Genomic DNA, 54,713 nt, shown 5'->3' on the forward strand with positions numbered 1-54,713 from the left:
TCGCCGAAGGCGAGCCAGTCCCGGTCGATCTCCAGGCGCTGTTTCGAGCGCCGGCTCGTCGGCCGGCATTCGGCGCTCTCGTCGATCCAGGCGCCGCCATGGTCGCCATAGACGCCGATGGTCGAGAGATAGCCGATCCATTTTAGGCCAGGGGCCGCGGCGAGCCCGTCGGCCAGCGTCCGCAGCGCTGGATCGCCCTCCTCGTCGGGCTGGACCGAGACCAGCACGGCATCGGCCTCCGCTACCGCAGCCGCCAGCGGCCGCGACACGGCAAAGCCCCCGAAGACCAGCGTGCGGATGCCTTCGCGGCTGAGGCCGGCGGCCTTCTCGGCCGAGCGCACCGTGCCGGTGACCTCCCAGCCTTTCGCCAGCGCGGCGCGCGCGAAGAAGCCGGCCGAATAGCCGAGGCCGAGGATGAGGAGCTTCATGCCGGTTCCAGTGTCTTGGTCGCAGGGCCGGCCCATTCGGCCCGGACGTCGGGATCGGCTTCCAGGACGAGCCTGGCCGGTGCGAGTTCGTCGGCCCGCTCGGGCGCAAGCCGGGCGAGCGCCCAGACCGCCATCGCCCGCACCAGCGGCGAGGCATCGTCGAGCAGCGCTTCCGCGCTCGCCGCCAGGGCCGGCTCGCCGCTGTTGCCGATGGCGATCAGCACATTGCGGACGAAGCGGTCGCGGCCGGTGCGCTTCACCGGCGTGCCCGCGAAGAGTTTTCGGAAGGCGGCGTCGTCGAGGGCGGCGAGCTCGCGCAGCGACACGGCGTCGAGCTCGTCCTTCAGAGCGAGACGCGTCTCCTGCGCGGCCTGCGCGAACTTGTTCCAGGGGCAGACCGCCAGGCAGTCGTCGCAGCCGAAGATGCGGTTGCCGATGCCTTTGCGGAATTCGGCATCGATATGGCCCTGATGCTCGATGGTCAGATAGGCGATGCAGCGGCGCGAATCGAGCTGGTAGGGCGCCGGGAAGGCGTTTGTCGGGCAGATGTCGAGGCAGCGTGTGCACGAGCCGCAATGGTCGCGCTCGGGCTCGTCGGGCGGCAGTTCGGCGCTGGTGTAGATCGCGCCGAGGAAGAGCCAGGCGCCGTGCGTGCGCGAAACCAGTACGGTGTGCTTGCCCTGCCAGCCGAGCCCGGCGGCCTCCGCCAGCGGCTTTTCCATCACCGGGGCGGTATCGACGAAGACCTTGACCTCGACCTCGCCGCGCGCCGCCAGCACCCCGGCGACGCTCTTCAGCTTGCCCTTGATCACCTCATGGTAGTCGCGCCGGCGGGCATAGAGCGAGATCGCGCCGCGGTCGCGCTGGCCGAGCACCGCCAGCGGATCCTCCTCCGGCGCATAGCTCATGCCGAGCATCACGACGGTGCGCGCCGCCGGCCACAGGGCCGCGGGCGCCGCACGCTCGGCGGTGCGCTCGGTGAGCCAGGTCATGTCGCCGTGATGGCCGGCCTGAAGCCAGCCGGCCAGCCGTTCGGGTGCCTGCGGGATCGAGTCGACCGAGGCGACGCGCGTGACCGAGAAGCCCTCGCTTTCGGCGCGGGCCAGCACGGCCGCCTTGAGCTTCTCGCCGCTCAGAAGTCCAGGTCGTCGTAATGCGCCGCCGGCGCCATGCCCGGAATCCGGTCGCCGAGCAGCGGCCTGAAGCTCGGTCTGGACTTGATCCTGGCGTACCATGCGCGGGCGGCCTCGTCCTCTTCCCAGGGCACGTCGCCGAGATAGTCGACGCAGGAGAGATGCGCCGCGGCGGCGAGATCGGCATAGCTCAGATTGTCGCCCGCGAGCCAGTTCCGCTTCGCCGTCAACCAGGCGATGTAGCGCAGATGATAGCGGACATTGCCGCGCGCCGCACGGATCGCGCTCATCTCCGGCGGGCCGCCGCCCTCGTCGCGGCCCATGAAGCGCTTCATCACCTTCTCGAGCACGAGCGGGGCGGTGATCTCCTCGTTGAATTTGAGGTTGAACCAGTCGAGCAGCCGGCGCACCTCGATGCGCTCGCCCGGTCCCTCCGGCAGCAGGCGGCGCTCGCCGAGCGCCAGCCCGCGCGTCTCGTCGAGATATTCGGCGATCGGCCCCGGTCCCGGCACCGCGAGCCCGCTATCCTCGCGCAGCACCGGCGTCGTGCCGGCCGGGTTGAGTTCGAGGAACTCGCGGCGACGCTCCCAGACCCGCTCCTCGACGAGGGCGGCGTCGAGGCCGAATTCGCCCAGCACCAGCCGGACGAAACGCGAATGCGGGCAGAGCGGATAATGATGAAGGGTGGCCATCGAATGCTTGAAAAGGAAAAATGGGCTCGAAATGCGGCCTGAAGCACGGTCGCGGGCTTTTGCGAAGGCCAGCCCGTATAGGCTCGCCCGCAGGACCTCACAACCCGGAAGCCCGGGAAGCGGCGAAATCGGCGCCTTTCCTTCGTGAACTGGTAACCAATTCGCAAAGAGCCTGCGCCATAGCATTAACGCCCGTCGCGCCGCATGTTTGCGCCGCGTTCGCCGGCCGAGAAGGACTTTCCGATGAGTGACCTGTTGGTGGCCGCCGTGCTCGGCGTGGTCGAAGGGCTGACCGAGTTCCTGCCGGTCTCCTCGACCGGCCATCTCCTGCTGCTCGGGCATTTCCTCGGCTTCGAATCCAAGGGCAAGTCCTTCGAGATCCTGGTCCAGCTCGGCGCCATCCTGGCGATCCTGCTGGTCTATTTCCGCCGCCTGCTCGACATCGTCCTGCGCCTGCGCAGCGATCCTTCTGCCCGGCGCTTCGTCATCGGCGTGCTCGTCGCCTTCCTGCCGGCGGCGCTGATCGGCGCGCTGGCCCATGGCTTCATCAAGGGCGTGCTGTTCAACCCCGTGCTGGTCTGCTGCTCGCTGATCGCCGGCGGGCTAGTGCTCCTCGTCATCGACGAGATGGAGCTCGAGGTGAAGCATCACGACGCCACCGCCTTCCCGCTGCCGATGTATTTCAAGATCGGCCTGATCCAGTGCCTGGCGATGATCCCCGGCGTCTCGCGTTCGGGCTCGACCATCGTCGGCGCCATGCTGCTCGGTGCCGACAAGCGCGCCGCGGCGGAGTTCTCCTTCTTCCTCGCCATGCCGACCATGGCCGGCGCCTTCACCTATGATTTGATGAAGAACTACAAGGTGCTGACCTCCGGCGACACGCTTCTGATCGGGGTCGGCTTCGTCACCGCCTTCATCTCGGCGCTGATCGTGGTCCGGTCCTTCCTCGATTTCGTCTCGAAGCGCGGCTTCACGCCCTTCGCCTGGTGGCGGATCGTCGTTGGCTCGGCCGGTCTCGCGGGCCTGTGGGTCTTCGGCTAGGGCGCTTTCCGCTCGGCCGGAATCGGCAGAGCGAGCAGAATTCGCGCCAGCTCTCAGGCGATCCGCTTGTCGGGCGAATCGCAGAGATCGGCGACGACGCAAGCTTCGCAGGCCGGCCGCAGCGCCTTGCAGGTGTAGCGCCCGTGCAGGATCAGCCAGTGATGGGCATGCCGGCCGAACTCGGCCGGTACCGCCTTCTCCAGCCCGAGCTCGACCTGCAGCACATTCCTGCCCGGCGCGATGCGCAGGCGGTTGGCGACGCGGAAGACATGGGTGTCGACCGCATGGGTGATCTCGCCGAAGGCGATGTTGAGCACGACATTCGCCGTCTTGCGCCCGACCCCGGGCAGGCTCTCCAGCGCCTCGCGCGACATCGGCACCGCGCTGCCGAACTCGGCGATCAGCTTCTCGCTCAGGGCGATGACGTTCTTCGCCTTGTTGCGATAGAGCCCGATGGTCTTGACGAGCTCGCGCACCTGCTCCTCGCCGAGCGCCAGCATCTTCTCCGGCGTGTCGGCGAGCTCGAACAGGCGCCGCGTCGCCTTGTTGACGCCGACATCGGTCGCCTGCGCCGAGAGCACCACGGCGACCAGCAGGGTGAAGGCGTTGACATAGTCGAGCTCGCCCTTCGGCTCCGGCCGCGCCGTGCGGAAACGCGTGAAGATCTCGCGGATCTCGGCGGCGCTGCGGGGCTTGGGGGAGGCGAGGTGGTTGCGCGCGGGGGCGCGCGCTTTGCCTCTGTTCGGCTGGCTCATCGCGGCGTTATAGTACCGGGATGAGCCTGAGCAAGCCCGATCCCGAGAGCGCAGCCGCGACCTCCGGCGCCGCGGTGGAGCGGCCGGTCTTCGACGCGACCATCACGCCGCATCGTTCGCTCGGTGCCGACGGGTTTCGCCTCGTGATGACGCTGGTCTGTCTTTCCAGCATCGTCGCCTCGGTGCCCTTCGTCCTGCTCGGCGCCTGGCCCGTCGCGGGCTTCTTCGGCCTCGACATCCTGGCGCTGTTCATCGCCTTCAAGGTCAATTTCAACGCCGCGCGCGCTTTCGAGCGCATCGTGGTGACGCCGCTCGAGGTCATGCTGCGCCAGGTCTCGCATCGCGGCAAGGAGGCCATCTGGCGCTCCAACCCGGTGTGGACGAAGCTGGAGCGCGAGCATGACGAGGATTACGGGCTGATGCGCCTGGATCTGGTCTCCCGCGGCAGCAGGGTCGTGGTCGCTTCGGCGCTGTCGCCGCAGGAGCGCGAAGGTTTCGCGCAGGCGCTCGGTGCGGCGCTGGCCGAAGCCCGGCGCGGGCCCGCTTTCGAACCCGCCTGAAGCATGGCCGCGACGATCATCCCACTGATCGCGCTGGCTCTGATCGTGCTCGTGCTCGCTGCAGCCTTGCGCGCGACGCTGCGCAAGCCCGGCGCGGCGCTTGCAGCGCAAGCGAATGACGGTGAGGCGAGGGTGCGCGCCTATGCCCTCGTCCTGCGCGACAGGCTCGACCACGCCCTGTTCGGGCCGGTGCTGGCCGGAGAGGTCTGGGATCCCATCATGGAGCATCCCGTCGGCAAGGGGCTGATCCACGAGTTCCATCGCGACTTCTGCGGCCACGGCCTGATCCGCACCGAAGCCGGCATCAAGCTCTGCGACATCCTGGACGGCCATTTCCCCGGCGAGACGATCGCTGAATGGCGGTCGAAGGAGGCATTTGTCGCCTTCTTCTCCGAGCAGTCGGACTATAGCTGCAGCGGCTGGGACGAGAGTTCGGCGGTCTTCGCCACCAGTGACGAGTGGCATCGCAACAACCAGCGCCTGACGCGCGCAAAGCTGCAGCGCTTCTTGTCGCCCGTCTGACGAACGAGCCTACGAGCGAAAGGCAAAGCATTCACGTGGCAGATTAGGCCGGCCTTCCGCGGAAGCATCTAGAGCCCAGAGCAATTGTGCGTCACCTTGGCCGCCGTCGCCGGGTATCTCGTCTTTTCCATAGCCGACGAGCGATATACGACCTGCATAAGCTTCTCTGAGTCCGACGCGCTTCATGGCGTCGTTGAAATAGGCGCAACCTCCCGGTCGATCAAACGCTCGTGAGTAAACGACAAAGCGGGTCTTTGAGTTTGAGAAAGAGCGCAGGAAGCCAAAGAAAGAGGCGTCCCTATTGGCTCGTTTCCGCGCATTGTTATCTCCTTGATTCTCGAAACAGGAGAAATGAATGACGACATGTGTGGGCTCTGAGGCCTTATAAATTTCTGCGAGCGAATTATTATCAATCCAAACCTGAGAAAGTGGAGTTGAGTATCTGGTGTTATGAATACCACGTGCATGGAGCACCCGGCTTATCTCGGTATGTGCTCTCCCATACGGCCCTCGGTAAGCAAAATTTCCGTTACAGTTCGCAATAACGATACGAGAATTAGCTTCGTCCGCGGCTGCCGCTTCCTTGAATTCAGGAAGCATGCTCTGGAACCATTCCTTCAATAGATTATGGGCCTCAAATGAAATGCCGTTTCCAATTTCTCCGATAGGCTGGACGATCTCGGTGTGGCTTCCTCTCACCGGTCTGACATCATGACTGCAGAGTGGTTCGACACTGTCCCGCGGTACAATTTTATCAGTAAATCGCCACCATACTTTTGTTTTTTCCGTTTCATAGGCACAATAAGATGGTATCGTGATTACCTTCTGGAACCATTCGCGCTTGATCCGATTGAAGATTGCGTCGGGGTCGTCTCTTGATTGCCCGAGCTGCATTGTTTGTATCCTGCCAAGGCCGGTCGCTCTCCCGATCGCTGCTAGCCTGCTGCCGTTCATCGGGGTTGCAAATAGAAATAGCGCTTTGGTCTTGAATCTCAGAATGCGATCATCGATCATGGCTTGACGAGAGATAACGCCACCCATGCTATGAGCAATTATATATATATCCGAGAATTTACTAATATCATTATTGAATTTTATTGATTGAATCATTTCCAACGATAAGGACCCTATATCGAAATTATCATTGTATCGATCTGTTTTGTATTGATGTATGTATACCTTGAAAACTCCGCTGAAAACAGGATCCTTGGCCAAGATCGAGGGCCAGTTGGGTCCGCCGGGCGTCCTCGCCCAAGCATCTGCTGGTTTCGCCCCGCCGCTGTTATGAATGCCATGCACGAATACTATGAGCTTGGTCCCGCGCGCCTGCGAGTCGGTAGGCTGAGCATTCCCGCTACTGTTCGCCAACAGGGCAATGGAGGCAGCGAAAAGCACCATCAGCGAGCGAAATGACATCGGGCCAACCCTCCGGACGAGCTTCAACGCTCGTTCAAACAGAAGGATATGTCAACGCGCACCCTCAACGTGCGGTTGTGGTCGTCGCGACAAGTCGTCCCGCCGGGTCTTGCCAGCTTTCGGGTGGGATAGGCATGCTCCGATCCCTAACTTCGCGAGCATGAGAACAGATCGCGAGGACAGGACGATGAGTGCCCCGATGAGCTTCAAGAGCGCGATGACGCCGACCCGTTTCTCCAATGCCGTGCTCGCCCGCGCTGCCGAGGCGATGCCCGCCGAGGCCGACTTCCCGGCGGCGGCGCCGGGTTCCGACTACGATACGGTGCGGCGCATCCTTTCCTACATCACCCATAACTGGCGCGAGCAGCCGACGATCGAGGCGATCGCGGAAGCCGCCGGCGCCACGCCGACCGACGTCCACCACCTCTTCCGGCGCTGGTGCGGGCTGACGCCGAAAGCCTTCCTGCAGGCGATCACGCTCGACAACGCCAAGGGCCTGCTGGCGTCTTCCGCCAGTATCCTCGACACCAGCTACGAGGTCGGGCTCTCCGGCCCGGGCCGGCTGCACGATCTCTTCGTCAGCCATGAGGCGATGTCGCCGGGCGAATGGAAGACCGGTGGCGAGGGCCTGCGGCTGTCCTATGGCTTCCACGCCTCGCCCTTCGGGGAGGCGCTGATCGTGGTGACCGAACGCGGGCTTGCCGGGCTCGGCTGGGTCTCGACCAGCCTCGACGGCGGCAAGGTCGTCGGCGGCCGGGCCGAGGCGCTGGCCGACATGATGCGGCGCTGGCCGCATGCCGACTACCGCTTCGACCCGCAGGCGACGAGGCCCTATGCCAGCCGCATCTTCGAGCCGGCGAGCTGGTCGCCGCAGACGCCGCTGCGCGTCGTGCTGATCGGCACCGATTTCGAGGTCCGGGTCTGGGAGACGCTGCTGCGCATCCCCGTCGGCTGCGCCACGACCTATGGCGATGTCGCAGGCCAGATCGGCAAGCCCTCGGCAGCGCGTGCCGTCGGCGCCGCGGTCGGCAAGAACCCGATCTCCTTCGTCGTTCCCTGCCATCGCGTCATCGGCAAGTCGGGGGCGCTCACCGGCTATCACTGGGGGCTGACGCGCAAGCGTGCCATCCTCGGCTGGGAGGCCGGACAGGTCGCGGCCGCCGGCGGCCAGGCCGCCTGAGGGTCGGCCCCGGGCGATCCGCTTCGACCATGCGCGGATCCACGCCGTCTTTCCGGGGCAGCCCGCAGGGCTGAGCCAGGAACGGCGCCTCATCTCGGAATGATGACCTATTGTGTCGCCGGAGCGGGCGTCGCCGCGGGGGGCGCCGGCCTTGCCGTCGCCGGCCGGGCCGGGCGCGCCGTCTCGGGCTTCGGGTCGGGCAGGCCGAGCCTGGCGCGGATCGAGGCGGCGCGGGCCTCGGTGATGCGGGCGCCGCAGAAGCCGTGGCTGCCCTCGCTCCGGAAGTCGCGGCAGATCTGGGCGCGCTCTGAAGAAAACGCGGCCTGCTCGCGGGCGATGCTGCGCTGCTCCGGCAGCTCGGCCTTGGCCGACAACGCCCGGTAGCCTTCGCGCACGGCGCTCTCGGCCCGGCCGCGCTCGCTCTCGGTCTCCTTCGCCCGCGCTGCCAGGGTGCGGGCGTCCGGCCCCCAGACACCGCGCGGGTCGATCCGGCAGGCAGCGGCCTCGATGACGCAGGGCTCGCTCGGCTCGACCACGAGGAAGGCGCCTTCCAGCACGTCGAACACGATCGGGCAGGCGGAGGCCTCCAGCCTGTAGCGCGGCAGCCCGGCCGGCTTGCCGAGCGCGGTCAGCGGCACGGGCGTCTCGCCGAAGGAGATCGCGCAGGGCTCGGTCAGGTTCTGGGCCTGGAAGCCTTCCGCCCGGAGCTTCAGCCCAAAGCCGGTCGCCGTCTTCTCCAGCGTGGCCTCGCCGGTGCTGCCATGGCGGCGCAGCGTCCTGCCGAGGATCGAGTCCTCGCTCGGGATCCTGATTGCCGGCATGGTGCGCGGCCGCGGCGCCGCCGGGGCGGCGGAGGGCGGGGCCGCCTGCGGCGCGCCGGGCAGGTTGAAGGGCTGTGCACCGGGCAGTTGCAGCGGTTGTGCCGCGGCTGCGCAGCCGAGCCAGGCCAGCGCGGCGCCGATGGCGGCGAGGCGGCTTGCGGCAGGGCGGCAGAGCGGCGTCACGGCGGCTTCTTCTTTCGGCGGTGAACGGTCTTTCTGAATGGAATGGCCCGGCCGGGCGCGCAAGGGCGCAGGAGCAACACCATGCGTTAATCATGCGGAGCCCCGAATACTGTGCAAGGCCCGGTGGGGACTTGCTTCTTAATCCGGCTTCGCGCCTTGCAAGGGGGGCGGCACCCTCCCTATATACGCCGCGAAGCGGTGGTTTTTGCCACTGCCGGAACCGGAATGCCATGGCTCCCAAGGTCTTGGCGGCTTCCCGGTTCGCTTTGTTGAACCGGCGGATCGTGACTGGGTTGGGGCATGCGCCCCAGCTTGGAAGCGCCCGCCAGACGTGGATATCCCGCATTCGTTCGCCGCAGAAGGTGGGGACGAGCCGGGACCATGGGCCGGAGGGCCGCGTCACGGCGCGGTGTTCCGGCGATCTGCTAAATCGAAAGGGATCCCTTCCATGGGTAAAGTCATCGGTATCGACCTCGGCACGACCAATTCCTGCGTTGCAGTGATGGAAGGCTCGACGCCTAAGGTCATCGAGAATTCGGAGGGTGCGCGCACCACGCCTTCCATCGTCGCCATCACGGATGACGGCGAGCGTCTGGTCGGCCAGCCGGCCAAGCGCCAGGCCGTCACCAATCCGGAGCGCACCTTCTTCGCCATCAAGCGCCTGATCGGGCGCACCTTCGACGATCCGATGACCAAGAAGGACATCGATCTCGTCCCCTACAAGATCAAGAAGGCGCCTTCGGGCGATGCTTGGGTCGAGGCCGACGGCACCGACTACTCGCCCTCGCAGATCTCCGCCTTCACGCTGACCAAGATGAAGGAGACCGCGGAGGCCTATCTCGGCCAGCCGGTCACCCAGGCGGTCATCACCGTGCCGGCCTATTTCAACGACGCCCAGCGCCAGGCCACCAAGGACGCCGGCCGCATCGCCGGCCTCGAGGTGCTGCGCATCATCAACGAGCCGACGGCGGCGGCGCTGGCCTATGGCCTCGACAAGAAGTCGACCGGCACGATCGCGGTCTATGATCTCGGCGGCGGCACCTTCGACGTCTCGATCCTCGAGATCGGCGACGGCGTCTTCGAGGTGAAGTCGACCAATGGCGATACCTTCCTCGGCGGCGAGGACTTCGACATGCGCCTGGTCGAGTACTTGGCGGAGGAGTTCAAGCGCGAGCAGGGCATCGACCTGAAGAAGGACAAGCTCGCTCTCCAGCGCCTGAAGGAGGCGGCCGAGAAGGCCAAGATCGAGCTCTCGACCACGGCCCAGACCGAGATCAACCTGCCCTACATCACGGCCGACGCCTCGGGTCCGAAGCACCTCGCCATCAAGCTCTCGCGCGCCAAGTTCGAGAGCCTGGTCGAGGATCTGATCCAGCGCACCATCGAGCCCTGCCGCAAGGCCCTCAAGGATGCCGGCCTCACCGCCGGTGACATCGACGAGGTCGTCCTGGTCGGCGGCATGACGCGCATGCCCAAGGTCCAGGAAGTGGTGAAGCAGTTCTTCGGCAAGGAGCCGCACAAGGGCGTCAACCCGGACGAGGTCGTCGCCATCGGCGCCGCGGTCCAGGCCGGCGTGCTGCAGGGCGACGTCAAGGACGTGCTGCTGCTCGACGTCACCCCGCTCTCGCTCGGCATCGAGACGCTGGGCGGTGTCTTCACCCGCCTGATCGACCGCAACACCACGATCCCGACCAAGAAGAGCCAGGTCTTCTCCACCGCCGAGGATAACCAGCAGGCGGTGACGATCCGGGTCTTCCAGGGCGAGCGCGAAATGGCGGCCGACAACAAGATGCTCGGCCAGTTCGACCTGATGGGCATCCCGCCGTCCCCCCGCGGCATGCCGCAGATCGAGGTCACCTTCGACATCGACGCCAACGGCATCGTCTCGGTGACGGCCAAGGACAAGGCGACGAGCAAGGAGCAGCAGATCCGCATCCAGGCTTCCGGCGGTCTCTCCGAGTCCGAGATCCAGAAGATGGTCAAGGACGCCGAATCCAACGCCGCCGAGGACAAGAAGCGCCGCGAGCTGGTCGAGGCCAAGAACCAGGGCGAGAGCCTCGTGCACTCGACCGAGAAGTCGCTGAAGGATTATGGCGACAAGGTCTCGGCCGCCGACAAGACCGCGATCGAGACCGCGCTCGACGCGCTGAAGACGGCGCTGGCCGGCGAGGATCCCGAGGCGATCGCTTCGCGCACCACCGATCTGATGCAGGCCTCGATGAAGCTTGGCGAGGCGATGTATGCCGCCAACCAGGCGGAGGACGGAGCCCCCGAGGGCGCCGCCGAAGACGAGGCCGATGCCAAGAAGGACGACGTCATCGACGCCGACTTCAAGGATGTCAGCGACGACAAGGGCGACAAGAAGAAAAGTGCCTGAACGCGTTCGCCGTTCGATGGGACGTGGTGGCCGGGCTTGACCCGGCCATTGCGTTCGGGGAATGGCCCCTGAAGGAAAAGCTCGCCTGGCTGCGCCGTGATGCGCAGGAGGGCGCAAGGGCGGCTGTTTGATGTCCAAGCGCGACTACTACGAAATCCTGGGTGTGCAGAAGACCGCGAGCGACGCGGATCTGAAGAGCGCCTTCCGCAAGCTCGCCATGCAGTGCCATCCCGACCGGCACCCCGGCGACAAGGCGGCCGAGACCAAGTTCAAGGAATTGAACGAGGCCTACCAGGTCCTGTCCGACGGCCAGAAGCGCGGGGCCTATGACCGCTATGGCCACCAGGCCTTCGAGCAGGGTGGCGGCGGTGGCCCGGCCGACATGTCCGACTTCATGTCGGACATCTTCGAATCCTTCTTCGGCGACGGCCGTGGCCGCGGCCCGCGCGGCGCCAATACCCGCGAGCGCGGCGCTGATCTGCGCTATAATCTCGAGATCGGGCTGGAAGAGGCCTATGCCGGCAAGAACGCGACCATCCGCGTGCCGACCTCGGTGGTCTGCGAAATCTGCTCCGGCACCGGCGCCAAGACCGGTTCGAAGTCGCGGCCATGCCCGACCTGCGGCGGCCATGGCCGGGTCCGCGCCAATCAGGGCTTCTTCTCGGTCGAGCGTACCTGCCCGACCTGCGGCGGCCGCGGCGAGATCATCGACGACCCCTGCAATGGCTGCCATGGCGCCGGCCGCGTCACGCGCGAGCGCACGCTCTCGGTCAACATTCCGGCCGGCGTCGAGGACGGTACCCGCATCCGCCTCGCCGGCGAGGGCGAGGCCGGCCTGCGCGGCGGCCCGGCTGGCGATCTCTACATCTTTCTCTCGATCAAGCCGCACGCCATCTTCCAGCGCGACGGCGCCGACCTGTTCTGCCGCGTCCCGATCGGGCTGACCTCGGCCGCCCTTGGCGGCGAGATCGAGGTGCCGACGCTGAACGGCGAGAAGGCGAGGGTGAAGATCCCGGAAGGCACCCAGACCGGCAAGCAGTTCCGCCTCAAGAGCAAGGGCATGAGCGTGCTGCGCTCGCGCGAAGCCGGCGATCTCTACATCCAGGTGCTGGTCGAGACCCCGCAGAAGCTGACCGCGCGCCAGCGCGAGCTCCTGCTCGAATTCGAGCGCGAGAGCTCGGGCGCGACCCATCCCGAGAGCGCCGGCTTCTTCGGCCGGGTCAAGGATTTCCTGGGCGGGCTCGGCGGCGCGGCCTGAACGCTCACCGACATTGCGAGCGAAGCGAAGCAATCCAGGAAGGCTCGCGCGACGGCCCCTGGATTGCTTCGCTTCGCTCGCAATGTCGGCTTGTGCGTCCCGGCCATGAGACATGAAAAAGGCGGGCCGCCCTTTCGGACGACCCGCCTTTTTTTGATCGGGACTTGACCTTGGGTCAGGCCTTGTCGATCACTTTCTTGACCGCGTCCTTGGTCTTGCCGACGGCCTGCTGGGCCTCGCCCTTGCGCTCCTGCGCGAAGCCCTCGGCTTCCAGCTCGGGCTTGTCCATCGCCCGGCCGGCGGCCTGCTTGACGTTGCCGGTGGCCTCGTTGGCCATGCCCTTGATCTTGTCGGCGGTGCTGCCCATGGGTCGTTTCCTCACTCGATCTCGTGCCGCCGCAGCGGCGATGTCGAATGAACCGCCGGGCCGGGAGAAGGTTCCTCCGGGGCATCGTGATTCTCGGGCGGAGTGGAGCGCAGATCCGAGAATCTTTCGCAGGAAGAAAAGCTCGTCCTTCCCGAGAATGCCCAGGGCAGGCCCGAGCATGATGCGTTCTACGCCTCGGCCATAGTCCGCAGCGCCGCTGCCGTCGCCTGATCGGCCGGGAAGAAGGTTTCGAGCGCCAGTTCCGAGAGCGTGACATCGACCGGCGTGCCGAACACCGTCGTCGCCGAGATCAGCGAAAGCACATGTTCGCCGAAGCGCAGCTGCAGCGGCACCACCACGGGCGGCTCGCTCTCCTCGCTCGCCTTGCCCTTGCGCGGCGGCGTGGCCGGCGTCGGATAGCCCAGCAGCTCCGTCAGCAGTTCGGCCAGCAGCGGATCGGCCGTGGCGCGGATCTGTTGGCGCAGGCGGGCGATCAGATGGCCGCGCCATTCGGAAAGGTTGAGGATCGCCGGCGCGAGCCCGCCCGGATGCAGGCTGAGCCTGAGCACGTTGACGGGCGGCCGCAGCAGTTCGGCTTCCGTGACTGACGCCAGTAGGGGCGCCACGGCGGCGTTGGCGGCGAGCAGGGTCCAATGCCGGTCGACCGCCAGCGCCGGATAGGGCTCGTGGCCCTTCAGCAGCAGGTCGATCGCGCTGCGCGCCGCCTGCAGGCCCGGATCCTCCAGCGAGCGTTCGAGATAGACCGGCGCATAGCCGGCGGCGAGCAGGAGCGCATTGCGCTCGCGCAGGGGCACGCCGAGATTCTCGGCGAGATGCAGGACCATGTCCCGGCTCGGCGCCGAGCGGCCGCTTTCGATGAAGCTGAGATGCTTCTGCGAGATCTCCGCCTCGAGCGCGAGATCGAGCTGGCTGAGCCGGCGGAGCTGGCGCCAGTCGCGGATGAGATGCCCGACAGTGGGCTGCTGGTGCTGGTTCATGGCCGGCAAGCTAGCGCCGGCCGGGCCGGCTTCCAATTACCTCGCACTTAATCGACCACCGCCCGGCTTGTCGTCAGCATGGCCTCCATCAGCAACGGCCCCGGAGGAAACGGCGGCCAAACCGGAGAACGAGCCATGACCTTCATCCAGCCCTCGCGCTTCCTGCGCAACGCCCTTGTCCTCGACGCCGCCGCCTGCGCCGCCACCGGCCTGCTGCTCAGCCTCGGCGCCGGCGCGCTCGCCGGCCTGCTCGGCTTCCCGCCTGAGTTCCTGCGCGGTGCCGGCCTCGTGCTGTTGCCCTGCGCGGCACTGCTCGCCTTTCTCGCCAGCAGGGTGCGGCTGCCGCGGCTGGCGGTCTACGCGGTGATCGGCATCAACATCCTCTGGATCGCCGACAGCGTCCTGATCCTCGTCGCGGGCTGGTTCCAGCCGAGCGGGCTCGGCATCGCCTTCGTCCTGGCGCAGGCGGCGGCGGTCGCAGTCGTCACCGAGTTGGAGGTGATCGGCCTGAGGAAGTCCGCCGCGGACGAGGTCGGAGCCGAAGCCGTCCGGCTTTGAGCAATCCGTGCCTTTGACGCTGGCCGTCACTGCGAGTGTAAGCGAAGCAATCCAGGGGCTCGCCCGAGTTTCCCCCGGGTTGCTTTGTCGGCTTCGCCTCCTCGCAATGACGGTGGCGGATGGCCCCTTACAGCCCGAGCTTCTTCTTGCGCTGGCCGAGCGTGCGCAGGCGCAGCGCGTTCAGCTTGATGAAGCCGGCCGCGTCGCGGTGGTCATAGGCGACGGCGCCTTCCTCGAAGGTGACGAGATCCTGGTCGTAGAGCGAATAGGGGCTGGAACGGCCGATGACGTGGACGCCGCCCTTATAGAGCTTGAGGCGGACCTGGCCGGCCACGAATTCCTGGCTCTTGTCGATCAGCGCCTGCAGCATCTCGCGCTCCGGCGAGAACCAGAAGCCGTTATAGATCAGCTCGGCATATTGCGGCATGAGCTGGTCCTTGAGATGTGCCGCGCCGCGGTCGAGCGTGATCGACTCGATGGCACGGTGCGCCGCCAGCAGGATCGTGCCGCCGGGCGTCTCGTACATGCCGCGGCTCTTCATGCCGACGAAGCGGTTCTCGACCAGGTCGAGCCGGCCGATGCCGTTGTCGCGGCCGAGTTCGTTGAGCCTGGCCAGCAGCGTCGCCGGCGAGAGCTTTTCGCCGTCGATCGCGACCGCGTCGCCCTTCTCGAAATCGACCGAGATCACGGTCGGCTTGTCGGGGGCCTCCTCCGGCGAGATCGTGCGCGAATAGACATAGTCCGGCACTTCCTGCGCCGGGTCTTCCAGCACCTTGCCCTCCGAGGAGGCGTGCAGCAGGTTGGCGTCGACCGAGAACGGCGCCTCGCCGCGCTTGTCCTTGGCGATCGGGATCTGATGCTGCTCGGCGAAGGCGATCAGCTGCTCGCGCGAGCGCAAATCCCATTCGCGCCAGGGCGCGATCACATGCACGTCGGGCTTGAGGGCATAAGCGGTCAGCTCGAAGCGGACCTGGTCGTTGCCCTTGCCGGTCGCGCCATGCGAGATCGCGTCCGCACCGACCTTTTCGGCGATCTCGATCAGCTTCTGGCCGATCAGCGGCCGGGCGATCGAGGTGCCGAGCAGATAGACGCCCTCATAGGCGGCGTTCGCCCGGAACATCGGGAAGACGTAGTCGCGGACGAATTCCTCGCGCAGATCCTCGATGAAGATGTTCTCGGGCTTGATGCCGAGCAGCAGCGCCTTGTCGCGGGCCGGGCCGAGCTCCTCGCCCTGGCCGAGATCGGCGGTGAAGGTGACGACCTCGCAATCATAGGTTGTCTGCAGCCATTTCAGGATGATCGAGGTGTCGAGCCCTCCGGAATAGGCGAGCACGACCTTGTTCACGCGCTTGTCGGCCATAGGTTGATCTTCCTGCAGCGGCTGCATGAGGCTGGCTCATGCCTGGGAGAAGGATACGGCTCCGACGGCCGTATTTCGGACGTAAGGGCGCACTATCGCAGGGCTACGGGCGACGCAATCGGAACCTTCTGATCGATGCGGCGTCTTCCGGTGATGGATCGCCACCATGGCGGCCCGGAGCCCGGGAGCCGGCATGCCGCTTGGCGGGCATGCCTCTCAGTTCTTGATGGATGTGGCGGGACACCGACTCCGTGCCGCCGGGGGGGCCGATGACGAAACGTCCTGTTCTGGATTTCTGGTATGAATTCGCCTCGACCTATTCCTGCCTGACTGCGTTGCGGATCGAAGCGGCTGCGGAAGCTGCCGGGGTCGAGCTGCGCTGGCGCCCCTTCCTGCTCGCGCCGATCTTCGCCGCCCAGGGCTGGACCAGCTCGCCCTTCAACCTCTACCCCAGCAAGGGCCGCTATATGTGGCGCGACGTCGCGCGCCGCGCCGGCCGCGCCGGGCTGGCCATCGTCCGGCCCGAGATCTTCCCGCAGAACTCGCTGATCGCCGCCAGGCTGGCGCTCGCCGGCCGCGAGGCGGGCTGGATGCCGGCCTTCTCGAAGGCGCTGTTCCGGTCGCAGTTCTGCGAAGGGCGCAACATCGCCGAGGAGGCGGTGCTGACGGCCGCCCTGCGCGCGGCCGGGGCCGATGCGTCGGCCGCCTTTCCGCTTTCGCGCAGCGAGGAGGTCAAGGGCCGCCTCAAGGCCGAGACCGAGCTCGCCAAATCGCTCGGCATCTTCGGCGCACCGACCTTCGTCACCGGCGATGGCGAGCTGTTCTGGGGTGACGACCGGCTCGAGGAAGCGCTCGACTGGGCGCGGGACGGCCGCTGAAGTCTGCGCTTTCACATGGAAACACACGTCATTCCGGACAAGCCGCGATAGCGGCGCAGCTCCGGAATCCAGCATAGAGCACAACGCCCTTCGATGGATTCCGGCGCTCAGCTTTGCTTCGGCCGGAATGACGGCGCGTTTCCATGTGAAAGCGATGGGCGCTAGCTGCCCGCAGGCGGCGCCGGTCGTGACCACGGCCCATGCGAGGCCGAGGTCTCGACCATCTCCGGCAGGGGCTGGCGCTCGGCCATCTTCGGTGGTCCGAGCGGCGCCTGCGGCACCCGCCCGCCGGCGGTCTGCACCAGCGCCTGGACGCGCTTGGTCACGGAAGGATGGGTCGAGAACAGATCGGCGAAGTCGTCCGGGTCGTTCTCGAAGCACATGTCCATCACGCCGGACGGCACGCCGTCGATATCGGCCCGGCCGGAGATCTTGAGCAGGGCCGAGATCATCGCATCCGGATTCTTGGTCAGTTCGACCGCGCCCGCATCGGCGAGATATTCGCGCGAGCGCGACAGCGAGAGCCGGATCAGCACCGCGAGCAGCCAGGCGATGGCGATGACGGCGACGCCGATGACGATGGCGACGGCGCTGCCCTTCTTGTCGTCGCCGCTCGATGAGATCCGCACCCGGCCCATGCTGCGGAACATCACCTCGCCGACGAAGGAGATGATGCCGGCGATGACGACGGCGATCACCATCAGCCGGACGTCGCCATTGCGGATATGGGTCAGCTCATGGGCGATCACCGCCTCGAGCTCGGCATCGTTGAGCTGTTCGATCAGCCCCGTCGTCAGGGTGACGGTGAACTGCTTGTCGTTGACGCCGCTGGCGAAGGCGTTGAGCGCGTCGTTCTCGATGATGGCGAGCTTCGGCGTCGTCATGCCGCGCGAGATGCAGAGATTCTCCAGCATCCGGTAGAGCTTGGGGTTCTCCTCGCGCGCTATGCCCTTGGCGCCCGAAACCGCTTCGATCAGCCCGACATTGATCTTGAAGCCGATCAGCACCCAGGCGGCGGTGCCGAGCGTGAGGAAGGGCAGCCAGGACCAGAACAACTGCCCGGCCGCGCTGGAAACCGTGCGCCCGCGCGGCACGCCGGAATAGCCGTAGCCGACCAGGATCAGCCCCCAGACCGTCAGATAGACCAGCAGGAAGAGCCCGATGATCAGGGCGATCGACCTGATCCGGTTGTTGCGCTGATGGGTGTAGAGCCCGAAGGCTTCCCCCGGCATCGCCGCAGCTCCGCTCCTGCGCCCTGAGACGCCCTAGAACTTCACGCTCGGCGCGACTTCGATCTGCGCCCGCGTCTCTTCGCCGACATCGAAGAATTCGCGCTGGGTGAAGCCCATCTGCGGCGCGAAGAACACTGCCGGGAAAGCCTGGATCGCGGCGTTGAACTCGCTGACCGCATTGTTGAAGAAGCGCCGCGCCGCCGCCAGCTTGTCCTCGACATTGCCGAGATCCTGCTGGAGCTGCTGGAAGTTCGCGCTCGCCTTAAGGTCGGGATAGGCCTCGCCCAGCGCCAGCAGCCGGCCGACGGCGCCGGTCAGCTGCTGTTCGGCCACCGCCTGGTCGTGCGGTCCGCTTGCCGCCTGCGCCTGGTTGCGGGCCTTGATGACGGCGTCGAAGGTTTCCTTCTCGTGGCTGGCATAGCCCTTCACCGTCTCGACCAGGTTGGGGATCAGGTCATGGCGCTGCTTCAGCTGCACGTCGATGTCGGCGAAGGCCTGGTTGACGCGCTGCCGCATCGCGACCAGCCCGTTATAGGTCATGATCAGGTAGATCACGACGGCAACGATCAATCCCAGGACGGCCCAACCCATGGCGTTCTCCTCTGGCGCAGGCGAAACTGCCGCAGCCTCGCATGAAGGGCGACGTTGGGGAAGCGTTCGCCCGCCTTTGCAGGCGAGCCTTTGCCCGGCTTAGAGGCGGATTCGTCTGCTGGTGCGCGCTGCATTCTCTCGCAACCGCGCCGTCATCCCGGGCTTGTCCCGGGATCCATCGTAGAGCACCAGAGCCTTACGATGGATCCCGGAGCTGCGCCGCTTTGCGGCTTGTCCGGGATGACGAAGCGGTTCCGCGAAAGAATCGGCAGGCTCTAATCTCGGTCTACAGCGCCCCGGCAGTCTCAGTTGGGGCGTGCGTCCGGCCGAGCGCCGGCTGGAGCTCGGCCAAGATCTCATAGGAGCGCAGGCGTGCCGCGTGGTCGTAGATCGCCGAGGCGACGATCAGTTCGTCGGCCTGCGTCTTCTCGATGAAGGCCTGCAACTGCTCCTGCACGGTGGCGCGCGAGCCGACGAAGGAGCAGGCGAGCATGCGCTGGGCCTGCGCCTTTTCGGGGCCGGACCAGTAGCTCTCGATGTCGTCGATCGGCTTCGGCAAGAGGCCGCGCCGGCCGCGCAGCATGTCGGCGAAGCGCTGCTGCACCGAGGTGAACAGGCGCTGCGCCTCGGCGTCGGTCTCGGCGGCGACGACGTTGACGCCGACCATGGCGTGCGGCCTGGCGAGCTGGGCCGAGGGCTGGAAGCGCTCGCGATAGACGGCAAGCGCGTCCATCAGCGCGTCGGGCGAGAAATGCGAGGCGAAGGCGTAAGGCAGGCCGAGCATGGCCGCCAGCTGCGAGCCGAACAGGCTCGAGCCGAGGATCCAGAGCGGCACGTTCGAACCGGTGCCCGGGACCGCCTGGATGACCTGGTCGGGCTGGAGCGGGCCGAGCAGCGCCTGCAATTCGAGCACGTCCTGCGGGAAGCGTTCGGCCGAGTCGGCTTCGCGGCGCAGCGCCCGCCAGGTGCGCTGGTCGGTGCCGGGCGCGCGGCCGAGGCCGAGGTCGATGCGGCCGGGATAGAGCGCTTCCAGCGTGCCGAACTGCTCGGCGATCACCAGCGGCGAATGGTTCGGCAGCATGATGCCGCCGGCGCCGACGCGGATCGTCGCCGTGCCTTCGGCGACATAGCCGATCGCGACCGAGGTCGCGGCGCTGGCGATGCCGGTCATGTTGTGGTGCTCGGCCAGCCAGAAGCGGGTGTAGCCGAGTTTCTCGGCATGGCGGGCGAGCGCGCGGCTGTTGTGCAGCGCGTCGGCAGGCGTCGCGCCTTCGGTGACGAAGGCGAGGTCGAGGACGGAGAGGGGAAGCATGCGGCTGATCCCTTGATCGCGCCGGCGCAGCCGGCATTCCGCTCTGGAGATCGGCGACGCGATGTCCCCTCGCAAGTCCGGCGCGGTGCATGAGGGGCCGGCGCCCCGCGAGGGGCGGGGAGGCCGCTCGCGCGCCGCGTTACGGTCCGACGACGCTGAGATAGGGCGCGCTCGGCTTCTCGTCGGCGCCGGTCAGCGCAGGGACTGCGTGGCTCACCGGTTTCAGGCTCTTGAAATAGCTTGCCAGAGCCAGCGCGTCGGCGTCGGTCAGCTTGCCATAGCTCTCATAGGGCATTGCCGGAGCGAGCATCCGTCCATCGGGCCTGACTCCGGTGCGAACGGCTTTGACGATGTCCTGCTCGCTCCATTTGCCGAGGCCGGTGGCGGGGTCGGGCGTCAGGTTCGGCGGGTAGAAGGTGCCAAGCCCAGGGATCCGGAAGCCGACTTCGGAACCGGCGAATCTGCGCGCCTTGTCGGGCTTGCCGACGAAGGCGCCCGGCGTGTGGCAGCCGGCGCAATCCATGATGGCGGCGAGATATTCGCCGCGCTGGATCCTTTCCCGGGGCGGCGCGCTGTTGGTCTGAGCGACCGCGGTTGCCGCGAGCAGGGTCGTGCAGAGAACGGCAAGGCCGTTGATGGAAGTGTGCATCGGCGATGGCTCCTTGTCTGGCGCCCGGCTGGGCGCGGCCGATCACGACGAGCGATGATCTCAGAGCGGTATTCGCGACAGGCGTCGGCAGTGCGGGAGTCGAGGGCGGCCCGGGCGCCGAGACCTCAGATCGGCTTTCTGCCACGGAAGTGACGTTGCGGCAAGGAACCCCATGGACCCGGATGGGTTGCTTCCTGCCGGGTCGCGGGACGTGGCGAGCCGCCTCCCGACCCTGTGTCGAGCGGGATTTCCCTGCCGCTCTCGCCGCCGCTCTTGCCGCAACCCCGCGGATCGACTACATCCGCCTCGTCCGAAGGGCCGTGATCGATCACAGCCGGGGGCGGCGTCACGGCCGGCTCCCGTTTTCTGCTTGGCGCGGCGTTTCAGGATGCGGATCGGCCCTTGTGGCCTGGCGCCGCCGTCCGGAGGGACGGCAAGCTCCGGAAACGGAGCGCCGCGTGGATCGGTCCGGGATGCAACACCAACCCAATCGGCGCTTGCCGGCTTTCGCGGGATACGCGACCGGCGCTCAGGAGAATGCATGTCAGCTGTTGAGAGCTATCATTCGGGCCGCGAGGATTTCGCCGCCCTGCTCGAGGAATCGTTCGGCAAGAACGAGGCCCTCGAAGGCACCGTCATCAAGGGCAAGGTCGTCGCCATCGAGAAAGATATGGCGATCATCGATGTCGGCCTGAAGACGGAAGGGCGCGTCGCGCTCAAGGAATTCACCGGCCCCGGCCGGGAGCAGGAACTCAATGTCGGCGACGAGGTCGAGGTCTATCTCGAGCGGATCGAGAACGCGCTCGGCGAGGCCGTCATCTCGCGTGACAAGGCTCGCCGCGAGGAGAGCTGGGTCAAGCTCGAAAAGGCGTTCGAGGCCCGCGAGAAGGTCATGGGCAACATCTTCAACACGGTGAAGGGTGGCTACACCGTCGATCTCGACGGCGCCGTCGCCTTCCTGCCGCGTTCGCAGGTGGATATCCGCCCGATCCGCGATGTCGGCCCCCTGATGGGCCAGCCGCAGCCCTTCGAGATCCTCAAGATGGATCGCCGCCGCGGCAACATCGTCGTCTCGCGCCGTACCGTCCTCGAAGAGACCCGCGCCGAAGCTCGTTCCGAGCTCGTCGCCTCGCTCGAAGAGGGCCAGGTCATCGACGGCGTGGTCAAGAACATCACCGAATACGGTGCGTTCGTCGATCTCGGCGGCATTGACGGCCTGCTCCATGTCACCGACATGGCCTGGCGTCGCGTCAACCATCCGTCCGAGGTCGTGACCATCGGCCAGTCGGTCAAGGTCAAGATCATCAAGATCAACCAGGAGACGCACCGCATCTCGCTCGGCATCAAGCAGCTGCTTGCCGATCCGTGGGATGGCATCGCGGCGCGTTACCCGGTCGGTGCGCGCCTCAAGGGCCGCGTCACCAACATCACGGACTACGGCGCGTTCGTCGAAGTGGAGCCGGGCATCGAAGGCCTCATCCACGTCTCCGAGATGTCCTGGACCAAGAAGAACGTCCACCCCGGCAAGATCGTCTCGACCTCGCAGGAAGTCGACGTCGCGATCCTCGAGGTCGACCAGGTCAAGCGCCGCATCTCGCTCGGCCTCAAGCAGACCCTCCGCAATCCCTGGGAGGTCTTCGCCGAGCAGCATCCGTCGGGTGCAGTGGTCGAGGGCGAGGTCAAGAACAAGACCGAGTTCGGCCTGTTCCTCGGCCTGGAAGGCGATATCGACGGCATGATCCATCTGTCGGACCTGGACTGGAACCGTCCGGGCGAGCAGGTGATCGAGGAGTACAAGAAGGGCGACATGCTCCAGGCGGTCGTCCTCGATGTCGACGTCGAGAAGGAGCGCATCTCGCTCGGCCTGAAGCAACTCGGCGGCGATCCCTTCGTGGATGCCGGCGAGTTCAAGAAGGGCCAGGTCGTGACCTGCGAGATCGTCGAGGTCAAGGAAGGCGGTCTCGACGTCAAGATCGCCGGCACGGACATGTCGACCTTCATCAAGCGCGCCGAAATCGCGCGTGAACGTGCCGAGCAGCGCCCCGAGCGCTTCGCGGCCGGCGAGAAGGTCGATGCCCGGGTCATCCTCTTCGACAAGAAGGCCCGCAAGATCCAGGTCTCGATCAAGGCTCTGGAAATGGCCGAGGAGAAGGAGGCGATGGCCCAGTACGGCTCCGCCGATTCCGGCGCCTCGCTCGGCGACATCCTCGGCGCGGCCCTCAAGAAGGCCAACACCGACAAGAAGTGATCTTCGGGCCGCGTCTCGCGGCCCGACCAGACCATCGGCCCGCGCGGAGAAATCCGCGCGGGCTTTTGTTTCGGTTCGAGGTTGTCGCTCGAACCTCCGCGTCATCCCGGACGCAGCGAAGCGGAGCTCCGGGATCCATCGAAGGGCGCAGCGCTCTACGATGGATCCCGGAGCGGCGCGGCTTCGCCGCTTGTCCGGGACGACGGCGCGAGGTTGATGTGCGGCGAGCCTGCATTGTTAGAGGCAAGCATGACCACCGCGGCGATCGGCATCGATTTCGGCACCACCAACAGCGTGGTCGCCCTGGCGCAGGCGGATGGCACGGTTTCGACCCGCAGCTTCGCGACCAGGCAGGGCGCGGTCGATGCCTATCGCTCGGCCCTGATGTTCTGGCGCGAGGGCAGGCCGCCGAAGACCCATGTCGCCCATGTCAGCGGGCCCGACGCCCTCGACATGGCGCTGGGCATGACCACCGAGCATCGTTTCCTGCAGTCGCTGAAGACCCATCTCTCCAGCCGCGCCTTCCAGGAGACGCGGCTCTTCGGCAAGCTTTTCCGGCTCGAGGACCTGATCGCCGTCTTCCTGCGCGATCTTTCCGCCGGCCTCGACGGGCTTGCCGGGCGCCCGCTCGTCTCCGGCCGGCCGGTGGTCTTCGCCGGCGAGCGCCCGGATGAGGAACTGGCGCTCGGCCGGCTTTCCGCTGCCTATGCCGAGGCCGGGATGCCGCGCGTCGACTTCGCCTATGAGCCGTTGGGGGCCGCCTACTGGTATGCCCGCGACCTGACGCAGGCCCAGACCATGCTGGTCGCCGATTTCGGCGGCGGCACCAGCGACTTCTCGGTGATGCGCTTCGAGCCCGGCGGGGCCGGGCGGCTGCAGGCGATCCCGCTTTCGCATTCGGGTGTCGGCGTCGCCGGCGACACTTTCGACTACCGCATCATCGAGCATGCGGTCTCGCCGCGGCTCGGCAAGGGCACGGACTATCTTTCCTTCGGCAAGCGCCTGCCGATCCCGGCGCATTACCACGCCGCCTTCGCGCAATGGCACCGGCTTTCGCTGATGAAGAGCCGCGAGACGATGACCGAGCTCAAGGCGCTGATCCGCGACGCGGTCGAGCCTTCGCGGCTCGAGGACCTGATGACGGTGATCGAATACGATCTCGGCTACGAGCTCTACCGCGCCGTCTCCGCCACCAAGATCGCCCTGTCGAGCGAGGCCGAGACGCGGCTGAGCTTCAACCAGATGGGCGTCGAGATCGACCATGTCGTGTCGCGGAGCGCTTTCGAGGGCTGGATCGCCGGCGATGTCGCGGCGATCGAGGGCGCGCTCGACGACGCCCTCGTCAAGGCCGGGCTCGAGTCCGGCGCGATCGAGGCCGTGTTCATGACCGGCGGCACCTCGCATGTCCCGGCGGTCAGGGCGCTGTTCGATCGCCGCTTCGGGGCGCAGCGCATCCATATCGGCGATGCCTTCCGTTCGGTCGCGAGCGGGCTTGCCCTGCTCGCACGCGACCGGCAGCACGCGGCGCTCGGAGCCTGAAATCGCTTCGGCATGGCCGTTCGGCATTTGCCGCCTTGCCCCTCCGCCATGGCAAGGCTACATCACTGAGCCCCGTCCTCCGGAGCCGCGCACATGTCGTCAGACGCCGATCTGCTCGCCGACCGCCGCAGCCTGAGGCGCAAGCTCTCGCTCTGGCGTCTGCTGGCGCTGGCAGGTGTCGTCGTCCTCGCCGTCGCCGGTGCGCTCGCCTGGAGCGGGCGCCTGCCCGGCAGCACCGCCCAGGCCCATATCGCCCGCGTCACCGTTTCCGGCTTCATTTCCGGCGACAGGCGCACGCTCGATCTGATCAAGTCGCTCGAGACCAGCCGGGCCAGCGCCGTGGTGATCAGGATCGACAGCCCCGGCGGCACCACCACCGGTTCGGAGGCGGTGCACGAGGCGGTGCGCAAGCTCGCGGCCAAGAAGCCGGTCGTCGCCGTGGTCGACGGGCTGGCGGCCTCGGGCGGCTATATCGTCGCCCTCGGCAGCGATCGCATCGTCGCGCGCCAGACCTCGCTCGTCGGCTCGATCGGCGTGCTCTTCCAGTTCCCGAACCTCGCCAAGCTGATGGATACGATCGGCGTCAAGGTCGAGGAGGTGAAGTCGAGCCCGCTCAAGGCGGCGCCGAACCCCTTCGAGCCGGCTTCGCCGGAGGCCATCGCCGCGCTCCGGCGCGTGGTCGAGGACAATTACGACTGGTTCAAGCGGCTGGTGCGCGATCGCCGCCATCTCGACGATCCCGAGCTCGCCGCGGTCTCCGATGGCCGTGTCCATTCCGGCCGCCAGGCGATCGGGCTCAAGCTCGTCGACGAGATCGGCGGCGAGGGCGAGGCCATCGCCTGGCTCGAGCGCGAGAAGGGCGTCGAGAAGTCGCTGCCGGTGCGCGACTGGCGCCGCCGCAGCGAAGGCTCCTCCTATGGATTGTGGAGTGCGGGCGAAGCGCTGGCGCGTGCCGCCGGCCTGGAGCCTCTCGCCACGCTGATCGCCCGCGCTGCCGAGCAGCCCGTCGGACTGCGGCTTGACGCGCCCTTGGCGCTCTGGCAGCCTGCCGGCGAAAAGTGACGATGTTACAAGCGGTTATATTGGCGCCATGATAAAATCAGAACTCGTTCAGCGCATTGCCGAGCGCAACACTCACCTGTACCAGCGCGATATCGAGAATATCGTCGGCTCGATCCTCGACGAGGTCGTCAAGGCGCTGGCGCGCGGCGACCGGGTCGAGCTGCGCGGCTTCGGCGCCTTCTCGACCAAGCAGCGCGATGCCAGGGTCGGCCGCAACCCGCGCACCGGCGATTCCGTCGAGGTCGACGAGAAGCTCGTGCCCGTCTTCAAGACCGGCAAGGAACTCCGCCTCCGGCTGAACGGCAAGGCCTGAGCGGCGTATCCGGGAGGTTACCGAATGAAGGCTTTCTTCAAGGCGCTCGTGCTCGTGCCGGTGGCGCTGGTGATCGTCCTGTTCTCGGTCGCGAACCGCGCGCCGGTGCGCGTCTCCTTCGATCCGGTCAGCCGTGACGTGCCGGTGCTGGCTTTCGACCTGCCGCTCTTCGCCGTCATCCTGGCGGCGATCGCCTGCGGCGTGCTGATCGGCGGCTTCGCCTCCTGGCTGGCGCAGGGCAAGCACCGCAAGGCGGCACGGGTCAACCGGCGCGAGGCCGAGAAGCTGCGCGGCGAGGCCCAGTCGCTGCGCGCTGCCGTTCCCGATTCCGCGCTGCCGGCGCTGACCAGCCGAGTCTGACCCTTCCCATGCGTTTCTTCTCCGCGGCCGAGATCGACCGCCTCCTGACCTTTCCTGTCCTGGTCGATGCCTTGGCCGCAGCCTTCCGCGGCGATATCGTCACGCCGACCCGCCACCACCACGAGATCGCGCGGCCGGACGCGGCCGGGACCCTGCTGCTGATGCCGGCCTGGACCGGCCCGGAGGCGGCTTCCGCCTATCTCGGCACCAAGGTCGCCACCGTCTATCCGGGCAATGCGGCGATCGGCCTGCCGAGCGTGATGGGCACCTATCTGCTGATGGACGGCGTCAGCGGCGCCCCGCTCGCGGCGCTCGACGGCACCCGCCTGACGCTGTGGCGCACGGCGGCCGCCTCGGCGCTCGCGGCGCGGGCGCTCGAGCGGCCTCATGCCAAGCGGATGCTGATGGTCGGGGCCGGCGCGCTCTCGCCCTTCCTGGTCAAGGCGCATCGCAGCGTCGGCGATTTCGAGGACATCGCGATCTGGGCACGGCGGCCCGAGGCCGCGGCCGAGGTCGTGGCCGCGCTGGCGGCGGAAGGGATCGAGGCGCATGTCGCCGAGGATCTTGAGGCTGCGGCCCGCCAGGCCGACCTGATCTCCTGCGCCACCCTCTCGCGCGAGCCGATCGTCCAGGGCCGCTGGCTGAAGCGCACCGCCCATCTCGATCTCGTCGGCGCCTTCAACCTGTCGATGCGCGAGGCCGACGACGAGGCGCTGCAGCGCGCCCATGTCTTCATCGACACCGAGGCCGCCCTGCACGAGGGCGGCGACGTCGCCGTCGCGATCAAGGCGGGGACCTATGAGGCGAGCCGGGTCGCCGGCACCCTGGCGGGACTCTGCCGCGGCGAGCACGGTACCGATGCCGAGCGCGACGACGTCACCCTGTTCAAATCGGTCGGGACCGCGCTCGAGGACCTCGCCGCCGCGATGCTCGTCTGGAAGCTGGCGAACTGAGCCTGCGCGGCGGCCCGCTGGCCGCCGGCATAGGCCACGCTGCGTCAAGCTCAGACGCGAACCGGCGCACCGCCGAGGGCGCCGAGCAGCCAGAGCACGACGACGATCGCCAGGACCAGGCCGACGACGCCGCCGAGGCCGGCGCCGCCATAGCTGCGATGGCCGTAATATCCGCCGCCGCCGAGCAGGACGATCAGCAGTATGATGATCAGGAGGGTGGACATGGATCGCGCCTCTTCTTCGTCAGCGCCGCTGTCGCCGATCGACGGGCGCGCGCTGGAAGAACGTCAGGCGCGGGCTGGAAGTTCCGTGCCTGCTCGCCGCGTGGGTGCTTGACCTTTCGCCGCGGACCTTGCGAGTCTGCACGGATGTCGCTGCTTCGCCGTCTTGCCTGCCTGATTCTGTTCCCGGTCGTTCTGGCGGCGGGGCCGGCGCGGGCCCAGTCGACCTCCGAGGACGAGGCCAGGCGCCGCGCCGCCAACATCGCCGCCTTCCCCGATGCCGCCCGCGCGCATTTCGGTCAGCAGACCACGCCGGCGGCTGCGATGCGGGCGCGCGCCATCGGCTCCTATGCCCGCGGCTGCCTTGCCGGGGCTGCGGCCCTGCCGGTCGAGGGCGAGAGCTGGCAGGTGATGCGCCGCGCCCGCAACCGCAACTGGGGGCATCCCGAGCTGATCTCCTATCTGGAGGAGTTCGCGCGCGAGGTGCCCAGGCTCACCGGCTGGGCCGGCCTGCTAGTCGGCGACATCTCCCAGGTGCGCGGCGGGCCGATGCTGACCGGCCATGCCTCGCACCAGATCGGGCTCGACGCCGATATCTGGCTGACGCCGATGCCGAAGAAGCGCCTCGACGCCGATGATCGCGAGAACATGCCGGCGGTCAACATGGCTCGCTCCGACTGGCGCGACGTCGATCCGAAGAACTGGACGCCGGCACATACCCGTCTGATCAAGGCGGCCGCCAGCGAGCCGCGCGTCGAGCGCATCTTCGTCAACCCGGCGCTCAAGGTCGCGCTCTGTCGTGAGGCCGGCTCGGATCGGAGCTGGCTGAACAAGGTCAGGCCGATCTGGGGCCACAACTATCATTTCCACATCAGGATGAGCTGTCCGCCCGGCGTCGCAGGCTGTGCCGCCCAGGAGCCGCCGAATTTCGGCGATGGTTGCGGCGCGGAGCTCTCCGGCTGGATCGAGCGGCAATATCAGGCGATCTTCCACCCGCCCAAGCCGAAGCCGGGCCCGAAGCCGAAGCCCAAGCCGCCCATGTCGCTCGACGCGCTGCCGCAGGAATGCCGGCAGGTGCTGGTCTCGCGCTGAGGCCTGCCGGCTCTCGGCCGATATCACAACTGAAGATCGGGACCGAAGCCGGTGGCCGCCGTACCCTTGCCCGCATCGGGCCGGCCGGTGTGCAGCGACCGCGGTTTCGAATACCGTGGGCCATCAGCTGCTGACAGGGAGGAAACGATGAGCGTCAAGCCGACGATTGTCCTCGTTCATGGCTTCTGGGGCGGTTCAGCGCATTGGGGCAAGGTGATCCTGGAGCTGTCCCGCAAGGGCTATCCCGATCTTCGGGCCGTCGAAATGCCCCTGACCTCGCTTGCGGAGGATGCCGAGCGGACGCGCAAGATGGTGAAGCAGCAGGCGGGTCCGGTGCTGCTCGTCGGCCACTCCTATGGCGGCGCGGTCATCACCGAGGCCGGCGACCTGCCCAATGTGGTCGGGCTGGTCTACATCGCCGCCTTCGCGCCCGATGCCGGCGAGAGCCCGGGCGGGCTCAGCCAGGCGCTCCCGCCCGCGGCCTTCCCCAATCTGGCGCCGGATAGCGACGGCTATCTCTGGATCAAGTTCGACAAGTTCTGTGAGAGCTTTTGCCAGGACCTCGGCGCTGACGAGGCGTTGGTCATGGCGGTCGGCCAGAAGGCGCCACTGGCCAGCACATTCGGCGACAACGTCACGGCGCCGGCCTGGAAAAAGAAACCGGTCTGGTACCAGCTTTCCAGCCAGGACCGGATGATCGATCCGGAGAACCAGAAGCGCATGGCCGAGCGCATGAAGCCGCGCCGGATCGTCACGCTCGACGCCAGCCATGCCTCGCTCGCATCGCGGCCGGGCGAGGTCGCCGCGCTGATCGATGAGGCGGCTCTGGAGACCGCAAGGAACTGAGACCGGCGCGCTCCTCGACGCGTCACCGGCGACGCTATCGCCGGATCGAGCCCGTCTGCTGGCCGGGCCGGTAGGCGAAGGGATCGTTGCGCGGGTCGATCGGCGTCTCGCTCTCGCCTTGCTGCATCTCGTCGAGGACGCCATTGCCCTCGTCGTCGCCGAGGATCAGCTCCTCGGTCGGCGGCACCGCGCCGGGCAGCATCAGCGGCCCGTGCCGTTCGCTCGGCGTCGGCTCCGGCCGGTAGGGCTGCGGCGGCGTGTTGTAGCGCGGCGCACCAAGGCCGGGGCTCGCCATCGCATAGGTGCCATTGCCGATGCCGCCCGGTGGGCGCAGGCCGCCCGGCGCCGGGCGCGGCTGCGTCGCCAGTTGCGCCGGCAGGCCCTCATGCCGCGGTTGCGGGAGCGGCGGCGCCATGGCGACGCTGCGCGCCGGGTCGGGCGGGGCGAGATCGTAGTTCGGCGTGTACTTGATCACCGGCTTGCAGATGTGCCGGCCCTTGGAATGACGCGCCAGGTCGATGTGGAAATGGTCGTAATGGAAGGCGTCGGCCCCGGGCCCGAGCACCGTCGAGAAATGCTGGCAGGCGCCGACGAAGACCTCGCGCAGGAAGTTCTGCTCCTCGGGCGAGCCGCGCCAGCCATCCTTGACGGTGATGTTGCGGCCGTCGTTCAGCCGGAAGGAGAACACGTCGACGGCATTGCCGAAGGCGTGCTCGGAGGTGCGGCGCGTGCCGGAGCCGTTGTTCATGGCGCGGCAGGAATAGGAGCCGGCCCGCATCTCGATCACCTGGGCGCCGAGCACGTTCTGCGCGGCCGGCTGGACCACCTCCGCCAGCCATTTGTCGGTGGTCGCGACGACGGGGCAGGCGAGGGTGGCGTTGCTGGTCAGCCCGATGCCGCCATTGCTGAAGGCCGAGACCTTGAGCGGCTTCTCCATGCCGCAGGTGCCGGGGCCGTCGATCGGCTTCTCGCGCAGGCTGACATAGGAGGAGAGCGGAACCTGGCGGGAAGCCAGGCACTGGGCTTCCGCCTGGTCGCGCCAGGCGGCGCGCTGCGGCTTCTGGAACTTGCCGCAGCCGGCAAGGCCGACGCCGATGGCGCCAAGTGCGAGGAGGGCGAGGTGAACGCGACGCATGACCATTCAAATGCGAGGCGTTCGGTGAACGGTTTATTGACCGGCTGCGGCCGGGAAGCCACGGAGGGGTTAAGTTTGCCGATGGCCTTAAGCGCTGGTTAACGCGCAGCTCGCGGCTTTCCCTCGCGCCGCGCCCGGCTCTTGAACGGCCGGGCCGGCCCGGTTTCATCGTTGCGCAGATCAATTGGCGTCGCTGCAAATCGCCGGCGGTTGCGGCGCTTCGGCGGCGGCACCAAGTTAGCGCCAGCGTCGCGGCTGCCGCATGCGGCGTCCTGCCCAAGCGGCGAAGCCGGCGTGCCGGCCCGCCCGCCATCCTAGGATTCCCCCCCGATGCCTGATCTGTCCGCTTTCCCGATCACCTTGCGCTGGCCGGCGCAGCATCCCGACCGCTTGCAGCTCTATTCCCTGCCGACGCCGAACGGCGTCAAGGTCTCGATCATGCTGGAGGAGATCGGCCTGCCCTACGAGCCGCACACCATCGACATCGGCAAGAACGAGACCTGGACGCCGGAATTCCTCTCGCTCAATCCCAACGGCAAGATCCCGTCGATCCTCGATCCCGACGGTCCGGGCGGCAAGCCGCTGGCGCTGTTCGAATCCGGCGCCATCCTGGTCTATCTGGCGGAGAAGACCGGCAAGCTCCTGCCCAAGGACCCGGCGCAGCGCTACGAGACGCTGCAATGGGTCTTCTTCCAGATGGCGGCGATCGGGCCGATGTTCGGCCAGCTCGGCTTCTTCCACAAATTCGCGGGGCGCGAATACGAGGACAAGCGCCCGCGCGACCGCTACGCCAATGAGAGCAAGCGCCTGCTCGGCGTGCTCGAGACCAGGCTCGCCGGCCGCGACTGGCTGATGGGAAGCGAATACAGCATCGCCGACGTCGCGACGCTCGGCTGGGTCCGCAACCTCGTCGGCTTCTACGGCGCCGGCGAACTGGTCGAATACGACAGGCTGAAGCTCGTCCCGGCCTGGCTCGAGCGCGGCCTCGCGCGCCCCGCCGTGCAGCGCGGGCTGGTCATTCCCGCGCGTCCCTGAGCATCGGGCATCTGCCGTCCTGGCTTAAGAAACGCACTGTCGTCCCGGGCCTGTCCGGGATGACGGCGGGTTCCGGGCGGAGGCAGTGAGCTCTCTCCCCTTAGCGGGCGAGCTGGCTGATCCGGTCGAGCGCCGGGCCGAAGCCGTTCAGGGCGATGTTGAAGCTGACGACCTCGCCGCTGGAGAGGTTGAGTGCCGCGGCGGTCAACGTCTTGCCGCCCTTCATCGCCGCGGTCGCCATCGTCGGGAAGGAGATCGGCAGCAGGCAGCCGGAGGGCACGCAGGTCGAGAAGCGCAGGCCCTGGCCGAGATCCTTGTCGTCGAGCTTGAGTACCGCGCCATTGTCGAGCTTGACGCCGAACGGCATCAGGATCGTGCCTTCGGCCTTGCCATCCCTGGGCGCGCGCAATTCGATCGCGAAGACGCGCTGATTGGTCCGGTTGTCGCCTTGCGACTGCGTCAGCACGCAGAGCTTCTGCCCATCGGCGATCCGGCAGTCGACGGTCCAGTCGCCATAGACCTCGTTGATCGCCGAGGCGCCGTTCGGCAGGCTCGCTGCCGCCGGCTTCGGCTGGCTCACCGCCGGGGCAGCCTGGGCCGTTGCCGGCCGCGGGGCAGGCCGGGCCAGGGGGCCGGCGGCCGGCTCGCGCTGGGCAAAAGCCGGGGTAACCGGCAGGCCGAGCACGAAGGAACCGGCAAGAGCGATGGCTGCAAGGGTCGATCTGGTTCTGAACATGATCTCGGGCTTTGTCTGGAATGCGGAGGAAAGTCCGGCCGCGTAAAGCGATCGCGTCGTTCTAGCGCAAAGAGCGAAGGTGTTCACTCGCGATAGTCTGGCCGCGAAGATAAAGAGGCGGGCTGTATTAGTTTTATACTGTAGTAATTTTAAACAAGTGGTCATTTCGACTGCCATTTCACCCTCACCTACCCTCGCGCTGACCGTTGACCTCGGCTTGCCGGCCGCAGCGCTATGGCCTCAGCACTCGTTTGAGAATTCGAGCCCTCATCCTGAGGAGTTGCGCAGCAGCGTCTCGAAGGATGCTCCAGATCGTTCCGGAACCTCCTGAAGCATCCTTCGAGACGCTATCCCTGCGGAATGGCTCCTCAGGATGAGAGCTGTGTGAAATCTCTGGCAGGTTCCTAGTGCCCGGGCCTGCGACATTCAGGCTGGGTGCGAGCGGCTCTGGCCGCTTGCCGGCGGGATCGGGAAAGGCAACATGCCGCCTCGTCTTTCCAGCCAGGTCAAGCCTTCGATGTCCGCTCGTCTCGCCCTTCTGCAGCTTGCTGCGATGCTGCTGGCCGGAGGTGCTGCCTTGGCCGGGAATGCCGCCATGCCGGCCGAGGTCGCCGCCGCGCGCGGCGCGATCCGTCAGGAATGCGGCGGCGAGGCCCGGTTCAAGCCGGGCTTCCAGCGCATTGCCGACCTCAATGGCGACGGGCGGCCCGACTATCTGCTCGACTATGGCGAGATGGAATGCGTCGGTGGCGACATCCCGAACCCGTTCTGCGGTTCGGCCGGCTGCACGCTCGATATCTTCGTCTCGACGGAGGACGGCTATCGCCAGGCCTATGGCGACATTGTCCGGGCCTGGTCGCTCGCGAACGCGCGCGGGCGGGCCGTGCTGCTGCTCGGGCTGCATGGCAGCGTTTGTGGGCGCGCCGGCTTCGAGACCTGCCGCAAGCGCCTGAGCTGGGACGGCGACCGGTTCGTCGCCTCGCGCGCCCGCTGAGCCGGCGGGCGGACGGCCTGCCTCAGGACGAGCTGCGCTGCCCGCTGCCCCGTTTGGCGGCGATGCCGAAATGGCAGATCGCCTCGCCGAGCTTCGGCGCCTTGTTGGGGAAGATGACGAAGCCGTCGCGCGGCGCGGTGACCGGCGCGCCGTCGGCGCGGCGTGCGATGATGGCGCCGGCCGGCACCGCGTCTCCGGTCCGCCACGGGCCTTCGGCGGCGTCGCCGGCCTGCTCGCAGAGCAGGATCTCGACCATCTCGATGACGTCGCGCAGCGCGGCGGCGGGCTTCGGCGCCTCGATCAGCTGCAGCTGCGCCAGCGTGTTGCGGATCGCGACATGGCCGATCTCGGCGGCCTGCGGGTCGTCATGCGTGCCGCATTCGAGCGTGACGGCATAGCCGCCGGCAAAGCGCATGAACTCGGTCGTGCCATAGCCCTCGGTGATCGAAAGCCGCGGCAGGTCGAGCCGCGCCCGGATCGCCAGCAGCTTGGTGTAGTTGTCGAGCCAGCCATGAATGCCGATGGCGACGCCGAGGCATGAGGCGAGCGCCGCCTCCTCATCCGCCCGCGCGAAGGGTTCGAGCTCGCCGCGATTGTCGTCCGGGCCGAAGAAGACGAAGGGTTCGCCCTCGCCGCGGAAGGAATGGATGTCGAGCAGCGCGTCGTGCTGGCGCAGCAGCGCGCAGAGATGGTTGCCGATCCGGTCCTCGTAATCGCTCGCCAGCGGCTTCTCGCGCAGGTCGCGGTTGAGGTTGCGGTCGCCCTCGCGCGTCTTCTGGCGCCAGGCCTTGGGGTTGGCGACCGGCACGAAGGTGACCTCGCCGCGCAGGATCTTCAGACTGCCGCTGCGGCAGTCCTCGATGGCGCGGCGGATGGCGGTGGGGCCACAGGGCTCGTTGCCATGCACGGCGCCGAGCACGATCAGCTTCGGGCCGGGCTTCAGCCCGGTGAAGCGGACGCTTTCGAGCGGGCCGTCGTCGAGGTCGGGCTTGGTCAAGGCATCTCTCTCGTCAGCTGGGAGGTGGTGTCTCAGGCCAGTTCCGCCGCGCGCAGGCAGCGCACGGCGTGCTCGGGCTCGAGCCGCTCGAGCTCCGGCGTCGGCGGCTGGCGGCAGATGTCGCGGACTTCCGGGCAGCGCGGATGGAAGCGGCAGCCGATCGGCGGCTCCAGCGGGTTCGGCAGCTCGCCGGAGATCTTGACGCCCGGCCGCTCGCCGAAGGGGTCGGGGATCGCTGCGATCAGGGCGCGAGTATAGGGGTGGCGCGGCTTGGTGAAGATCGTGTGCCAGTCGCCGGTCTCGACGATGCGGCCGAGATACATCACCGCGACCCGGTCGCTCATATGCTCGACCACGCCGAGATCATGGCTGATCATGATGTAGGAGAGCTCCATCGTCTCCTTCAGTTCGAGCAGCAGGTTGATGATCTGCGCCCGGATCGAGACGTCGAGCGCCGAGACCGGCTCGTCGAGCACGACGATCTTCGGCTTCAGGATCAGCGCCCGGGCGATGCCGATGCGCTGGCGCTGACCGCCGGAGAATTCGTGCGGGTAGCGCGCCGCCTGCTCCGGCCGCAGACCGACATGGCGCAGGATCTCGGCGATGCGGTCCTCGACCTCGGAATCGTTGCCGACGCCGTGCAGGCGCAAGGGCGCCTCCAGCGTCTTGCGCACGGTCTGACGCGGGTTGAGCGAGGAATACGGGTCCTGGAAGACCATCTGGACGATGCGGGCGCGCGCCTTGCGGTCGACGCCGGGGGCGGCGATGTCGACCCCGTCGAGCAGGACGCGGCCGCGCGTCGGGGCCTGCAGGCCGAGGATCGAGAGCGCCAGCGTCGACTTTCCGCAGCCGGATTCGCCGACCAGGCCGAGGCACTCGCCCTTGCGCAGATGAAGGTCGACGCCATCGACGGCGTGGACGGTGCGTCGCGCCCCGCCGAACAACCCGCCGCCGAGCGGGAAATGCACCGCGAGGTCCTCGACCTTGAGGATCAATTCCTCGACCTTGAGGGTCATGTCGTCGTTCTCAGGCATGGTGGTGGCACCTCACCCTGCCGCCGCGGGCGAGCGCGGTCTCTTCGGGGTCCTGCGCGATGCAGATCTCGGTTCGCGCCTGGCAGCGCGGGTTGAAACGGCAGCCCTCGGGGAAGGCGGTGACGGCGGGCACCACCCCGGCGATCTCCTTCAGCCGGCTGCGGCCATGGCTGGCGCGGGCGCCGAGCAGCGGCAGCGAGGCGACGAGCCCGCTGGTATAGGGATGGCTCGGGGTGCGGAAGACCTCCTGCGCCGCCCTTTCCTCGACCAGGCGGCCGGCATACATCACGCCGACGCGGGCGCACATATTGGCGATCAGGCCGAGATCATGGCTGATCATCAGCACGGCGGTGCCCTGGGCGGCGGAGAGATCGCGGATCAGCTCGAGGATCTCGGCCTGCACCGTGACGTCGAGCGCGGTCGTCGGCTCGTCGGCGAGCAGCAGGTCGGGCCGGCAGGCCAGCGCGATCGCGATCATCACGCGCTGGCGCATGCCGCCGGAGAGCTGGTGCGGATAATCCCTGACGCGCCGGTCCGGCGCCGGGACGCGGACATTGGCGAGTGCCTCGACGGCCTGGCGCTCGGCCTCGTGCCAGGTCGCGCCCTTGTGCAGCACGAACATCTCGGCGATCTGCCGGCCGACCGGCGAGAGCGGGTTCAGCGCCGTCATCGGTTCCTGGAAGATCATCGAGATCGCGTTGCCGCGCAGCTTGCGCATCTCGCCGTCGGAAAGGTCCTGGATCTCGCGGCCCTTGAACAGGATGCGGCCGCCGCCGAAGGCCAGCGGCCGGCGCAGCAGGCCGATCAGCGCCAGCGCCGTGATGCTCTTGCCGCAACCGGATTCGCCGACCAGGCCGAAGGTCTCGCCGCGGCCGATGGCGAAGGTGACGTCCTTGACCGCGCCGAAGCGGCGCTGGCCGACGATCAGGTCGAGCCGCAGGTTCTCGACTTGGAGAAGCGCGTCGCCGCTCATGCCGTCCGGGCCCGCGATTGCGGATCGAGGATGTCGCGCAGGCCGTCGCCGAGCAGGTTGAGGCCGAGCACGGTCATGAAGATGGCGAGCCCCGGGAAGATCGAGATCCAGGGCGCGGTGGTGATCTGGTCGCGGGCGTCCGACAGCATCGAGCCCCAGCTCGGGAAGGGCGGGCGGATGCCGAGGCCGAGGAAGGAGAGCGAGGCCTCGGCCAGCACGGCGCCGCCCATGCCGAGCGTGCCGATGACGATGATCGGTCCGAGGATGTTGGGCAGGATCTGCGTCAGCATGATGCGGATGTCGCCATAGCCCAGCACCCTGGCCGCCTGGACATAGCCCTGGCCCTTGAGTGAGAGCGCCGAGGCCCGCGCCAGCCGGCAGGTATAGGACCAGTTGGTCAGCCCGAGCGCGATCAGGAGGCTGGTCAGGCCGGGCGAGAGGATCGCCATGATCGCCAGCGCGAAGATCAACGAGGGGATGGCGAGCATCAGATTGGTCAGGCCGCTGACGAAATCGTCCCACCAGCCGCCCCAATAGGCGGCGGAGAGGCCGAGGCAGACGCCGATCACCGTGTTGATCAGCTGCGAGACGATGCCGACGGTCAGCGAGATGCGGGCGCCGTAGAGCACCCGGCTGTAGATGTCGCGGCCCTGCGCGTCGGTGCCGAACCAGAATTCGCCGCCGGGCGCGACTTCGGCGTTCATCAGGTTGGCGTCCATCACCGGGTCGGTATGGGCGAGGAAGGGGGCGAGCGCGCCGGCGACCACCACGGTCGCGAACAGCGCTCCCCCGATCAGGAGATTGGCTCTGAACTTCATCGCGGACCTCAGCTGTAGCGGATGCGGGGGTCGATGACCGCGGCCAACACGTCGACCAGCATGTTGACGACCAGGAAGAACAGCACGATCACCAGGATGCAGCCCTGGACCACGGGGATGTCGCGCAGGGAGACGCTGTCGACCAGCAGCGAGCCGAGGCCCGGCCAGGCGAACAGCTTCTCGATCACCACCGCCTGGCCGATTACCGAGCCGAATTGCAGGCCGACCGTGGTCAGCACGATGACGAGCGCGTTGCGGGCGAGGTGCCATTGCACGACGCGGCGCTCGCTCATGCCCTTGGCTCGGGCGGTGCGGACGAAGTCGGCGTTCATGATCTCGAGCACGGCGGCGCGGGTGGTGCGCGCCAGCAGCGCCAGCGGCGCGACGCCGAGCGCGACCGAGGGCAGGATCAGGTTGCGCAGGGCGCCGTCGCCATAGCCGAAGCTCGGCAGCCAGCCGAGCTGCAGCGCGAACAGGTACATCAGCATCAGGCCGAGCCAGAATTTCGGCAGCGACAGGCCCGAAACGGCGGTCACCATCGAGACGGTGTCGACGATGCCGCCGGGCCGCAAGGCGGCGAGGAAGCCGAGCGGCACGCCGATGGCGATGGCGAACATCATCGCGGCGAAGGCGAGCTGCATCGTCGGCCAGAGCCGCTCGCCGATCAGGTGCCAGACCGGCTGACGGGTCCGGAACGAGGTGCCGAGATCGAGCGTCGCGAGCTTGCCGACATAGGTCGCAAAGCGCGTCGCCAGCGGCTGGTCGAGGCCGAACTGCCGGTTCATCCGCTCGATCGACTCGGCATCGACCACGGAGCGGCCATCGGCCATCTGGGTCGAGGCGAAATTGCCGGGGATGACGCTGAACAGCAGGAAGATCAGGCCTGCGACCGCAAGCAGGATCGGGATCGCCTGCAACAGGCGCCGGAAGACGAATTGCAGCATGAAAGGCTCCTGGCGCCGAAATCCGGCGGCTGGAGCATGGCGCGACACGGCCGCAGGCGGCGCGTCGCTGGTGCCATGCTCCAGGGCGGTGGCGAGGACCGCGGCGACCGCCTTCGGGCGATCTCGTCCGAAGGCGCCGCGGTCTAGTCTCCGCCGGATCGGCGAGGGGGCACAGGCGGGCTATTTGGCCGCCGGCGAGGAGGCGTCGACCCAGAGCTCGTCATATTGCTGCAGGGCGAGCTCGGTCGAGTTCGGCTGCAGGCCCTTGAGCCAGGGCTGATAGGCCATCACCGCCTTGTTGTAGTTGAAGAACCAGACCGGCGCGTCTTCGTAGACGATGGCGTTGGCCTTCTTCAGCAGCTCGATGCGCTTGGCCGGTTCGTCGGTCGCCGCGGCTTCGTCGATCAGCTTGTCGACCGCCGGGTTCTTGTAGGTCGTGTAGTTGCAGGCGCTCTGCGGCGTCGCCGAATGGAAGCACTTCATCGCGGTCAGCGGGTCGGGCCCGGAGGTGTTCGACCAGATATAGGCCTGGTAGTCGCCCTTCGCGACGGTGCCGCCCAGTGCGGAGCCCTCGATCGGCTTGATCTTCACCTTGATGCCGACCTTGGCGAGCATCGGGATGACGGCCTCGACGATCGGCACGCCCCAGCTCTCGTTCGGCGTCGCCGTCCATTCGAACTCGAAGCCGTCCGGGTAGCCGGCCTCGGTCAGCAGCTTCTTGGCCTTCTCCTGGTCGAAGGCATAGGGCTTCATCTCCTTGTCATAGGCCGGCGAGGAGAGCGGCAGCCAGCCCGTCGCCCGATAGGCCTTGTCGCGCACCAGGCGCTTGATGATCAGGTCGGCGTCGATGGCGTGGTTGATCGCCTGGCGCACGCGCTTGTCGGCGAAGGGCTTGAAGTTCGGGTTCATGCCCATATTGCGGGTGAAGACCTCGGCGACCTCGAGGATGCCCTTCGAGAGCTGCGGATCGGCCTTGTAGGCGACATATTGCGTCGGCCCGAGCACCGAGACGTCGATCTCCTTGTTGCGGAAGGCGATGTCGCGCGCCGCCGCCTCGCCCATCGGCGAGATCACCAGCTTGTCGGCATAGGGCTTGCCTTCCTTGAAGTACTTCTCCCAGCGTTCCAGCACCATGCGCGAGCCGGGCACATGCTCGACGAACTTGAACGGGCCGAGGCCGATCGGCTTGTTGAAGAAGCCTTCGGCCTGCGCTTCCTTGGCCGGGTAGATCGCGGTCTGGCCGACATAGAGGAAGAAGCCGGGGTCGGTCTTCTCGACCAGCGTCATCTCGAGCGTGAAGTCGTCGATCTTCTTCAGGCCCGAAATCTCCTTGGCCTGGCCCTTCTCGACCTCGATTGCGCCCTTGATGCGGCGGATATGGCGCGCGCCCGGATAGCTCTTCGAGCCGTCCATCAGGCGCGTATAGGTCCAGATGATGTCGTCCGCCGTCATCTTGCGGCCATTGTGGAAGAGCGCGTCGTCGCGCAGCTTGAAGGTCCAGGTCAGCCCGTCGGCGGACTTGGTCACGCTCTTGGCGAGCTCCGGCACCGGCTTGTTGTTCGCCGCGTCCCAGCGATAGAGCGAGCGATGCAGCGCATAGGTGTAGATCTCGTCCTGGATCTGGTTCGAGACATGGCTGTCATTGCTGACGAAGGAAGCGGCATAGGGCGCCGTGAAGCGGATGGTGCCGCCGCGGCGCGGCTGTTCCTGCGCCTGGACGGTAAAGGCCGCGAGCGTCAATGCGGTCGTCAGAGCAAGTCTTTTCAACACGTGGAAACCTCCCAATATCCCGGTGAAACCCATTCGGCGGCGCCGTTGACCGGCGTCGGTATTCGTCCCGTCTGAAACCATAGCGGGCTTTTTCGCCCTGTCTGCCCCTTCCTTGGCACCCGTCTAGATTGCGGCGCCACTGCGCTCGAAGACGACCTTGCCGCCGCGGATGGCGAGGTCGCAGCGTGTGTCCTCGAGGATCTCCTTCGGCGCAGCGGCGAGCAGGTCGCGCGAGAACACGGCGATATCGGCGAGGAAGCCTGGCTTGAGCTTGCCCTTCACCGCCTCCTGCTTCTGCGAGAAGGCGCCGAACTCGGTATAGGCCTGCAGCGCCTCCTCGATCGAGACGCGCTGGCCCTCGTCCATCACCGTGCCGCGCCAAGTCTGGCGGGTCAGCATGGTGTGGAAGTTCGGGAACGGGTTCGGATCGCAGACCGGCGCGTCGCTGCCGGTCGCCGGCTTCAGGTTAAGGTCGAACCAGGTCCGGAACGGATAGCTCGGCAGGGCCCGCTCCTCGCCCAGCACCTTGATATAGGCGTCGCCGAAATCATGGACGAAGACCTGTTGCGGGCAGGGATAGATGCCGGCCTTGACCATCCGCGCATGCTGCTGCGGCGTCGAGAAGCCGCAATGCTCGACGCGGTGGCGCCGGTCCGGGTCGGGATGGGCTGCGAGCGCCTTCTCATAGGCGGTGATCAACTGCTCGATCGCGGCATCGCCGATGGCATGGCACGCGAGCTGGTAGCCCTTGGCATGGGCGTCCATGACCTGGCGTTCGAGCTCCTCGTCCGGGAGCATCTGCACGCCAGTCGTCCGGTCCTCGCCGAGATAGGGCTCGCTCATCCAGGCGGTGCGCCCGCCGGCCGAGCCGTCGAGGAAGATCTTGACGGCGCCGACCATCAGCATCTCGTCGCCGGTGCCGGAGATCAGGCCGGCCGCATGGCATTGCGGCACGATCGAGCGGCTCTCGTCGCCGAGCAGCGCCAGCCAGGTCCTGACCGGCAGGCGGCCCTCGCGCTTGGCTCTGTGATAGGCCGCGATCTCGCCGAAGCCGCCCTTCTGGCCGACGGCCGCGTCCATGCAGGAGGTGATGCCGAGCGAGAGCAGGTAGTTGCCGCCGCGCTCGATGCCGGCGACGAGGTCGTCCTCGCTCGGCGGCGGGATCACGGCGCTCACCCGGGCGCGGGCGTTCTCGGCGAGCAGGCCGGTGAGCTTGCCGTTCTGCTGCTCGATCAGCCCGCCGGGCGGGGTCGGCGAGGCCTCATTGATGCCGGCGAGTGCGAGCGCCTGCGAATTGCAGATCGAGATATGGCCGCAGGCCCGCACCAGCATCACCGGATTCTCCGGCGCGGCGCGGTCGAGCTCCTCGCGATACGGATGGCGGCCAGTGTCGAGCTTGGTCTGGTCGTAGCCGCGTGCCAGCACCCATTCGCCGGGCTTCAGCGTCGCCGCCCGCGTCGCGATCTGGCCGAGCAGCGCCTTCAGCGTCGGCGCGGCCGCCGGGCGGGCATCGACCCAGTCCATGGTCAGGCCGAGCGAGATCAGATGCAGATGGGAATCGTTGAGGCCCGGCGTCGCCAGCCGGCCGGCGAGGTCGATCACCTTCGTCTCCGGCCCGGTCAGGGCGGCGATCTCGGCTTCGCTGCCGGCGGCGAGGACCTTGTCGCCCCAGACCGCCAGCGCCTCGACGACGCCTTCCTCGCGACCGCACCAGATCGGCCCGCCGCGCAGCACGATATCGGCCTTGACGCTCATGCTCTGGTCCCCGTGGTCATCGTCTTCCTCCGTCGTCTTGTCGCCGCCGGCGCTTCGCGGCCGGTCGTCCGGAACGTTGAGCCTCGCTCAGATATCGTCCAGCGGGAAGATCGGGCGGCGCACCTTGCGGTAGGGCCGCTCCTTGAAATTGCGCGTCGAGAGCGCGCCGGTGTCGACTTCCAGCACCTCGCGTGCGATCGGCTCGAAGGCGGCGCGGAAATGCTGCATCGACTTGACGATCAGCGTCGATTTCCGCGTCGGATCGAGCCCGAGCGAGGTGAACTGGGCAAGATCGGTCGCCTGGCCGTTATGGGTGATGACGATAATCTCGACATCGTCGACGCGCAGCAGCGCCGAGAGCCCGTAATTGCGCCAAACGCCGCCGCCCATCGGACCGTAGCAGATGAAGTGCCCGTCGGTCAGCGCCACGACATGGGCGTCGAGCGCGAGCGGCCCGCCGCCGGTCGAGGGATCGACCTTGCCGCCGAGCTTCAGCTTCACCCGGTTGCCGACGCCGGCTTCCTGCGCGCTGAGCGCCGCATCGGGGTCGCGGATCGCATGGAAGCCGACATTCTTCAGCCCGGCGTCGAGCACGGCGCGCAGCAGGTTGGTGGCGTCGCCATAGGCGCCCGAGCCGGGATTATCGGAGTAATCGGAGATCAGCAGCGGCTTGCCGCCGGCTTCCGGCCCGAGCGTGCCTTCGCCGGTCTTGGCCTTCGCCATCGCCTCCTGCAGCGGGGTGAAATGGATCGAGGAGAAGCGCCTTTGCTCCCAGGCATAGTCCATCAGCTCCTCGGCGATGGCCTGCGCCTTGTCGCGGTCGTCGGCGGTGACCGCCACCGAGGGACCGATATCGTGCACGTCGGCCGAGGAGAAGCCGGCCTGGACGCTGACCACCAGCGCCTCGCCTGCCGCTTCCAGCGCGTCGCCGCGGTGCAGCAATTCCTTGAACGGCGGCGAGGTGGTGCGCCCGCCATCGAGCGCATAAAGGATCGGCCGGCGCGCGACCGCGACCCGCGGGCGGATCTCGCCCTGCATCGCCCGCTCCAGCAGCTCGGCGCCCTGCCAGGTCCGTTCATACTGGTCGATATGCGGATAGGTCCGGTAGGAGATCAGCGCATTGGCGCTGTCGGCCATCAGTTGCGTCAGGGTGGCATGCAGGTCGAGCACCGCGACCACCGGCACGTCCGGCCCGACTTTGGCGCGGATGCGCTTGAGCAACTCGCCCTCGCCATCGTCGGAGCTTTCCGTCGCCATTGCGCCATGCAGGTGCAGCAGCACGCCGTCGACGCCGATGCAGGCGGCAAGGATCATGCCGGCGAAGGCCTCGAAGGCGGCATCGGTGACGCGGCCCGAGGGGTTGGCGCCGGTCACCAGCGGATGCACCAGGCTCCAGCCGAACTTTTCCGCCGCCTCGAAGGCCGCGCCCATCGAGGTCCGCGTGCCCTGAAAGGCGGCCGGCACCTCGTTGTCGCGAAAGACGCCATGATGGCGGAACACGGCTTCGCCGGTGAGCTGAACACTGAACGTGTTCGTCTCATGCATGAATTCCGCGATCAGGACGCGTTTGGCCATTCCGGTTCGTTCCCCCTGGAACCATTTTTTTCGTTGTAGCGTGACTTCGGGCCGATGGCAGCCCGAAGTCGGTCATGTATCCCCAGCGTTGGTCCGCTTGCGGGCTTCAGGCGAATATGCTTGGCGCGCGGTTCAGGCCGCGCGGCTGGCGCGGGTCTCGCCGGGGTGATGGCCGAGATCCTCGGCGCGGGCATAGGCGCTGCCGAAACGGTTGGCGAGGAAGGCCTCGAAGCCGATATCCTCCTGCCGGATGAAGCCCTTCTGCGGCAGCTTGCCTTGCGCCAGCAGGTCGAGCGCCGCGCAGATGCCGGATGCGGTGGTGATCTGGATCGCGCTGCGCATCGTGCCGCCGACCACGCCGCTATAGACCTTGTTGGCATAGGTCTGCTGGGTCAGGCGGCCGTTCATCCGCCCACTCACCGTGACGAAGATCACGACGACGTCCTGCAAGGTGCTCGGCAGGGCCTTCTCGAAGATGTCCTTCAGCACGTCGCGGCGATCGGCGAGGCGCAAATCCTGCAGCAGCGCCTTCATGATCGCGCAATGGCCGGGATAGCGGATGGTGCGGTAGTTCAGCGTGCGCACCTTGCCGGCGAGCGTGTCGCAGAGCGTGCCGAGCCCGCCCGAGGTGTTGAAGGCCTCGTAGGTGACGCCGTCGAGCGAGAACTCCTCGCGCTCCTCCATCGCCGGGACGAGGATGCGCTCGCCGTTGACGATCGCCTCGCAGGGCTCGCAATACTCGTTGATGACCCCGTCCGTGCTCCAGGTCAGGTTGTAGTTCAGCGCATTGGACGGGTATTGCGGCAGGGCGCCGACCCTGAGCTTCAGGCTGTCGAGCGTCTCGAAGCCGCGCGCCAGATCGGCGGCGACGATCGAGATGAAGCCCGGCGCCAGGCCGCATTGCGGGATCAGCGCCGCCTTGGCGCTCGCCGCCAGCTCCTTCACCCGGCGCGTCGAGGCGACGTCCTCGGTCAGGTCGAGATAGTGCACGCCGAGCTCGGTGGCGGCTTCGGCGATGCGCGTCGTCAGATCATAGGGGGCGGCGCTGAGGACGGCGAACTGGCCGCCGAGCAGTTGCCGCAGCGCGGCCGGGTCGGTGATGTCGAGCTTGCGGGTCGAAAGTGCCGCGCCGGTTCGGATCGCGGCGAACTGCTCCTCCGAACGGTCGGCCACCGTGACCCGGTAATCCCCGGTCGCGGCCAGGAGGTCGGCGATGGTCGCGCCGATCTTGCCGGCGCCGATGACGGCCACGTTCTTCATGATGCTTCTCCTCGCCATTCCGGGAGCATGCTCGCCGACCGGCTCGTCAGATAGAAGAGGACATCGCGACGATTCATATGGGTTTTCTCGGCGATCTGCCGTAAGCTTTGCGCGCAATGCCGATTGATCACACTGATCGACAGCTTCTCATCCTGCTGACCGAGAACGCCCGCGCCCCGGTGGCGGAACTCGGTCGCAAGCTCGGCCTGTCGCGCACCACGGTGCAGAGCCGGATCGAGCGGCTCGAGCGCCGCGGCGTCATCGCCGGCTACACGGCGCGGCTGTCGGAGGATTACGAGAAGGGCCAGGTCAAGGCCCATATCCTGATCACGGCGGTGACCAAGCTCGCCGCCAGGGTCGAGGCGGAGCTGCGCCGCATTCCCGAGGTTCGGACGCTGCACTCGGTCAGCGGTCATTTCGACATGATCGCGGTCGTCGTGGCCCCGTCGATCGGCGAACTCGACGAGTTGATCGACCGGATCGGTGCGCTCGACGGCGTCGAGCGCACCATGTCCTCGATCATCCTCTCGACGAGGATCGAGCGGTAGGGCGGATCATCTCGCCGAACCGCGCCGTCATTGCGAGGAGCAAAGCGACGAAGCAATCCAGGAGGGCTTACTCGACGGTCCCGGGATTGCTTCGCTTACGCTCGCAATGACGTTCTCCCGCAGCGCAAGACTGTCGGGAGTCTCCTGGCTCAGCGCTCGATCATCTTGTTCCAGCGGCTGTTCCATTCCGGCCGCTTGGCGTTGATCGCGTCCCAGTCCAGCGTCACCGCCGTCTTCATGAAGCCATGGAAGGTCTCGAGCTTCTTCTCGGCCTCCGGCGTCGAGGCCTTGGCCTTGGTGTTCGAGGGCACGATGTTGCCGGCCGCCAGCGCCTTGGACTGGGCCTCGGCCGAGAGCAGATAGGCGGCGAGCTTCTGGGCCAGCTCCGGCTCGGAGTTGTTGGCGATGACGCATTGCGCCACCATCAGCACGACCGAGCCTTCCTTGGGCTGGGCGTATTCGACGCCGATGCCCTTTTCCTTCAGCGTCGCGATCGCGGTCGGCGTCAGCGGGAAGAGAGCGGCCTCGCCGGTCTGCGCCATCTCGGCGATCTTGGCCGAGCTCGGGATGAATTCGAGCACGTTCTTGCCGATCGTGTCGCGGAACTTGGTGAAGCCGGGTTCGACATTGGCCTCGGTGCCGCCCTGGATGCGGTTGAACATCAGGAAGGCGTGCAGGCCGAAGGACGAGGCCGAGGCCGACTGGAACACGACCTTGCCCTTGTATTTGGGATCGGCGAGATCCATCCACGAGGTCGGCGCGGCCCAGCCCTTCTCGTCGAAGAGCTTCTTGTTGTAGCCGAGCCCGGTCATGCCGAGGTCGATGCCGACCGCCATGTCGTCCTTCATCCGGGTGCCCGGCGCGAGCTCGGCCATTTCCGGCCCGCTCTTCAGCTTCTCGCAGAGCCCGGCGCCGACGGCACGGACCATGACGCCATCATCGAGGAAGATGACATGCATCTGCGGCCTGTCCTTGGCCGCCGTCGCCTTGGCGAGGATGTCCGAGGAGGTGCCGGGCACGACCACGACCTTGACGTCGTTGGCCTTTTCAAATTCCGGGAAGACGGCCTGGGTGAAGGTCTTCTCGAAATTGCCGCCATTCATGCCGACATAGAGCGTCTTGGTTTCGGCGCTGGCGCTGCTGGCGGCCGCCAGCGCGAAGGCGGCGACGCCCGCCGCCAGGATGTTGCGACGTTCGATCATGGTCTGGTCTCCCCGGTTTGTTGCGGCTCTTGGTTTTGCCCCGCAGCCGAGCCTTGGTGAATGCGGGCGGAAGGAAGCTTGCCGAAGCGGCCGATCGAGAAGGATTCGATCGGGGTCGTGGTCGTGCCGTCGCGGACGAGTTCGGCCAGCACCTCGCCGACGCCGGGCGCGATCTGGAAGCCGGCGCCGGTGAAGCCGAAGGCGTGGAACAGGCCGGGCGTGGTCAGGCTCGGGCCGATCACCGGGTTCCTGTCCGGCATCGCGCCCTCGGTGCCGCTCCAGAAGCGGATCGCCTGGCCATGGCGCAGACCGGGGAACAGTTCGGCGGCGCGGTTCATGATCGAGAGCGCGCCCTCGCCGCGCGGCCGCGAGAAGTCCGGGTCGTCGAGCGGCAGGGCCCGTTCGCCGCCGACGACGCAATTGCCGCGCTCGACCTGGCGGGCATAGATGCCGCCGCCCTCCATGCCGATATTGACGCTCATCACCGGTTCGACCGGCTCGGTCACGACCATCGACGGGTAGATCCGCGCGAGCGGAACGGCCTCGCCGAAGCTCTCGGCAAAGGGCCCGGCCCAGGCGCCGGCGCTGTTGATGACGAAACGCGCGCCAAGCGAAAGACCCTCGCCGGCTTCCAGCGCGAAGCCCTCGCCATTGCGGGTGACGCCACGGACCGGCGTGTTCTCCAGGACCTGCACCCCGGCGCGCCGCGCCGCCGCGGCAAAGCCGGTCGACACCAGGCGTGGATTGGCGTGGCCGTCGCCAGGGCAGAAGGAGGCGCCGACGACGCCCTCGCCGATCCAGCCGAAGCGCTCGCGCAGGCCGTTATGGCCGATCAGCTCGAGATCGAGCCCGTGCCCGGCGGTCTCGCCGGCATAGGTCTCGAGCGCCGCCATGTCGGTTTCATTGCGGGCGAGCTTGAGATGGCCGGAGCGCAGGAACTCGCCGTCGATGCCGATCAGCGCCTGGAGCCGCGGCCAGACCGCATGCGCCCGCTGCGACAATGCCAATTGCTCGACCGGACGACCCTGGCGGCGCACCCCGCCATAGTTCACGCCGCTGGCCTGGGCGCCGCAATAGCCCTTGTCGAGCAGGGCGACCGAAAAGCCTATGCCGCGCAGCGCCAGCGCCGCCGAGGAGCCGACGAGGCCGCCGCCGATGATCGCGACGTCGATATCGAGGTGCCGGCTCATTCCGCCGCCTCCCGATGTGCATCGAGGGCGAGAGCCAGCGGGATCGGCTTGACCGGGGCCTGGCTGCGCAGGCGGCCGACCGCCGCGATGCCGCGTCCGGCTTCATGAGCCAGCAGTTCCGCGCTCGCCGCCCCGCAAACCCGGCCCTGGCAGCGGCCCATGCCGATGCGGCTGACCGCCTTCAGCCGGTTGAGTTCATGCACGCCGAAGCCGGCGATGGCGCGGCGGACCTCGCCGGCGCTGACTTCCTCGCAGCGGCAGAGCAGGGTCTCGTCGGCGACGTCCTTCATCCACTGCGCCGGGAAGGGGAAGGCGGCTTCGAGCACGTCACGGAAGCGACCGATGCGGGCCAGATCGGCCTCCAGCACCCGTGCCCGAGCCGCGTCATGCGGCAGGCCACGATCTTCCAGCAAGGCCAGCGCCGCCCGCTCGCCGGCGCGTTCGGCGGCGTCCGCACCGGCGATGCCGGCGCCGTCACCAGCGAGATAGACGCCTTGCACCGTGCTGCGGCCGGCGTTGTCGCGCTCGGGCAGGAAGGCCCGGTCGCGCGCATCGAAGCGGAAGCGACAGCCGGCGAGGTCGGCGAGCTGGGTTTCCGGGCGTAGCGCGAGGCCGTAGCCGAGGCCGTCACAGGCGAGCCGGCGCTCGCGGCCGGCCTCGCCCCAGGCGAGGCCTTCGACCCGTTCTGCGCCGAGGATTCGGGCATGACTGACGCCATAATGCAGCGCGACGCCGGCAAGCTTCAGCTCGGCCGTCATCCGCAGGCCGCGCAGCACGATCGCCGGTGCCAGCGGCAGCCCGCGCAACAGGTTGAGCTTTGCCTTGAACGGAGCGCCGTCGAGCACGGCGGCGACCGCGACGCCGGCCTTCAGATATTGCCAGGCGACGAGGTAGAGCAGCGGCCCCGAACCGAGGAAAACGACCTTGTTGCCGATGGCGCAGCCCTGGCTCTTGAGCGCGATCTGGGCGCCGCCGAGGGTGAAGACGCCGGGCAGGGTCCAGCCCGGGATCGGCAGGGTCCGGTCGATCGCGCCGGTGGCGAGCACGAGCCCGTCATAAGCGACCTGCCGGCTCTGGCCGTCGACCATCACATCGGCCCGGCCGTCGCGCAGGTTCCAGAGCAGCGCTTGCGGCCAGTAGTCGATGCGTCCTGTCAGCGCCGCGAAGTCGCGGTGCAACGCTTCCGCCTTGGCGGCCTCTGAGCCGTAGAGCGCCTTGTTGCTGCGCCCGTCGGGCACTAGCCGCTGCCGGTAGATCTGGCCGCCGCAGGCCGGCGCCTCGTCGACGACGAGCGGGCGCAAGCCGGCCGCGACCAGGGCCTGTGCGGCGCGCACGCCGGCCGGGCCGGCGCCGACGATCAGCGGTTGCGGGCGCTCGCTTGTCGGACGCTCGCTCACGCCGCTCTCCGCCGGCTCGTGACGATGCGCATCCCGGCAACCAGTGCCGTCGAGCAGGCGCGCAGCCGCTCACCGCTTTCGAGCGCGACCCAGCAATCCTGGCAGGCGCCCATCTGGCAGAAGCCGGCACGCGGCTCGCCGGAGAATTCGCTGAGGCGCAGGGCTTCGGCCTGGGCGAGGATCGCGGTCAGCAGGGTATCGCCTTCCCGGCCCGCGCAGGGCTTGCCATCGAGGGTGAAGGCGACGGCCTGGTGGTCCTTGCGGACGATGCGGTGCAGCAGCGGCATGGCGCGCCTCACTTCTGCCCGACCAGGAGCTTGTCGAGCCCGAAGGCGCGGTCCAGCACCAGCATGGCGCCGGCGGTCAGTGCGATCATCAGCGCCGAGACCGCCGCCATCATCGGGTCGATCGATTCCGTCGCGTACATGTACATGCGCACCGGCAGCGTCACCGTCTGCGGCGAGGTGACGAAGATCGACATGGTCAGTTCGTCGAAGCTGTTGATGAAGGCGAGTAGCCAGCCGCCGGTGATGCCGGGCAGGATCATCGGCGCGGTGACGCGGCGGAACACCGTCCAGTGCGAGGCGCCCAGCGTCATCGCCGCCTGCTCGGCCGAGCGGTCGAGCCCGGTGAAGGCGGCCATCACCAGCCGCAGCACATAGGGCGTGATGATGATGACATGGGTCGCCACCAGCCAGGCGAAGCTGCCGGTCGCGCCGATCAGCGCGAACAGCCGCAGGAACGCCACGCCGAGCACGAGATGCGGGATGATCAGCGGCGAGAGGAAGAGCGCGTTCAGCGCGTCGCGGCCGGGGAACTGGTAGCGGTCGATGGCGAGCGCCGCCGGCACCGAGATCACGACGGAGAGGGTCGCGGCGAGCGTCGCCAGCCACAGGCTGTTGCCGAAGGAGGCGACGAAGTCGGGATGCACGAAGATCTCGCGGAACCAGCGCAGCGAGAAGCTGGTGGTTGGGATCGAGAGCGTGTTCTCGGGCGTGAAGGCGACGAGGCAGATCACCACGAGCGGCGCCAGCACGAAGGCGACGACAAGACTGTGGAAGAGGAGCGCGACGGGGCCGTTCCTGTGCATCGCGCTCACCCCAGGGTCCGGCGGGCGCGAGCCTCGACCATGCGGTTATAGGCCAGCATGATGACGAGGTTGGCGGCGAGCACAATGATCGCGATGGTGGCGCCGAGCGGCCAGTTCAGCTCATGCATGAATTCGTCGTAGACCAGGGTGGCCGCCATCTTGAGCCGGCGCCCGCCGAGCAGGCCGGGAATGGCGAAGGCCGAGGCCGAGAGCCCGAAGACGATCAGGCTGCCCGACAGCATGCCGAGCGAGACCTGCGGCAGGACCACGCGGCGCAGCGCCGTGAAGCGCGAGGCGCCGAGACTCCAGGCTGCGGCCTCGACCGCCGGATCGAGCTTCTGCAGCGCCGTCCAGACCGGGATCACCATGAAGGGCAGCATGACGTGGACGAGCGCGATGACGATCGCGGTCTCGGTGTAGAGCAGCTTTGCCGGCGCGAAGCCCAGCGCCTGCAAGAGCTGGTTCGCCAGCCCGGTCGAGCCGAGCAGCATGCTCCAGCCGAAGGCGCGAACCACGACCGAGACCAGCAGCGGCCCGATGATCACCAGCAGGAAGACCGAGCGCCAGGGGTCGCCCATGCGCGACAGGATATAGGCTTCCGGCGCGCCGATCAGGACGCAGATCAGCGTCGTCAGCGCCGCCAGTCGCAGCGTCCGCCAGAAGATGCCGAGATAATAATCGTCGGAGAGCACGGCCGCGTAATGGGCGAGCGTGAACTCGTTCTTGATGCCGGTGGTGTGGTCGTAGACGTGGAAGCTGAGGACCACCGTCAGGATCAGCGGCAGGATGACCATCGCCAGGAAGAACAGCGCGCCGGGACCGACCAGGAGCCAGGGCGTGCTCGCGGAACGCCCCGCGCTCACGCCGCCGCTCCCTGCGCGCTCGGCGCCTCGGCGCGCAGGCTGGCGGGCGCCCAGTCGAGCGCGACCGGCGCGCCCGGGCGGGCCGGCTCGTCGCCGTCATTGGGCACCGAGACCGAGAGCGCGCCGGCGGCGGTCTCGACCGTGAACAGCCAGTAGCTGCCGAGGAAGAAGCGGTGCAGGATCGTGCCGTCGAGCCGGCCCTGGCCCTGCGGCCGCAGGGCGAGCTTCTCCGGGCGGATCGAGAGCGTGACGGCCTGGCCCTCGCTGAAGCCCGCGCCTTCCGCCGGCAGGGCGACCCCTGCGACTTCCGCCGCGCCACGCCGCCAGATGCCCTCGATCCGGTTCATCTTGCCGACGAAGGAGGAGATGAACGGCGTCGCCGGCCGCTCATAGAGCCGATAGGGCGCGTCGATCTGCGTCATCGCGCCCTGCTCCATCACCACCACCCGGTCGCTGATCGAGAGCGCCTCGGCCTGGTCATGGGTGACCATGATCGTCGTCGTGCCGACGCTCTGCTGGATGCGGCGCAGTTCGAACTGCATCTCCTCGCGCAATTTGGCGTCGAGATTGGAGAGCGGCTCGTCGAGCAGCAGCACCGGCGGCTGGATGACCAGAGCCCGCGCGATCGCGACGCGCTGGCGCTGCCCGCCAGAAAGCTGGCGCGGATAGCGCTCGGCGAACGGTGCCAGATGGACCAGCCCGAGCATGGTCTTCACCCGCTCGTCGCGCTCCGCCTTGGCGACCTTGCGCATCTCCAGGCCGAAGGCGACGTTCTGCGCCACGCTCATATGCGGGAACAGCGCATAGCTCTGGAAGACGATGCCGAGCCCGCGATGATTGGGCTTCTCGCGGGTGATGTCGCGGCCGTCGAGCCTGATCGTGCCGGCACTGGGCTCGATCAGCCCGGCGATCATCTGCAAGGTCGTGGTCTTGCCACAGCCGGAGGGGCCGAGCAGCGAGACGAATTCGCCCTTGTCGACGGAAAGATCGACATCCCGCACGGCGGCGAGATCGCCATAGATCTTGCTCAGCTTTTCGAGCGTCAGGAAGCCCATGACCACCCCGCATGGTGCGCTCCGCTATCTTCCGGAGCTTATGACCGCGACGCTGGAAAGAGGCGGCAGGGGCGAGGTTCCGTCAATCTTGAATTCCACCTAAGAGAATTTTTGTTTTCATAATTCCGACATATGAAATTAATTGGCGGGCTCGATGTTGTTAATTATCGTCAGGAGATGAGCGATTCGCCTGAACCCGTCTCCAGCCTGCGTCGCGCGCTCGGCCTGCTGCGCCTGCTCGCGGCCGGCGATCCCGCCGGAATCCGGCTGAAGGACCTCGCCGAGTTGGCCGGCTGCAGCCAGCCGACCGCGCATCGCGCCTTGCACGACCTGATCGCCGAGGGCTTCGTCGAGCAGGTCGCCGGCGGCAAGCGCTACCGGCCGGCGCTGGATTTCTTCGTGCTGGCGGCGCGGGCCGGCCAGGCCGGCGGCCTGCGCGAACTGGCGCGCCCGGTGCTGCTGCGCCTCTCGGCGACGCTGAGCGACACGATCTTCCTGCTGGTGCGCAACGGCTATGACGCAGTCTGCCTCGACCGCATCGAGGGCCCGTTCCCGATCCGTTCCTTCACCGGCGATATCGGCGGCAAGGTGCCGCTCGGCCTGGGGCAGGGCAGCCTCGCCATCCTCGCCTACCTGCCGGAAGCCGAGCGCGAGGCGGTGATCCGCTTCAACATCCCGCGCCTGCTCGACCGCGGTCTACTCGACGAGGCGGCGCTGCGCATGGCGCTGGAAAAGGCGCGGGCGCAGGGCTGGGTCAATCTCAACACCGGCCTGATCCCCGGCATGGCCGGCGTCGGCGTGCCGGTCTTCGATGCGCAGGGGCGGGCGGTCGCCGCGCTCAGCGTCGGCACCCTGGCCGAGCGGCTCGGCGACGAGCGTCTGCCGGGGGTCGTCAGCATCCTGAAGGCCGAGGCGGCTTCGCTCGGAGCGGGCTTGAACCCCTTCGACATGGCCCTGCGCTATCCCTCGCGCAGCCTGAGCGCGGTCGCCGATCAGGCCGGGCTGGACGCTTCGGCCGGGCCGGCAGGACGAGTGGAAAGGCGGCAGAGATGATCCTGGTCTGCGGCGAAGCGCTGATCGACCTCTTCGTCGGCCCGGCGGAGGGCGGCGAAATGCCGGCGCGCGCCGTCGCCGGCGGCTCGCCCTTCAACGTCGCGATCGGCCTCGCCCGGCTCGGCGTCGCCGCCGGCTTCCTCGGCGGGCTGTCGCGCGACCGTTTCGGCGAGATGCTGGCCGAGCGGCTCGCGGGGGAGGGGGTCGATACGCGCTTCCTGCTCCGCACCGCGCGGCTGTCGACGATCTCGGTGGTCGCGACCGATGCCGACGGCCAGCCGAGCTACAGCTTCCATGGCGAAGGTGCCGCCGATCGCTCGGTCACGCCGGCCGACCTGCCGCAGGCCCTGCCGGCCGAGGTCGCAGCGCTGGCCTTCGGCTCCTATACGATGGTGGCCGAGCCGGCCGGCTCGACCTTCGCTGCCCTCGCCGAGCGCGAGCGGGGGCGGCGCGTCATCAGCGTCGACCCCAATCTGCGCCCCGGCGTCGAGCCTGACATGGCGCGCTGGCGCGCCGCAGGCGAGCGCTTCTACCGCTGTGCCACCGTCGTCAAGGCGAGCGACGAGGATGTCCGCCTCGCCTGGGAGGGCGGTCTCTCGCTCGCGCAGGCGGCCGAGTACTGGCTCGGCTGCGGCGCGGCGCTGGTGGTGATCACGCAAGGCGCCGAGGGGGCCGTCGCCTTTTCGCGTGCCGGCAGCGTCTCCGTCGCCGGCCGGCCAGCCACCGCGCGTGACACGGTCGGGGCCGGGGACAGTTTCCATGCCGCCCTGCTGGCGGAGCTGGCGCGGACCGGCTGCCTGTGCTCCGAGGCCATCGCCGCGCTCGACCTGCCGGCGATCGAGGAATTGCTGCACTATGCCGGCGCGGCCGCCGCGATCACCGTCACGCGCCGCGGCGCCGACCTGCCGGGTGCAGCCGAAGTCGCGTCGCGCCTCGCTGCCGGGGCGGACTGAGCGCTGCCGGCCTGGTTCAGGCGCCGGCCGCCGCGAAGTCGGCCGCTTCGCTGAAGCTGTCCAGCGTCCGCTCGGGCTTCAGCGCCCGGCAGGCATCGACGTCGCCGAAACCGTAGCGCGCCCAGAAGGCCGCGACGCCGATATTGTGGGCATAGAGGATATCCGTCGCGGTATCGCCGAACATGAAGGTCTGGTCGGGGCGGATAGCAGCGAAGCGCGGCGCGATCAGGTCGCGATAGCTCTCGGGGCGCGGCTTCCTGACGAAGCCGGGCGCATCGCCGATCACCATCTCGAAATGCCCGTCGATGCCGAAATGCGCCAGCGCCAGCCCGAGCGCCGCATGGCCCTTGTTGGAGAGCACGATGCTGCGGCAGCCGGCAGCGGCGAGGCCCTCCAGCCCTTCCCGCACGCCCGGAAAGAGCTCGGTGCGGGCCAGGCCCTCGCCGGCATTGTAGATCTCGCGATAGCGTGTCGCCCAGGCCTCGCGCTGCGGATCGCCCGGTTCCAGCCCGAGCAGCCGGCCGAACACCTCGCTGACGACCGCGCCGCTGCCGATCGCGGCGTCGACCGCCGCGGCTTCCGGCGCCGGGCGGTCATGGGAGGCGAAGGTCAGGTCGATGACATGGCGGACGGCGCCATGCGTGCTGCAGATCGTACCGTCGAAGTCGATGATCGCGAGCTTGAACACTGGCGGACTGGCCTTTCCCGGTTTGTCGGCCTGCGTCAAAGCCGACAAGCACTTCATGTTTCGGATGTCGCGACGATGAGCTCGCAGCCGGCATCGCGGATCAGCCGTGTCGTCGCAGGCGGGGGCTGGCGGTCTGTCACCAGCGTGTTGACCTCGCTGAGATGCCCGAGGCGCGACATGGCGGCACGGCTGAACTTGGTGTGGTCCGCCAGCAGGACGGCGCGCCGGGCATTGCGCAGCATGGCGCGCCCGACGACCGCCTCGTCGTCACGGTATTCGAGCAGGTTGCCCTCGGCGTCGATGCCGCCAATGCTCGTCATGTGCAGATCGCAGCGATAGTTCTCGATGAAGGCGGCGGCGTGCATGCCGCCCATGGCGCGGTTCTGCCCGAGCCAGAAGCCGCCGGTGATCAGGATCGAGATCTCCGGGCATTTGTCGAGGATCGCAGCGGCAGCGGTCGAATTGGTGACGACGCGCAGGCCGCGCGGCCGCCTTTCGGCGATGGCCTTGGCCAGCGCATCGACGGTGGTGCCGGGCGTCAGGAAGAGCGAGCTGCCGGGCGTCACCAGCGCGGCGGCGGCCCGCGCGATCGCCGCCTTCTCGGAGGCGGTCTCGACATGCCGGAAATCGTAATCGGCATTGACGGTGCTGAGATTGGCGCTGGCCCCGCCATGATGACGGCGCAGGAAGCCACGGTCCGAGA

Annotated in this window: 55 protein-coding genes (1 of these 55 running past the window's edge); 21 read left to right on the top strand and 34 right to left on the bottom strand. The window is 67.7% G+C overall.

Features of this window, described 5'->3' with window-relative positions; all coding sequences use genetic code 11:
* The 3 genes from V6M56_RS01855 to V6M56_RS01865 all read right to left on the bottom strand — a co-directional run.
* Positions 1-428: NAD(P)H-binding protein (locus V6M56_RS01855; protein WP_332680870.1), on the bottom strand; the 428-nt coding region annotated here is incomplete at its 3' end.
* Positions 425-1,663 carry a tRNA epoxyqueuosine(34) reductase QueG gene (gene queG / locus V6M56_RS01860; RefSeq protein WP_332680871.1) on the bottom strand — a complete coding sequence of 413 codons (1,239 nt, stop codon included), beginning with the start codon at positions 1,661-1,663 and terminating at the stop codon, positions 425-427. The genes queG and V6M56_RS01855, both read right to left, overlap by 4 nt.
* Positions 1,561-2,253: a glutathione S-transferase family protein gene (locus V6M56_RS01865; RefSeq protein ID WP_332680872.1), complete on the bottom strand. Its 693-nt coding sequence runs from the start codon at positions 2,251-2,253 to the stop codon at positions 1,561-1,563. Before V6M56_RS01865 ends, queG begins: the two co-directional genes overlap by 103 nt.
* A 243-nt stretch (positions 2,254-2,496) precedes the next feature.
* On the opposite strand from V6M56_RS01865, the gene V6M56_RS01870 reads away from it, so the two are divergent.
* The gene (locus V6M56_RS01870) at positions 2,497-3,294 is read left to right on the top strand and encodes an undecaprenyl-diphosphate phosphatase (protein WP_332680873.1); all 798 of its coding nucleotides are present in this window, start codon (positions 2,497-2,499) and stop codon (positions 3,292-3,294) included.
* A gap of 53 nt (positions 3,295-3,347) precedes the next feature.
* On the opposite strand, the gene nth is transcribed toward V6M56_RS01870, so the two are convergent.
* The gene (nth, locus tag V6M56_RS01875) at positions 3,348-4,049 is read right to left on the bottom strand and encodes an endonuclease III (protein WP_332680874.1); all 702 of its coding nucleotides are present in this window, start codon (positions 4,047-4,049) and stop codon (positions 3,348-3,350) included.
* 20 nt (positions 4,050-4,069) lie between these two features.
* Here nth and V6M56_RS01880 point away from each other — a divergent pair, with 20 nt between their 5' ends.
* Both V6M56_RS01880 and V6M56_RS01885 read left to right on the top strand, forming a co-directional pair.
* Positions 4,070-4,609, top strand: a complete 540-nt coding sequence (locus V6M56_RS01880) for a DUF2244 domain-containing protein (protein ID WP_332680875.1) — start codon at positions 4,070-4,072, stop codon at positions 4,607-4,609.
* Between the two features lie 3 nt (positions 4,610-4,612).
* Entirely contained in the window at positions 4,613-5,131 is a 519-nt protein-coding gene (locus V6M56_RS01885; protein WP_332680876.1) for a hypothetical protein, read from the top strand.
* A 9-nt stretch (positions 5,132-5,140) separates the two neighbouring features.
* Here the strand turns inward: V6M56_RS01885 and V6M56_RS01890 are convergent, their stop codons facing one another.
* Positions 5,141-6,547, bottom strand: coding sequence for a PGAP1-like alpha/beta domain-containing protein (locus tag V6M56_RS01890; RefSeq protein ID WP_332680877.1), 1,407 nt, complete (start codon positions 6,545-6,547; stop codon positions 5,141-5,143).
* 268 nt (positions 6,548-6,815) lie between these two features.
* Here V6M56_RS01890 and V6M56_RS01895 point away from each other — a divergent pair, with 268 nt between their 5' ends.
* Positions 6,816-7,727 (top strand): methylated-DNA--[protein]-cysteine S-methyltransferase, encoded by a 912-nt coding sequence (locus tag V6M56_RS01895; RefSeq protein ID WP_332680939.1) that lies wholly within the window; start codon positions 6,816-6,818, stop codon positions 7,725-7,727.
* A gap of 107 nt (positions 7,728-7,834) precedes the next feature.
* On the opposite strand, the gene V6M56_RS01900 is transcribed toward V6M56_RS01895, so the two are convergent.
* Positions 7,835-8,731: a hypothetical protein gene (locus tag V6M56_RS01900; RefSeq protein WP_332680878.1), complete on the bottom strand. Its 897-nt coding sequence runs from the start codon at positions 8,729-8,731 to the stop codon at positions 7,835-7,837.
* A gap of 448 nt (positions 8,732-9,179) precedes the next feature.
* Between V6M56_RS01900 and dnaK the strand changes: the two genes are divergently transcribed.
* The gene (gene dnaK / locus V6M56_RS01905; RefSeq protein ID WP_332680879.1) at positions 9,180-11,108 is read left to right on the top strand and encodes a molecular chaperone DnaK; all 1,929 of its coding nucleotides are present in this window, start codon (positions 9,180-9,182) and stop codon (positions 11,106-11,108) included.
* 130 nt (positions 11,109-11,238) lie between these two features.
* Positions 11,239-12,366, top strand: coding sequence for a molecular chaperone DnaJ (dnaJ, locus tag V6M56_RS01910; protein WP_332680880.1), 1,128 nt, complete (start codon positions 11,239-11,241; stop codon positions 12,364-12,366).
* Positions 12,367-12,541: 175 nt separating this feature from the next.
* Here dnaJ and V6M56_RS01915 read toward each other — a convergent pair whose 3' ends face one another.
* Both V6M56_RS01915 and V6M56_RS01920 read right to left on the bottom strand, forming a co-directional pair.
* Entirely contained in the window at positions 12,542-12,733 is a 192-nt protein-coding gene (locus tag V6M56_RS01915; RefSeq protein WP_332680881.1) for a CsbD family protein, read from the bottom strand.
* 188 nt (positions 12,734-12,921) lie between these two features.
* A complete protein-coding gene (locus V6M56_RS01920; protein ID WP_332680882.1) occupies positions 12,922-13,731 on the bottom strand; it encodes a helix-turn-helix domain-containing protein in 810 nt (269 codons plus the stop codon).
* A 135-nt stretch (positions 13,732-13,866) separates the two neighbouring features.
* On the opposite strand from V6M56_RS01920, the gene V6M56_RS01925 reads away from it, so the two are divergent.
* Complete coding sequence (locus V6M56_RS01925; RefSeq protein ID WP_332680883.1) at positions 13,867-14,289, top strand: hypothetical protein; 423 nt, start codon at positions 13,867-13,869, stop codon at positions 14,287-14,289.
* A gap of 127 nt (positions 14,290-14,416) precedes the next feature.
* On the opposite strand, the gene V6M56_RS01930 is transcribed toward V6M56_RS01925, so the two are convergent.
* A complete protein-coding gene (locus V6M56_RS01930; RefSeq protein WP_332680884.1) occupies positions 14,417-15,649 on the bottom strand; it encodes an argininosuccinate synthase in 1,233 nt (410 codons plus the stop codon).
* A 269-nt stretch (positions 15,650-15,918) separates the two neighbouring features.
* Here V6M56_RS01930 and V6M56_RS01935 point away from each other — a divergent pair, with 269 nt between their 5' ends.
* Positions 15,919-16,527: a 2-hydroxychromene-2-carboxylate isomerase gene (locus V6M56_RS01935; protein WP_332680885.1), complete on the top strand. Its 609-nt coding sequence runs from the start codon at positions 15,919-15,921 to the stop codon at positions 16,525-16,527.
* A gap of 161 nt (positions 16,528-16,688) precedes the next feature.
* Here V6M56_RS01935 and V6M56_RS01940 read toward each other — a convergent pair whose 3' ends face one another.
* The 4 genes from V6M56_RS01940 to V6M56_RS01955 form a co-directional block, all read right to left on the bottom strand.
* Complete coding sequence (locus tag V6M56_RS01940; protein WP_332680886.1) at positions 16,689-17,759, bottom strand: M48 family metallopeptidase; 1,071 nt, start codon at positions 17,757-17,759, stop codon at positions 16,689-16,691.
* 33 nt (positions 17,760-17,792) lie between these two features.
* A complete protein-coding gene (locus V6M56_RS01945) occupies positions 17,793-18,350 on the bottom strand; it encodes a LemA family protein (protein ID WP_332680887.1) in 558 nt (185 codons plus the stop codon).
* A gap of 286 nt (positions 18,351-18,636) precedes the next feature.
* On the bottom strand, positions 18,637-19,662 hold the full coding sequence (locus V6M56_RS01950) for an LLM class flavin-dependent oxidoreductase (RefSeq protein ID WP_332680888.1): 1,026 nt from the start codon (positions 19,660-19,662) through the stop codon (positions 18,637-18,639).
* 139 nt (positions 19,663-19,801) lie between these two features.
* Positions 19,802-20,311, bottom strand: coding sequence for a c-type cytochrome (locus V6M56_RS01955; protein ID WP_332680889.1), 510 nt, complete (start codon positions 20,309-20,311; stop codon positions 19,802-19,804).
* A 541-nt stretch (positions 20,312-20,852) separates the two neighbouring features.
* Here V6M56_RS01955 and rpsA point away from each other — a divergent pair.
* From rpsA to lhpI, 6 genes are all read left to right on the top strand, one after another.
* Positions 20,853-22,559: a 30S ribosomal protein S1 gene (gene rpsA, locus V6M56_RS01960; RefSeq protein WP_332680890.1), complete on the top strand. Its 1,707-nt coding sequence runs from the start codon at positions 20,853-20,855 to the stop codon at positions 22,557-22,559.
* Positions 22,560-22,808: 249 nt separating this feature from the next.
* A complete protein-coding gene (locus V6M56_RS01965) occupies positions 22,809-24,098 on the top strand; it encodes an Hsp70 family protein (RefSeq protein WP_332680891.1) in 1,290 nt (429 codons plus the stop codon).
* A 93-nt stretch (positions 24,099-24,191) separates the two neighbouring features.
* Positions 24,192-25,160, top strand: a complete 969-nt coding sequence (gene sppA, locus V6M56_RS01970; RefSeq protein WP_332680892.1) for a signal peptide peptidase SppA — start codon at positions 24,192-24,194, stop codon at positions 25,158-25,160.
* 28 nt (positions 25,161-25,188) lie between these two features.
* Positions 25,189-25,473: an integration host factor subunit beta gene (ihfB, locus tag V6M56_RS01975; protein ID WP_332680893.1), complete on the top strand. Its 285-nt coding sequence runs from the start codon at positions 25,189-25,191 to the stop codon at positions 25,471-25,473.
* A 24-nt stretch (positions 25,474-25,497) separates the two neighbouring features.
* Positions 25,498-25,833 carry a LapA family protein gene (locus V6M56_RS01980; RefSeq protein WP_332680894.1) on the top strand — a complete coding sequence of 112 codons (336 nt, stop codon included), beginning with the start codon at positions 25,498-25,500 and terminating at the stop codon, positions 25,831-25,833.
* 8 nt (positions 25,834-25,841) lie between these two features.
* Positions 25,842-26,786 carry a bifunctional Delta(1)-pyrroline-2-carboxylate/Delta(1)-piperideine-2-carboxylate reductase gene (gene lhpI, locus V6M56_RS01985; protein WP_332680895.1) on the top strand — a complete coding sequence of 315 codons (945 nt, stop codon included), beginning with the start codon at positions 25,842-25,844 and terminating at the stop codon, positions 26,784-26,786.
* Positions 26,787-26,836: 50 nt separating this feature from the next.
* Here lhpI and V6M56_RS01990 read toward each other — a convergent pair whose 3' ends face one another.
* Complete coding sequence (locus V6M56_RS01990) at positions 26,837-27,010, bottom strand: DUF3309 family protein (RefSeq protein ID WP_332680896.1); 174 nt, start codon at positions 27,008-27,010, stop codon at positions 26,837-26,839.
* A 144-nt stretch (positions 27,011-27,154) separates the two neighbouring features.
* Between V6M56_RS01990 and mepA the strand changes: the two genes are divergently transcribed.
* Positions 27,155-28,099, top strand: a complete 945-nt coding sequence (gene mepA / locus V6M56_RS01995; protein ID WP_332680897.1) for a penicillin-insensitive murein endopeptidase — start codon at positions 27,155-27,157, stop codon at positions 28,097-28,099.
* Between the two features lie 147 nt (positions 28,100-28,246).
* Positions 28,247-28,945: an alpha/beta hydrolase gene (locus V6M56_RS02000; protein WP_332680898.1), complete on the top strand. Its 699-nt coding sequence runs from the start codon at positions 28,247-28,249 to the stop codon at positions 28,943-28,945.
* Between the two features lie 34 nt (positions 28,946-28,979).
* Here V6M56_RS02000 and V6M56_RS02005 read toward each other — a convergent pair whose 3' ends face one another.
* On the bottom strand, positions 28,980-30,080 hold the full coding sequence (locus V6M56_RS02005; RefSeq protein WP_332680899.1) for an extensin-like domain-containing protein: 1,101 nt from the start codon (positions 30,078-30,080) through the stop codon (positions 28,980-28,982).
* Between the two features lie 330 nt (positions 30,081-30,410).
* Between V6M56_RS02005 and V6M56_RS02010 the strand changes: the two genes are divergently transcribed.
* Complete coding sequence (locus V6M56_RS02010; protein WP_332680900.1) at positions 30,411-31,115, top strand: glutathione S-transferase N-terminal domain-containing protein; 705 nt, start codon at positions 30,411-30,413, stop codon at positions 31,113-31,115.
* 100 nt (positions 31,116-31,215) lie between these two features.
* Here the strand turns inward: V6M56_RS02010 and V6M56_RS02015 are convergent, their stop codons facing one another.
* Positions 31,216-31,851: an invasion associated locus B family protein gene (locus tag V6M56_RS02015; protein WP_332680901.1), complete on the bottom strand. Its 636-nt coding sequence runs from the start codon at positions 31,849-31,851 to the stop codon at positions 31,216-31,218.
* A gap of 517 nt (positions 31,852-32,368) precedes the next feature.
* On the opposite strand from V6M56_RS02015, the gene V6M56_RS02020 reads away from it, so the two are divergent.
* Positions 32,369-32,845, top strand: a complete 477-nt coding sequence (locus V6M56_RS02020; protein ID WP_332680902.1) for a hypothetical protein — start codon at positions 32,369-32,371, stop codon at positions 32,843-32,845.
* A 22-nt stretch (positions 32,846-32,867) separates the two neighbouring features.
* Here V6M56_RS02020 and V6M56_RS02025 read toward each other — a convergent pair whose 3' ends face one another.
* From V6M56_RS02025 to V6M56_RS02065, 9 genes are all read right to left on the bottom strand, one after another.
* Positions 32,868-33,842 (bottom strand): M14 family metallopeptidase, encoded by a 975-nt coding sequence (locus V6M56_RS02025; RefSeq protein WP_332680903.1) that lies wholly within the window; start codon positions 33,840-33,842, stop codon positions 32,868-32,870.
* Positions 33,843-33,874: 32 nt separating this feature from the next.
* Positions 33,875-34,876, bottom strand: coding sequence for an ABC transporter ATP-binding protein (locus V6M56_RS02030; protein WP_332680904.1), 1,002 nt, complete (start codon positions 34,874-34,876; stop codon positions 33,875-33,877).
* Positions 34,869-35,849 carry an ABC transporter ATP-binding protein gene (locus V6M56_RS02035; RefSeq protein ID WP_332680905.1) on the bottom strand — a complete coding sequence of 327 codons (981 nt, stop codon included), beginning with the start codon at positions 35,847-35,849 and terminating at the stop codon, positions 34,869-34,871. Before V6M56_RS02035 ends, V6M56_RS02030 begins: the two co-directional genes overlap by 8 nt.
* On the bottom strand, positions 35,846-36,667 hold the full coding sequence (locus V6M56_RS02040; protein ID WP_332680906.1) for an ABC transporter permease: 822 nt from the start codon (positions 36,665-36,667) through the stop codon (positions 35,846-35,848). Before V6M56_RS02040 ends, V6M56_RS02035 begins: the two co-directional genes overlap by 4 nt.
* Before the next feature lie 8 nt (positions 36,668-36,675).
* Positions 36,676-37,611, bottom strand: coding sequence for an ABC transporter permease (locus V6M56_RS02045; protein ID WP_332680907.1), 936 nt, complete (start codon positions 37,609-37,611; stop codon positions 36,676-36,678).
* A 180-nt stretch (positions 37,612-37,791) separates the two neighbouring features.
* Positions 37,792-39,381, bottom strand: a complete 1,590-nt coding sequence (locus V6M56_RS02050; RefSeq protein WP_442881054.1) for an ABC transporter substrate-binding protein — start codon at positions 39,379-39,381, stop codon at positions 37,792-37,794.
* 123 nt (positions 39,382-39,504) lie between these two features.
* Complete coding sequence (locus V6M56_RS02055; RefSeq protein ID WP_332680908.1) at positions 39,505-41,136, bottom strand: amidohydrolase; 1,632 nt, start codon at positions 41,134-41,136, stop codon at positions 39,505-39,507.
* 87 nt (positions 41,137-41,223) lie between these two features.
* Positions 41,224-42,711 carry a M81 family metallopeptidase gene (locus V6M56_RS02060; protein ID WP_332680909.1) on the bottom strand — a complete coding sequence of 496 codons (1,488 nt, stop codon included), beginning with the start codon at positions 42,709-42,711 and terminating at the stop codon, positions 41,224-41,226.
* A 132-nt stretch (positions 42,712-42,843) separates the two neighbouring features.
* Positions 42,844-43,971 carry a saccharopine dehydrogenase family protein gene (locus V6M56_RS02065; protein ID WP_332680910.1) on the bottom strand — a complete coding sequence of 376 codons (1,128 nt, stop codon included), beginning with the start codon at positions 43,969-43,971 and terminating at the stop codon, positions 42,844-42,846.
* 116 nt (positions 43,972-44,087) lie between these two features.
* On the opposite strand from V6M56_RS02065, the gene V6M56_RS02070 reads away from it, so the two are divergent.
* Entirely contained in the window at positions 44,088-44,519 is a 432-nt protein-coding gene (locus V6M56_RS02070) for an Lrp/AsnC family transcriptional regulator (RefSeq protein WP_332680911.1), read from the top strand.
* A gap of 149 nt (positions 44,520-44,668) precedes the next feature.
* Here the strand turns inward: V6M56_RS02070 and V6M56_RS02075 are convergent, their stop codons facing one another.
* Genes V6M56_RS02075 through V6M56_RS02105 form a run of 7 tightly spaced genes read right to left on the bottom strand, consistent with a single transcriptional unit; the run spans position 44,669 to position 51,316 of the window.
* A complete protein-coding gene (locus tag V6M56_RS02075) occupies positions 44,669-45,721 on the bottom strand; it encodes an ABC transporter substrate-binding protein (RefSeq protein WP_332680912.1) in 1,053 nt (350 codons plus the stop codon).
* Positions 45,718-46,911 carry an NAD(P)/FAD-dependent oxidoreductase gene (locus tag V6M56_RS02080; RefSeq protein ID WP_332680913.1) on the bottom strand — a complete coding sequence of 398 codons (1,194 nt, stop codon included), beginning with the start codon at positions 46,909-46,911 and terminating at the stop codon, positions 45,718-45,720. Before V6M56_RS02080 ends, V6M56_RS02075 begins: the two co-directional genes overlap by 4 nt.
* Complete coding sequence (locus V6M56_RS02085) at positions 46,908-48,308, bottom strand: FAD/NAD(P)-dependent oxidoreductase (RefSeq protein ID WP_332680914.1); 1,401 nt, start codon at positions 48,306-48,308, stop codon at positions 46,908-46,910. Before V6M56_RS02085 ends, V6M56_RS02080 begins: the two co-directional genes overlap by 4 nt.
* A complete protein-coding gene (locus V6M56_RS02090) occupies positions 48,305-48,595 on the bottom strand; it encodes a (2Fe-2S)-binding protein (RefSeq protein WP_332680915.1) in 291 nt (96 codons plus the stop codon). The genes V6M56_RS02085 and V6M56_RS02090 overlap by 4 nt, the downstream gene beginning before the upstream one ends.
* A gap of 8 nt (positions 48,596-48,603) precedes the next feature.
* On the bottom strand, positions 48,604-49,398 hold the full coding sequence (locus tag V6M56_RS02095; RefSeq protein WP_332680941.1) for an ABC transporter permease: 795 nt from the start codon (positions 49,396-49,398) through the stop codon (positions 48,604-48,606).
* Between the two features lie 5 nt (positions 49,399-49,403).
* Positions 49,404-50,261: an ABC transporter permease gene (locus V6M56_RS02100; protein WP_332680916.1), complete on the bottom strand. Its 858-nt coding sequence runs from the start codon at positions 50,259-50,261 to the stop codon at positions 49,404-49,406.
* Positions 50,258-51,316: an ABC transporter ATP-binding protein gene (locus V6M56_RS02105; protein WP_332680942.1), complete on the bottom strand. Its 1,059-nt coding sequence runs from the start codon at positions 51,314-51,316 to the stop codon at positions 50,258-50,260. The genes V6M56_RS02100 and V6M56_RS02105 overlap by 4 nt, the downstream gene beginning before the upstream one ends.
* A 177-nt stretch (positions 51,317-51,493) precedes the next feature.
* On the opposite strand from V6M56_RS02105, the gene V6M56_RS02110 reads away from it, so the two are divergent.
* Positions 51,494-52,369, top strand: a complete 876-nt coding sequence (locus V6M56_RS02110; RefSeq protein WP_332680917.1) for an IclR family transcriptional regulator — start codon at positions 51,494-51,496, stop codon at positions 52,367-52,369.
* Entirely contained in the window at positions 52,366-53,322 is a 957-nt protein-coding gene (locus V6M56_RS02115; protein WP_332680918.1) for a carbohydrate kinase family protein, read from the top strand. The genes V6M56_RS02110 and V6M56_RS02115 overlap by 4 nt, the downstream gene beginning before the upstream one ends.
* Positions 53,323-53,338: 16 nt before the next feature.
* Here V6M56_RS02115 and V6M56_RS02120 read toward each other — a convergent pair whose 3' ends face one another.
* Entirely contained in the window at positions 53,339-54,010 is a 672-nt protein-coding gene (locus V6M56_RS02120) for an HAD family hydrolase (RefSeq protein ID WP_332680919.1), read from the bottom strand.
* A 53-nt stretch (positions 54,011-54,063) separates the two neighbouring features.
* Positions 54,064-54,713 carry the 3' portion of a DeoR/GlpR family DNA-binding transcription regulator gene (locus tag V6M56_RS02125; RefSeq protein ID WP_332680920.1) on the bottom strand. The gene runs 130 nt beyond the window's last position, so 650 of the gene's 780 nt are visible here — the last part of the coding sequence; its start codon lies beyond the right edge, outside the window — the gene reads right to left on this strand; it ends in the stop codon at positions 54,064-54,066.

The organism is Allobosea sp. (assembly GCF_036675845.1).
Classification (GTDB): domain Bacteria; phylum Pseudomonadota; class Alphaproteobacteria; order Rhizobiales; family Beijerinckiaceae; genus Allobosea.

Bases quoted from the DNA above. Each gene is read 5' to 3' on its own strand.
- V6M56_RS01950 (WP_332680888.1), bottom strand. From the start codon at position 19,662: ATGCTTCCCCTCTCCGTCCTCGACCTCGCCTTCGTCACCGAAGGCGCG.
- V6M56_RS01925 (WP_332680883.1), top strand. From the start codon at position 13,867: ATGACCTTCATCCAGCCCTCGCGCTTCCTGCGCAACGCCCTTGTCCTC.
- V6M56_RS02070 (WP_332680911.1), top strand. From the start codon at position 44,088: ATGCCGATTGATCACACTGATCGACAGCTTCTCATCCTGCTGACCGAG.
- V6M56_RS02020 (WP_332680902.1), top strand. From the start codon at position 32,369: ATGTCCGCTCGTCTCGCCCTTCTGCAGCTTGCTGCGATGCTGCTGGCC.
- V6M56_RS02060 (WP_332680909.1), bottom strand. From the start codon at position 42,711: ATGGCCAAACGCGTCCTGATCGCGGAATTCATGCATGAGACGAACACG.
- rpsA (WP_332680890.1), top strand. From the start codon at position 20,853: ATGTCAGCTGTTGAGAGCTATCATTCGGGCCGCGAGGATTTCGCCGCC.
- mepA (WP_332680897.1), top strand. From the start codon at position 27,155: ATGTCGCTGCTTCGCCGTCTTGCCTGCCTGATTCTGTTCCCGGTCGTT.
- V6M56_RS01885 (WP_332680876.1), top strand. From the start codon at position 4,613: ATGGCCGCGACGATCATCCCACTGATCGCGCTGGCTCTGATCGTGCTC.
- V6M56_RS01955 (WP_332680889.1), bottom strand. From the start codon at position 20,311: ATGCACACTTCCATCAACGGCCTTGCCGTTCTCTGCACGACCCTGCTC.
- V6M56_RS02000 (WP_332680898.1), top strand. From the start codon at position 28,247: ATGAGCGTCAAGCCGACGATTGTCCTCGTTCATGGCTTCTGGGGCGGT.
- V6M56_RS02065 (WP_332680910.1), bottom strand. From the start codon at position 43,971: ATGAAGAACGTGGCCGTCATCGGCGCCGGCAAGATCGGCGCGACCATC.
- V6M56_RS02105 (WP_332680942.1), bottom strand. From the start codon at position 51,316: ATGGGCTTCCTGACGCTCGAAAAGCTGAGCAAGATCTATGGCGATCTC.
- V6M56_RS02035 (WP_332680905.1), bottom strand. From the start codon at position 35,849: ATGAGCGGCGACGCGCTTCTCCAAGTCGAGAACCTGCGGCTCGACCTG.
- V6M56_RS01890 (WP_332680877.1), bottom strand. From the start codon at position 6,547: ATGTCATTTCGCTCGCTGATGGTGCTTTTCGCTGCCTCCATTGCCCTG.
- V6M56_RS01965 (WP_332680891.1), top strand. From the start codon at position 22,809: ATGACCACCGCGGCGATCGGCATCGATTTCGGCACCACCAACAGCGTG.
- V6M56_RS02045 (WP_332680907.1), bottom strand. From the start codon at position 37,611: ATGCTGCAATTCGTCTTCCGGCGCCTGTTGCAGGCGATCCCGATCCTG.
- ihfB (WP_332680893.1), top strand. From the start codon at position 25,189: ATGATAAAATCAGAACTCGTTCAGCGCATTGCCGAGCGCAACACTCAC.
- V6M56_RS01895 (WP_332680939.1), top strand. From the start codon at position 6,816: ATGCCCGCCGAGGCCGACTTCCCGGCGGCGGCGCCGGGTTCCGACTAC.
- V6M56_RS01990 (WP_332680896.1), bottom strand. From the start codon at position 27,010: ATGTCCACCCTCCTGATCATCATACTGCTGATCGTCCTGCTCGGCGGC.
- nth (WP_332680874.1), bottom strand. From the start codon at position 4,049: ATGAGCCAGCCGAACAGAGGCAAAGCGCGCGCCCCCGCGCGCAACCAC.
- V6M56_RS02110 (WP_332680917.1), top strand. From the start codon at position 51,494: ATGAGCGATTCGCCTGAACCCGTCTCCAGCCTGCGTCGCGCGCTCGGC.
- V6M56_RS02005 (WP_332680899.1), bottom strand. From the start codon at position 30,080: ATGCGTCGCGTTCACCTCGCCCTCCTCGCACTTGGCGCCATCGGCGTC.
- V6M56_RS01915 (WP_332680881.1), bottom strand. From the start codon at position 12,733: ATGGGCAGCACCGCCGACAAGATCAAGGGCATGGCCAACGAGGCCACC.
- dnaJ (WP_332680880.1), top strand. From the start codon at position 11,239: ATGTCCAAGCGCGACTACTACGAAATCCTGGGTGTGCAGAAGACCGCG.
- V6M56_RS01940 (WP_332680886.1), bottom strand. From the start codon at position 17,759: ATGCCGGGGGAAGCCTTCGGGCTCTACACCCATCAGCGCAACAACCGG.
- V6M56_RS01980 (WP_332680894.1), top strand. From the start codon at position 25,498: ATGAAGGCTTTCTTCAAGGCGCTCGTGCTCGTGCCGGTGGCGCTGGTG.
- V6M56_RS02095 (WP_332680941.1), bottom strand. From the start codon at position 49,398: ATGCACAGGAACGGCCCCGTCGCGCTCCTCTTCCACAGTCTTGTCGTC.
- V6M56_RS01930 (WP_332680884.1), bottom strand. From the start codon at position 15,649: ATGGCCGACAAGCGCGTGAACAAGGTCGTGCTCGCCTATTCCGGAGGG.
- lhpI (WP_332680895.1), top strand. From the start codon at position 25,842: ATGCGTTTCTTCTCCGCGGCCGAGATCGACCGCCTCCTGACCTTTCCT.
- sppA (WP_332680892.1), top strand. From the start codon at position 24,192: ATGTCGTCAGACGCCGATCTGCTCGCCGACCGCCGCAGCCTGAGGCGC.
- queG (WP_332680871.1), bottom strand. From the start codon at position 1,663: ATGGTACGCCAGGATCAAGTCCAGACCGAGCTTCAGGCCGCTGCTCGG.
- V6M56_RS02040 (WP_332680906.1), bottom strand. From the start codon at position 36,667: ATGAAGTTCAGAGCCAATCTCCTGATCGGGGGAGCGCTGTTCGCGACC.
- V6M56_RS02010 (WP_332680900.1), top strand. From the start codon at position 30,411: ATGCCTGATCTGTCCGCTTTCCCGATCACCTTGCGCTGGCCGGCGCAG.
- V6M56_RS02115 (WP_332680918.1), top strand. From the start codon at position 52,366: ATGATCCTGGTCTGCGGCGAAGCGCTGATCGACCTCTTCGTCGGCCCG.
- V6M56_RS01935 (WP_332680885.1), top strand. From the start codon at position 15,919: ATGACGAAACGTCCTGTTCTGGATTTCTGGTATGAATTCGCCTCGACC.
- V6M56_RS01945 (WP_332680887.1), bottom strand. From the start codon at position 18,350: ATGGGTTGGGCCGTCCTGGGATTGATCGTTGCCGTCGTGATCTACCTG.
- dnaK (WP_332680879.1), top strand. From the start codon at position 9,180: ATGGGTAAAGTCATCGGTATCGACCTCGGCACGACCAATTCCTGCGTT.
- V6M56_RS01865 (WP_332680872.1), bottom strand. From the start codon at position 2,253: ATGGCCACCCTTCATCATTATCCGCTCTGCCCGCATTCGCGTTTCGTC.
- V6M56_RS01870 (WP_332680873.1), top strand. From the start codon at position 2,497: ATGAGTGACCTGTTGGTGGCCGCCGTGCTCGGCGTGGTCGAAGGGCTG.
- V6M56_RS02080 (WP_332680913.1), bottom strand. From the start codon at position 46,911: ATGAGCCGGCACCTCGATATCGACGTCGCGATCATCGGCGGCGGCCTC.
- V6M56_RS01920 (WP_332680882.1), bottom strand. From the start codon at position 13,731: ATGAACCAGCACCAGCAGCCCACTGTCGGGCATCTCATCCGCGACTGG.
- V6M56_RS02075 (WP_332680912.1), bottom strand. From the start codon at position 45,721: ATGATCGAACGTCGCAACATCCTGGCGGCGGGCGTCGCCGCCTTCGCG.
- V6M56_RS01880 (WP_332680875.1), top strand. From the start codon at position 4,070: ATGAGCCTGAGCAAGCCCGATCCCGAGAGCGCAGCCGCGACCTCCGGC.
- V6M56_RS02030 (WP_332680904.1), bottom strand. From the start codon at position 34,876: ATGCCTGAGAACGACGACATGACCCTCAAGGTCGAGGAATTGATCCTC.
- V6M56_RS02055 (WP_332680908.1), bottom strand. From the start codon at position 41,136: ATGAGCGTCAAGGCCGATATCGTGCTGCGCGGCGGGCCGATCTGGTGC.
- V6M56_RS02090 (WP_332680915.1), bottom strand. From the start codon at position 48,595: ATGCCGCTGCTGCACCGCATCGTCCGCAAGGACCACCAGGCCGTCGCC.
- V6M56_RS02015 (WP_332680901.1), bottom strand. From the start codon at position 31,851: ATGTTCAGAACCAGATCGACCCTTGCAGCCATCGCTCTTGCCGGTTCC.